Source organism: Nonomuraea monospora, from assembly GCF_039531895.1.
GTDB classification, from domain to species: Bacteria; Actinomycetota; Actinomycetes; order Streptosporangiales; family Streptosporangiaceae; genus Nonomuraea; species Nonomuraea monospora.
In genome coordinates, this window is sequence record NZ_BAAAQX010000024.1 from 112,892 (window position 1) to 170,372 (window position 57,481).

Here is a 57,481-nt window from a genome sequence, read left to right on the forward strand (position 1 = left end):
GTCTTCCTCTACCCGGAGAACTACCTGCGCCCCGAGCTGCGCGACTCCAGGACGCCCGCCTTCCGCGCCCTGGAGGACGACCTGCTGCAGGGCGAGATCACCCAGGAGAAGGTGGAGCGCGCCTACAAGCGCTACCTCGACGAGTACACCGAGGTCTCCCGGCTGTCCATCGCCGGCGGCTACGTCTACACCGAGGACGGCGCGGAGCGGGGGGCGCGGCGGCTGGTGCTGTTCGGCCGGACGCGGACCGAGCCGCGCCGCTACTACTGCCGCGAGGCGGAGTTCATGGACGACGGCCGCCTGTCGGCCACCTGGGCGCCGTGGCTGAAGGTGGACGCGCAGATCGAGGCGGAGCGGGTCTACCCGGTGCACGCCTTCGGCCGCGTCTTCGTCTTCTGGCCGACGGTCGAGGCGGTCCCGCCGGAGCCTGGCGCCACGACCACGCTCACCGACCAGCAGAGCGGCGACACCCGCACGCTCACCCCGCCGCCGCCCCAGCACCGCGTGCGGGTCAACTACTCCTTCCGCAACCTCAACGGCGAGTGGGGGGCCGCGCAGGTCCTGCCGCTGGAGGACGTGCAGGACGCGCCCGTGCTGGGCGTGCGCCTGTACGTCCAGGCGTCCGCGACCGCCCCGGACGGCGACGCGCACGACACCATCCTCATCACCTGCACGTACACGGTGCTGACGCCGCTCGGCCCGCTGCCGGTGCGCTCGGCGTTCGCGCTGACGCCCGAGCTGTACGCCATCCGCGCCGAGGGCGTGCCCGAGCCGGTGCGGCCGGCCCGGCTGGAGCGGGTCTTCGCCGAGCCCGTCGACCCGTCAGGGGTCGTGCAGCTCGCCATGCCGGCCGAGGCCGAGAGCGGCGCGTGGGTGAGCGTGGACCACAAGGGCGGCAGTTTCCTGTGCCGTCCCGTCTCGCCGCCGCTGGGCGAGGAGACGGCGCTCCCGCTGAGCGGCAACCAGGCCAGGCTGCCCGTGTGGTCCCCGATCCACGCGGCGGTCGAGCTGCCGGCCGGCGTCAGGTACTTCTTCAACAACAACGGCGAGGACGGCTCCGGCCCGTTCTACGTGGAGCTGCCCAAGGAGCGGCCGAACGCCCTGCGCCTGTCCAAGCCGCCGACGTCGGGCCGCTGGGGGCACGTCCCCACCGCCCTGTACGACGACCAGGCGAAGGTGGACGCCGTCATCGTCAGGAACGGCTACCGCTACCTGTTCTCCGGCGCGAACTACTACCGCTACTCCGGCGACCCGTTCGGCCTGATCGACCCCGGCTACCCGAAGCCGATCGCCGGCAACGGCGAGGGCTTCCCGCAGTGGGACAAGGTGGACGTCGCCGTCGTGGACGCCGACGGCGTGGAGTACTACCACGCCGACGGGCAGGCGTGGCAGCGCAGGTCCGTTCCCGGCGGCCCGCTGGAGACCTTCCAGCCGCCGTGGGCGTCCGGCACCGCGCGGGTGGACGCGGTCCTGTTCCGCGACGGCCAGGTGTTCGTCATGAGCGGCGACTCCTACCGGCGCGTCGCGGGCCGCGACGAGGACACCCGCGAGCTGAAGGGCAACAACGACGGCCTGCCGCAGTCCGGCCCCATCAGCGCCGCCTTCCGGCACGGCGACCGCAGCTACTTCTTCGACAACACCCTCCGCACGTACGTGTCCATCACCCGGGACTCCGGCAGGGGCCGCCCGGATTGGGCGCAGAGCGACCCGTCCGCCATCAAGCCGCTGGGCGTGGCCAGGACGGCCATCACCGACGAGGGCGTGGACGCCGCCTACGTCGCCGGCGACATGCTGTACCTGGCCAGGAACCTGGAGTACGTCGGCTACTCGCTGGCCGGCGGCGTCCCCGGCGCCCTGGCCGAGCCCGGCTACCCCAAGCCGCTGACCCGCCGCGTCCGGGCCGTCTTCCGGCGCTCGGGCCTGCGCTACGTGCTCAGCGGCGAGGACTACGCGGTGCTGGAGCCGGAGCGGGAGCTGGCGTCCGTGACGGCGTACTCCCCCGTCGAGGGCAACTGGGGCGGCCTGCCGGAAGGCTGGGCGGACGACCTGGACGGCGTGCTCGACAGCACCGACCTGCACCTGTTCCTCGGCGCCACGTACCTCACCTACTCCTCGGCGCCGAAGACGCAGCGGCCCTACGAGATCGCCGCGCTGCCGCACGAGGTCGTCCGGCTGACCTCCAGCACGGCGTACAAGCTGAACAAGGCGCTGCTGGAGGGCGGCGTGCCGGCGCTGCTCGCGCCGCGCGTGCAGGAGCTGGACGAGCTGCCCGCCTTCAGCACGCGGACGTCCGACGCCACCACCATCATGGTCACCGAGCAGACCGCGGAGCAGGGCGTGCCGACCAGCTCGCACCTGGACTTCAACAGCGGCAACGGCCTCTACTACTGGGAGGTCTTCTTCCACGCCCCCACCCTCATCGCGCAGGCGCTCAACGCCGCCCAGCGCTTCGACGACGCCCGCACCTGGTACGAGTACGTCTTCGACCCGACCAGGCCGCGCTACTGGCGGTTCCTGCCGTTCCTGGCCGTGGACGTCGAGGCGCTCGTGCAGAGCTGCCGCGACGACCTGGCGCGGATCGACGCGGGCCAGGCGGGCGGCGACCTGGCGCGGATCCTGCTCGACGTGGAGCCGATGGCGCCCGCCTTCCAGCACAGGCGCGAGCTGACCGACGCCGAGAAGGACTACCTGGCCGGGCTCCCGTCCGGCAAGCTGCCGCCCATCGAGGAGGCGATCGGGGCGCTGACGGTGCCGCCCGAGGCGGAGCCGGCGCGCGCCGGGCTGCTGGAGCGCGTCGCCATGCTCGGCCGGCTGCGCCGCCAGTACGACCTCATGGGCGACCGGGTGGCGCTGCTGAAGGCGTACCTGGAGGATCCCTTCGACCCGCACGCGATCGCCGAGCTGCGGCCGTCGGCCTACCGGCGCGCGGTCGTGATGGCCTACATCGACAACCTGCTCGACTGGGGCGACCTGCTGTTCCGCCAGTACACCGCGGAGAGCGTGGACGAGGCCAGGATGCTTTACGTCTTCGCCTACGACCTGCTCGGGGAGCGTCCGCCGGAGAACCTCGGGCCGCGTGAGCCGGGGGCGGCGCTCACGTACGAGCAGATCAGGCGGGCGCCGCGGAACGGCGGGGTGCCCGAGCTGACGGCGGGCGGCGCGATGCTGCAGGGGGCGGGCCAGGTGCACGCCAGCGTGGAGGGACCGTACTTCCACGTCCCGGCCAACAGCGTCTACCTGGAGTACTGGGACCGCGTCGAGGACCGGCTGCGCAAGATCAGGGCTTCGCTCGACATCATGGGCGTCAGCCGGCCGCTGCCGCTGTTCGAGCCGCCCGCGGACGTGATGGCGCTGGTGCGCGGCGCGGCGGCGGGAGCGTCGCTCGACCGGCTCGCCGCCGTCACGGCCGTGCCGGTGCCGCACCACCGCTTCCCCGTCGTGCTGCGCAAGGCGCAGGAGTTGGTGGACAAGCTGCGGCAGTTCGGCGGGGACCTGCTCAACGTGCTGGAACGGCGCGACGCCGAGGAGCTGGCGCTGCTCAACAACCGGCACGAGGGCACGATCCTGGCCCTCACCCGCGCGGTGCGCGAGCTGGAGGTCGAGATCGCCGCCGAGGGCCTGCGCGAGGCGCGGGCCGGCGAGCGGGGCGCGCAGGAGCGGGCCGGCCACTACGAGGGGCTGATCGCCACCGGGCTCACCCCGCTGGAGCAGGCGCAGCTCGGCATGATGTCCGCGGCCGTCGTCGCGCACGCCGTCGCCGCCGCGTTCCAGACCGGCGGCGCCATCGCCTCCGGCCTGCCGGACGTGCTGGTCGGCCTGTTCATCATGGGCACCAAACAGGGCGGCCAGCAGGTGACGGAGGCCCTGGAGCACGGCGGCGAGGCCGCCTCCGCCACCGCCGAGGGGCTGAACGTGATCGGCGAGCTGCTCGGCATCCGCGCCGACCAGGAGCGGATGGCGCACGACTGGGCCTTCCAGCTCGCCCTGGCCCGCAACGACGTCGAGCAGCTCGGCCACCAGGTGCGGGCCGCGGAGCTGCGGCTCGGCGCCGCCCAGCGGGAGCTGGACGTCCTCGGGCAGCAGATCGCGAACCTGGAGGCCGTCGGCGCGTTCATGACGGGCAAGTTCACCAGCCTCCAGCTCTACCAGTGGATGTCGGGGCGGCTGGCGGGGCTGTACTTCCAGGCGTACGCGATGGCGTACGAGACGGCGCGCGCCGCGCAACGCTCCTTCCAGTACGAGCGGGGCGTCCCGGAAGGGGAGGCCGACTACATCCAGCCGATGTACTGGGAGAGCCGGCGCAACGGCCTGCTCGCCGCCGAGAGCCTCGGCCTGGACCTGGAGCGGATGAGCAGGGCGTGGGCCGAGACCGACCGGCGCGGCCTGGAGATCATCAAGAAGGTGTCGCTGCTCGCGCTCGACCCGATGGCCGCGCTCAGCCTGCGCACCACGGGCCGCTGCGAGTTCGCGCTGACCGAGGCGCTGTTCGACCGCGACTTCCCCGGCCACTACCGGCGGCGGATCAAGACGGTGTCGGTCACCTTCACCGGCCCCGACGGCCCGATCGCCCTCAACGGGATGCTGACCCAGCTCGACAGCAGGACCGTGCTCGCGGCCGACCCCAAGGCCGTGAAGTACCTGCTCGACGCCAAGGGCCCGCTGCCGGCGAACGTGCGCGCCGACTGGCGGGGCAGCCAGCAGATCGCCCTGTCGGACCTGGAGGAGTACAAGGACAACAACGGCCTGTTCGAGCTGCGCTACGACGACGAACGCTACCTGCCCTTCGAGGGCACAGGCGCCGTCTCCCGGTGGCGGCTGGAGCTGCCCGCCGGCGGCGCGCCCCAGCTCATGGACGTCACCGTCACCGTGAAGTACTCCGCCGAGCAGGGCGGCGAGCCGTTCGCCGGAGCGGTCAAGGGCATGCTCAAGCCCTACTCCGCGGCCCGCTACTGCGACGTGCCCGCGGAGTTCCCCGAGGAGTGGGCGGCGTTCACCGACGGCGCCGACGGCACGCTGACCCTGCCTCTCACGCCGGACCTGTTCCCCGGCATGATCGGCAGGGCCGTCACCGGCGTGTACGCCCTGTACGCGCCGGCGGGCGCCGGCCGGTTCCTGCTCAACGGCGATCCCCGCCTGCCCCTCGACGAGGGCAAGCTCCTGCCCACCCCAGGGTTCAGCGCCGGCACGTGGCGGCTGGTGCTGGAAGGCGACAGGTCAGGACTGGCGGGGCTGGGGCTGATCTTCGCCTATCGTGCCCGCTAGCGGGCCTCCCGCGTGCCCCGGCCGGGCTCCGGCCGGGGCGCCGGGTCCGCGGCCGGCTCGGCGGCGGGCCGGAGCGCGCCGCTCAGCGGACGCTCCCTGTTCTTGAGGTACTCGGTGTCGTCCTGCCATTGGATACGAGGGCGTCGGGGTGTGTCAGGCATGGCAGCCACGCTAGTGACATGATCGGCAAGGCCGTGTAACGAGAGTCCCCGCTTTGCGCCGGGTCCCGCGTTCCGCCCGCCAGGCTAGGCCCGTTCTCCGCATGATTGTTTTGGCTAGTCGCGTCATAGTCGGCGGGCTGGTTCGTGGGATGGGGCATGAGTGGTCTTTCGGGTCAGCCTCGTCATCGGTCGCGCCGGGGGCGGGCGGAGATGGTGTCGGAGTTCGTGCTGCAGCGGCGGCTGGGTGCGTTGCCGGTGATCGCGGAGTTCTGCCGGCGGCTGGACATCGCCGGGGTCGTGGATCGGGCCTGCCCGGTCCGGTCGGATGCCTACCTCACGCATGGGCAGGTGATCGAGGCGCTGGTGGCCAACCGGCTGACCTCGCCCGCCCCGCTGTGGAAGGTGGAGGACTGGGCTCGCGACTGGGCGGTGGAAGAAGTCTTCGGCGTCGATCCCGGCGCTTTGAACGATGACCGGATCGCCCGGGCGCTGGATGCGATCGCGCCGGAGCTGGAGCAGATCACCGGCTCGATCGGGGCGCAGGCGATCAGCGCGTTCGGGCTGTCGGTGGCCCAGATGCATTGGGACATGACCTCGATCTCCCTGTTCGGCGCGTTCGAGCAGGCCGAGCCGGAGTATCCGGCGCCCAAGTACGGTCATCCCAAGGACCGGCGCACGGATCTGAAACAGGTGCAGGCCGGGATCGCGGTGACCCGGGACGAAGGCATCCCGCTCTTCCACCGCGCCTACGACGGCGGCGCGGGCGAGGTGTCGCAGGTCGTGCAGGCCATGCACGGCCTGCAACAGATCGCCGGACGGCGCGAGATGCTGCTCATCGGCGACTCCAAGCTCATCTCCTACGGCAACGTGAGCGCGATGCGCGAGGCCGGGGTGACCTTCATCGCGCCGCTGGCCGCCGCCAAGGTCCCGGCCGCTCTGTTCGCCGGGCTCGACCCGGCCGGTGGACGGCTGGTGGAGTTCGTCGCCGCCCGGGACGCGGGCAAACCCGCCGAGCGGCGGGCCGCCTACCACGTCATCGAAGACGTGATGGTGCTGACCGCGCCGAAGAAGACGAACAAGACATGTGGCGCCCCGATCACCGTGCGCCGCATTTTGGTGCACTCCACCGCCCACGCCCAAGGCCAGGCCGCCGCCCGCGCGTTGAAACTGGCCAAGGCCCGCGACGAGCTGGACCGGCTGGTCCGCACCGCGGGCAGCCGCTACCACCCTGCCGCCGCCGACGTGAGCCGCCGCGCCGAGGAGATCGCCCGCAAACGCCGCGTCACCGGCTACCTGACCACCACCGTCACCACCTGCCCCGCCACCGGCAAACCCGTCTTCACCTGGGCCTTCGACCAGCGCACCATCGACACCGACGCGAGCGCTGACGGCTGGTACGCCCTGCTGACCACCCTGCCACCCGAGCAGGCCGACGCCGCCGAGGTCCTGATCCGCTACAAGGGCCAGCCGGTCGTCGAACGCCGCTACGGCGACATCAAAGGCCCGCTCGCCATCGCCCCGATGTTCCTCAAACACAACCGCCGCATCACCGCGCTGATCAGCGTCATCTGCCTGGCCCTGCTCGTCTTCTGCCTGATCGAACGCCAGGTCCGCAACGCCTTGCTGCCCGGAACCCGGCTGCTGTTCCACCCCGGCAACAGCCCCGACCGGCCCACCGCACGACTGATCTTCACCGCGCTGGAACGCATCCGGCTCATCCCCGCCACCGCCACCAGCCCGCCCCAGATCCTGATCCCCGACCTCCTGCAACACCGGCTGCTGGCCCTGCTGGACGTCGACCCCACCCGGCCGCGCTGGCTGACCCTGTAACGCATGATCCAGACGACCAGCCAGCGACAGCATTCACCTACCTGCGAAGAACCGGGCTAGGCTTCCGCGCATGCAGCGTCCCCTCGCCCTCCACCTGGCCGTCGCCCTGCTCGCCCTCCTCTGGGCCGGTCTCATCGGCGGCGTCGTGCTCGTCTGGGAGGGCGGGACCGCCCCCTTCGAGATCTTCGCGGGGGTGTTCTGGAGCGCGGTCTGGTGCTTCTGGCTGGCCCGGGTCTGGCTGGGCGGCCCCATGGCGATCGGGCTGATGCGCAAGGCCCTGTTCGGAATCTGCCCGCTGCTGATCCTCGGCTCCGGCCTGGCCATCGGGATGAGCGACGGCCGGGTGTACCCGTCGCAGCTCGCCGGGATCGCCGCCGCGGTGTGCGGCGTCGCGGGCGGGCTGCTGCTCTGCCGGGGGGACGTCAGGCGGTGGAGCTCGTCCGCCGTCGCGCCGAGGGTGCTCCATCAGCCGGCCGACGGGACCGCCTTCGACCTGCGAGGGGTCGCGCTCAGGCAGCAGCGGGGCCTGTTCGGGTGCCTGATGATGGTCGTGGCCGTGGTCGTCCTGATCGTGGTGGGGCTCATCGGCGCGGCGTTGCCCGACGACCGGGGGACGGACGCGCCTGACTACGTGGCCTTCATGGTGGGCGTGGTGCTGGTGGTGATCATCGCCGTCGCCGGATATATCCGGATAAATGTGCAGGCCAAGGCGTTGGGGGTGCTGGTCGTCTCCTCGCGTGGCGTCAACGATCATCCGTGGTCGAGGCTGCGGTCGGTCGCGCTGACGTACGTGGGTGAGGCCACGGTCGTGGACGGGGTTCGCCGGTATCCGCAGGCCCGGCTCGACCTGTCGCTCTACGACGAGCCGGAGGAGCAGCGCCTCGCCCTGCCCAACGAGGCCCACCTGCACGGGTCGATCGCGGCGGCGCTGGCGGCGCGCTCGCCTGAGGGGGTCTTCCTCGGCTGGGTCCAGCGGGCCGACCGCCCGCGTTCGGTCCGGTAGCCCGCGTTGGTCCGGTAGCCCGCTTCGGTCCGGTGGCCCGCTTCGGTCCGGTGGCCCGCTTCGGTTCGGTGGCCCGCTTCGGTTCGGTGGCCCGCCATCTGGGTCAGGCGTGGCCCGGCCAGGCGAAGTCGTCGACCGCCAGGAACGGCTCGTCGGCCACCGTCCCGGGCGTCACCCCGGCGAACGCCATCACCTCCCGATGCAGGTGGGACTGGTCGGCGTAACCGGCGTCGGCCGCCACCCTGGCCGCGCCCTCGCCCGCGACCAGCCGGTGGGCGGCGTGATCGAAGCGGATCAGCGTCACGGCGCGCTTCGGCCGCAGCCCGAGCTGGGCGCGGAACCGCGACCACAGGCGCTTGCGGCTCCAGCCGACCTCCTCCGCGAGCCCGTCCACCCGCACCAGGCCGCGACCGGCGACGATCCGATCCCACGCCCAGGCCACCTCGGGATCCACCGGCTCCCGCTCCTCGTGGCGGCGGGCGAGCAGCGCGTCCGTCATCGCGAAACGCTCCCGCCAGGTGCCGGCCTCGGCCAGCCGCTCGCGGATCTCCGACACCTCCCGGCGGCTCCACAGGTCTTCGAGGGGCACCACGACGCCGTCGAGCTCCGCCGGAGACACGCCCAGGACGGCGCGGGCGATCAACGGGGACAGGCGCACCTGCACGCACTCGACGTTCTGCCCCCGCACCCAGACCGCCCCTCCGGCCCCGTACCCCGGCCCGCCGGCGAGACTGCCGCTCTGTAGCCGCCCCGCCCCGCCGTCGATGACGGGCGAGCCCGCGCCGAACTCCAGCAGCAGCGTCACGGCCGGATGCGGGACCATGCGGAGCGCGTCCAGGTCACGGACCTGGAACCCCGCCATGCTCACCCCGGACACCGAGCTGGGCCGCCGCGGGGACGCGACGCCCCACACAGCCTCACCGTGCACGAACGTCTGCACGGATCCCATGCTACGTGCCGCCCACGATCTCCTCCAGGCAGTCGCGGAACAGGTCGTCCACGGTGCGCCCCGGCTGGAAGTACTCGGTCACCCCGGCGATCACCGTGGGGAACGCCGTGGCGAAGGCGTCCATGTCGAACCCCTCCACGTCCGGCCGCGGCGCCTGCTCCTCCAGCACGAACCCCACCGTGAACCGCTCCACCGTCAGCACGATCAGCCGGGCCCGCCGCAGCGGGATGCCCCGCCCGACGAGCGCGCTCATGGCCAGCTCCGAGATCGCGGCCATCTTGAGCGAGAGCTGGGAGAGCGAGATGACCCTGGCGCCGTCCGGGTGGGCGAGCAGCGCGCGGCGCAGCCGCTCGGCCAGGCCGATCAGCCAGTCCTGCCAGCGTTCCGCCGGACCGGGGGGCGTCAGCTCGGGGAACTGCTGCTCCAGGATCGCCTCGGCGATCGCGGTGACGAGGGCGGCCTTGTTCGGGACGTGCCAGTAGAGGGTGGGCGACTTGACGCCGAGCCGGGCGGCCAGCCGGCGCGTGGTCACCCCGTCGAGGCCCTCGGCGTCGAGCAGGGCGACGGCCTCGGCGACGATCCGCTGCTTGTCCAATGCCAAATCCGGCACCTCCCGCCCGCACTCTATCAGTGCTAGAGTCGCCCCTATCTATCACTGATAGAGAGGGAGCTGAGATGAAGGCGGCGGTGCTGCACGAGATCGGCGGCGTACCTCGCTACGAGGACTTTCCCGACCCGGTGCCCGGCGAAGGGGAGGTGCTCATCGACGTCAAGGCGGTGGCCGTCGAGAACGTCGACAAGGCCATCGCGGCCGGCACGCACTACACGAGCGCGGGCTTCACCGGCCGGTTGCCGGCGATCCCCGCCTTCGACGGCGTAGGCGCCCTGCCCGACGGCACCCTCGTCGGGTTCGGCAACCCGCGCCTGCCCTACGGGGCGCTCGCCCAGCGCACGGTGGTGCCCGCGGGCTCGTACGCCCCCGTCCCCGAGGACGTCGACCCGGCCGTCGTGACCGTGCTCGCCTCGGCCATCACCGGCATGGCGATCAGGACCGCCGCCGGGTTCGTCCCCGGCGAGACGGTGCTGGTGCAGGGCGCCACCGGGGTGGCCGGGCGGCTCGCGGTGCAGGTGGCCCGGCTGCTCGGCGCCGGGCGGATCGTCGCCACCGGCCGCGACGACACGCAGTTGCGCGAGGTGCGGGAGCTCGGCGCCGACGCCGTGATCAACACGGCCGTGCCGGACGACGTGCTCGCCCGGGCGTTCGCCGACGCCAGGGGTGACGGTTACGACGTCGTCCTGGACTACCTGTGGGGGCGGCCCACCGAGGTCCTGCTGGGCACGCTCGTCCCGGAGTCGTTCGGGTTCGGCAGGCCGACGCGGATCGTCCAGGTCGGCGAGTCCGCCGCGCCCGCCCTCAACCTGCCCGCGGACGCCCTGCGGACGTCCGGGGTCGAGATTTACGGCGCGGCCAAGGGCCTCGACGCGGCGACCATGGGCGAGGCGTACGGGCAGGTCGTGGCCTGGACGCGGGCCGGTGAGCTGGTCTTCGGGGTGGAGCGGGTGCCGCTGAGCGGCATCGAGACCGCCTGGCAGCGCACCGACCTGAAGGGCAGGCGGCTGGTCGTGCTGCCGTGACCCGCCGTCGGCGCGAAAGGCCGGTCGTGCTGCCGTGCCCCAGTGCGAGAGGCTGATCGTGCCGCCGTGGCCCCCGTCCTCAGTGCGAGAGGCTCGGTTGGCCGGTGCCCCAGGAGGCGAGGATGCGCAGCGCGTCGTACGACGGGGTGCCGGGCTCGGCGGTCAGCACCCTGAGCCGCTGGCCCGACCCGTCGGGGCTGCTCCACGTGTCGCAGTCGAGGGTGAGGTCGCCGACCAGCCGGTGCCGGTACCGCTTCCCGGCGACCTCGCGGCGACTGTCCTGCGAAGGCAGGCCGAGGTCCTGCGGGGCCAATGCCAGGGAGGGAGCGGTGAACGCGCAAGCGGCCCCCCGTGACGGGCGGGCCGCTTGCGCGGAGACTTCCGGAAGACCTACTTGATCAGGCGCTTGCTGAGCAGCTCCTTGCCCTGCTCGGCACCCTTACGGCTCTCGGCCTGGGCGCGGCGGAAGAAGCTCGCCAGTTCCTGGTCGCCCGTGCGTTCCGCGTCGGCGATGTAGTTCTCCAGCCGCAGCACGTTGCTCAGGCACTGCTCGACGAACCAGATCAGGTTGTAGTCCTTGTCCTGAGTGCCCGTGACCTTGCCGGTCTCCTGGGTCGACGGATCCATGTGTCTCCTCCTAGCCCTTCGGCGGTCAGATCCATCCCCCTGCTTCCGTCCCCTGCCCGTCAGTCCCGAGGTATGCGCGGTGGCGCGCATCGGCTGGGCGGAATCTGGCGGCGCGCCCTTTTACCGGTACGGAAATGCGCGGCCCGCCACGGGTGTTGCCCGGAACATGGGAAACCGTTTCGCGGACGAGAACGTCATCCGTCGCCTCCTGGCCGAGGCTCACACGTGGGCGTTCGTCGGCCTGGCCGACAACCCGGGCCGTACCGCCTACGACCAGGCGGCGCTGCTCAAGTCGCGCGGCCGGCGGATCATTCCCGTCCATCCGGCGGGCGAGACCGTGCTGGGCGAGCCCGGCTACGAGTCGCTGGCCGAGGTGCCGGGCAAGGTGGACGTGGTCGCCGTGTACCGCCGGTCCGAGTACGCCGGTGAGGCGATCGACGAGGCCATCGCCATCGGGGCCGGTGCGGTCTGGCTGCCCCTCGGGGTGGTCGACGAGGCCGCGGCGGGGCGGGCGCTGGAGGCCGGGCTGGACGTGGTGATGGACCGGTGCCCCGGCGTCGAGTGGGCCCTGCGCCGCACCGCCTGACGTCAGGTGACCTGCTCGCGCCGGATGACCTTGGTGAGCTGCTGCCCCTCCCCCGCCACATCCGCCACCGCCACCGGCGTCCTGGACACCAGCACGTCGGGCGGGTCCTGCCGGTAGAAGATGTCGATGTCGACCTCTTCCCCGCCCATGACCAGCGTGTCCCACGCCCCGCTGATCAGCAGCGTCCGCAACGTCTCCGCCTTCATCCCCCGCAGATGCCCCCGGAGCCGGGCGTCGTCCGGCATCCCGGGGATGCGCGTCGCCAGCCGGTCCCGGATCTGCCGCAGCCGGTCCATGAGCACGTCCAGGTCGGCGTCCTTGGCGGCGCCGGGATCGGGGCTCGCGGCGGCCTCCTCGATCCCCTGCGCGATCTCGTCCTTGATCGCCCGCGTGACACCGTGCCCGTCGGTGGTGACCATCGCCTTCCAGGCGCGGCTCTTGTGCCGATACTGCAGCATCGACATGGCCGCCTCGTGCCGGATGAAGTCGGCGTCCCTGAACGGCCGGCCCTGCCAGCTCTGGCTGAGCGTCCTGGCCAGCGAGATGGCCGAGCCCAGCCCGCTGTTGAGGCCGCGGCCCGGCCAGAAGTGGATGGCGTTGGCGGCGTCCCCGAGCAGGAAGCCGTACGTGCCGGGGGTGGCGGAGGTGGGCGGGTAGAGCTGCGCGGTGAAGCGGGGCCGCTGCACCATGTCGAGCCGGAACGCGGTGACCGCGCTCAGGTTCTCCTCCGGCACGCCGAAGAACCGCAGCCCCTCCATCACCCGCGCCCACAGCTTCGACCCCTTGACCAGGGCGGGCAGGAACAGCGTGCTGTGCGTGGAGCAGCGGAACTCGCCGTGCTCGGTGCGGTCCATGAGGCATGGGCTGGAGGCCACGCACTCCTCGAAGACGTGCCTGACCGGGTCGATGCCGATGACCTCCTCGGCTTCGGCGTCGGTCAGCCGCATGTTGAGGAAGCCCTCGCCGCGCAGGGCGTTCAGCAGGAAGCGGTTCTGCGCGACGGTGAGCAGGACGGTCATCGGGTCGGGCAGCTCGGACTTGACCCGCAGGCCGAGGACGACGTCGCGCAGGTGGTGGCCGTCGAGCGAGTAGATGGAGGTGTCGGCGGTGCCGAACTTGGCGGCGAAGTGCTCCCTGGTGCGCGACCGGCCGCCCTCGCAGATGGCCAGCACGTGGTCGCGGGCCGCGGCCTCCTGGTGCTCGGCGGGGTCGAAGCGCTCGGGGACGAGCCGGATTCGGCCGGGCCGCTCGCCGGCCATCGCCAGCAGGGTGTCCTCGATGTAGGAGATACGCAGGTTGCGCGGGCTGCGACCACGGATCGAGTCGGGGCCGGCGGGCCACATCTCGGTGTAGGCGTCCGGGCTGAACAGCCGCGCCTGCACCTTCTCCGGCAGGTTCAGGTACTGGCGGCTCTGCACCGTCACGACCTGCTGCCTCCGGATGTTGCCCTGTTCCTGGCCCTTCCACACGACCCGGTCGCCGTCGAGCATCCAGCGGCCGTCGTACACGGTGACCGCCACCCGATCGCCCATCAGGTGGTCGAGGAGCAGGGCGAACCCGAGCCCGACGGGGCCGCCGCCGCTGATCGTCACGCGCAGGACCTGGGCGGGATCGACCGGGCGCGCCGCCTGCCGGCCGATCTCCCGCATGAGCGCCGGGTCCATGATGGTCTCGACGTCGTCGGACGCCTCGAAGCGGAACACCTCGTCGCCGATCGCGATCACGTCGCCGGGCTGGAGGTCGTGCCGGGTCACCCGGACGCCGTTGACCAGGGTGCCGTTGCGGCTGCCCAGGTCGTACAGGACGTACCGGCCCGATTCGTGACGCACTTCGGCGTGCGCGCGCGAGGCGCGCACGCTGGCGATCACGATGCGGCTGTCGTTCCTGCGGCCGAACGTCATCGGCCGGTCGTCGATCGGAAATCGCTGTCCGGACAGCGGGCCGTCACGCCCGACGATCACCGGCGGCATAGGTCACTCCCATTTCCTAGCCCATGGACTGAAGGTGCCGTACTCGAGCGTGAGCGGGTTTCCGGGGTTTGACCGCTGAAAAATACGCACGCGGCGCACATCGCCAGTGAAGTCGTGACGGGTGTGAAAGGTGAGGCGACCGGCTCAGTGGTGGTAGGCGTGGATCACGGCGTGACCCTTGCCGCGGCCGATGATCCACTTGTTGATGGGCCAGGTGACGAGGAAGGCGACGAGCAGCGAGACCGCCAGCGCGCCCCAGAACAGCAGGGACGTGAGCCCCGCGTCCATCGCGCCGGGGATGACCAGCATGATGCCGTTGTCGACGATCTCCATGACGAGGATCGACAGCGTGTCGGCGGCCAGCGCGAGCCGCAGCGCGGCGCGCCACTTGAGACCCGCGCGGAACAGACCGCGCAGGGTGAGCGCGTAGCCGAAGATGAACGCCAGGACGACGGCCAGCGCGATGCTGGGCAGGTCGTGCCAGCCCAGGGCGGTGGCGATCACCATGCCGAGCACCTCGCCGATGGCGCACCCGGTGAGGCAGTGCAGCGTCGCCGACGCCGCCACTCCCCAGGTCGCCTTCATCGGCCCGTGGTGGGCATGACCTGACTCCTCATGTCCACCGTGATGCATTGATTCGGACATTGCTACCTTCCAGGCGGTTCGTTCGCGTTTCAGCGGGCCCACCGTATACCCCCTACCCGTATGGAGGCAACGGCGGGCCCGGCGAACGTCACCCGGTCAGAGCCTGGCGAGGATCTTCCTGAGCTCAGAACCGTGAGCGGCGTGCCGCCGTCCAGACGGCCCGGGGTGTGCATGCCGCGGACGCCGGCGCGAGGGCCACGAGGGAGGGTGGTCAGGTGGCGCGTGGCCTGTCGGCGCATTTGTCGTTTTCGTACAAGACGGTGCCCTGATCGGTCCGTAATATGGGCGCGGCACCTCGCGATGTCGTCGCCGACCTTGAGGAGAACAGCACATGCGCGATCTGGTCTACACCGGATTCATCTCGCTCGACGGTGTCGTGGACTCCCCGGGCGGCGGGCCCGGCGAGGAGCACCGCAGCGGCGGCTGGGTGGTCAAGGACATCGAGTTCCTGCCCGAGGCCTTCTCGCTGAAGGGCGAGGAGATGGCGGAGACGACGGCGCTGATGTTCGGCCGCCGCAGTTACGAGGCGTTCGCGCCGATCTGGCGCGACTCCGAGGACCACGCCGCCTTCAAGGAGCTGCCCAAGTACGTGGTCTCGGCCACGCTGCCCGACGACGCCCTCGTCGAGGGGTGGGGGCCGACGACGATCCTGCGGTCTACCGAGGACGTCGTCGAGCTGAAGAAGGCCGAAGGCGGCGCGATCTTCATCCACGGCAGCGCCGAGCTCGCCCGGCGGCTGTCCGAGGCGGGCCTGATCGACCGGTACCACCTGCTCATGTTCCCGGTGCTGCTCGGCGCCGGGAAGGGCCTGTTCAGCAGGGCCGACAAGGACAAGCAGGCGCTGACCCTCCGGGCGTCGGAGTCCTACCCCAACGGGATCGTCAAGCTGATCTACGACGTCGTCAGCTGATCCAGGTCCAGGGCGAGGTGCGGCTCGTAGGGGAGGCCTTCCACGATGGACGCCCGGGGGCCGCAGGCCGCGCAGGCGATGAACGGGTAGCGGTGGCGCCGGTTGGCGGGGTCGAACAGCTCGCGCAGGCAGCCGGCGCACGTGGCCAGGTCGGGCGGCACCCCGATCACAGCAGCGGCGGGACGATCACGAGGTCGTCGTCGTCGCAGACCACCTCGCACACGACGTCCACCACACCCTCGACGCCGCGAACGGCCTCGGCGAGCGCCATCACCTGGGACCGCCGGCACACCCGCCCGCCGACCTTCACCACGCCCGACTCCGTCTCGACCGTGAACGTCCCGCTCGCCGGAAGCACGGCCCGGACGTCGGCCTCCAGCTCGCCGGCGGGCCGGGTGAAGACGCGCAGCACGTCCCGCTGGTGCAGGGTGCCCACGATGCGCCCGCTGACCGGGTCGATCACGGGCAGTTGCTTGACGCGCCTGTCGTGCATGAGCCTGGCCGCGTCGCGCAGGCCGACGCCGGGGGTGACGGTGATCGCCGGGGACGTCATGAGCTGGGACGCCGTGACACCGGCGGCCTTCTCGTGCTCGCGCCGCTGCCTGCCGGACTCGAACATCGACACGCTGTGCCGCACGGTGTCGATCTCCTTGAGCAGCAGATCGTCCTCCGAGACCACGCCCATCGGGCGGCGGTCGGCGTCGATCACGGTGACCGCGCCCACCGCGAACCGCTTCATCGCGGCCACGATGTCGGCGAACGACGCGTCCGCCAGCACCGCGATGGCGACTCGTCCCATGACGTCCTTGACTTCGATCGACATGTTCTCCCACCTCGTTTCCACGTCCCAGGCTCGCGTACGGCGGGCCGCGCGGTCAGCGGCGAAGGTCCTGACGGTCTGGACGAAAGTCCCGCCGCGCCGCCGGTCATCGGGCGGGGCCTGGCGAGCCCGGCGAGGGGCGATGCGGAGGCACCCGCCGGGTGAGAAGGCGGCCTCGTCCGCCCGGCCGGGCTCGCCATTGTGACTGCCGGTCACTCCCCGGCTGCTCTGCCGTCGGACGGGGCCGCCCCTGGGGATGGGGGTCGTTCTTTCTCCCCGGCGGGTGCCTGAATCTCATGATCGCCGTACGGGCGGCGCGCCAGTAGGGCCGAAGGTCCCCGTCCTAACGGGACGTCCGGCCCCACCTCCGCACGAGGTCGCACAGCGGCGGCGTCAGGACGGCGGCGCCCACGGCCATGGCCCAGCCCACCGGCGGCAGCGGGGCGAGCGCGAGCAGGGCGCCCAGCGCAGGCACCAGCGTGACCAGCGCCTGCAACGCGGCCGTACCGGCGACGGCGACCAGCACCGCCCGCCCGCGCCACCACCCGCGCTCGAACGTCCACCGCCCGGCCCGCGCCACGTACGCCAGCGTCAGCCGGGCGAACACGAGGGTCAGCACGGCCTGGGTCCTGACCATGGTGTCGTCCCAGCCGAGCCGGCGGGCGACCTCGACGGCCACCACCACCAGCAGGCCGACGATGAGCGAGCGCACCGCGATGCGGGTCAGCACCCGCCGTGACAGCAGGCCGTCCCTGGACGGGCTGGCCGCGAGGGGGTCGCCGGGGGCGCGGTCGACGCCCAGGGCGATGGCGGGGATGCCGTCCAGCACCAGGTTGATCCAGAGCAGTTGCACCGGCAGCAGCGGGATGACCAGGTCGGGCCAGAGGAACAGGCCGACGAGGACAAGGAAGATCTCCGCCAGGTTCCCCGCCAGCAGGTAGCCGATCATGGAGGCGACGTTGCGGTGCAGGCGGCGTCCCTCGCGGACGCCGGTGACGATGGTGCCCAGCTCGCCGTTGGTGACGACCACGGCGGCGGCCTCGCGGGCCACGTCGGTGCCCTCCTCGCCCGCCATGGCCACCCCGACGTCCGCGTGCCGCAGGGCCGGGGCGTCGTTGACGCCGTCGCCGGTCATCGCGACGATCTCGCCGCCCTCGCGCAGGGCGTGCACCAGGTCCAGCTTGGTGGCCGGGTCCACGCGGGCCAGGACGCCCGCCTCGCGCAGCCTGCCCGGGCGGTCGTCGCCGTTCAGGGCCTCGCCCGTCACCACCGGGTCCGGCTCGATGCCGACCTGCTCGGCCACGGCGCGGGCGGTGTCGGCGTGGTCGCCGGTCACCATGATGACGCGGATGCCGCCGCGTCGCGCGTCCGCCACCGCCTGCTGGGCCGACGGGCGGATCTCGTCGCTCAGCCCGACCAGGCCCACCGGCCGCAGCCCGGTGGCGTCGAGGTCGTCGGTGTCTCCTTCGGCCAGCGCCAGCACCCGCAGCCCTCTCTTGGCCAGGTCTGGGACGGCGGCGGTCAGCCGGTCGGTCTCCTTTCCCGGCTCGCAGAGTGCCAGGACGACTTCGGGGGCGCCTTTCACGGTGAGCACGGGGGCGTGGGCGACCGCCGCCGACGCGGAGCCGCCCTGCGTCGTCAGCACTCCCCGTGCGGAAGGGGTTCGGCTGACGGTGACGACGGCCATCGAGCGGGTGTCGGCGTCGAAGGGCCGGGTGGCCAGTCTGGGCTCGTCCGCACGTACCCCATGCTCGGCAGCGGCGTTGGCGAGGGCGACGTCCATCGCGTCGCCGAGCCCGTCGCGGGCGTCGTTGCAGCGGACGGCGGCCCGCCACAGGTCCGCGCCGCGCACGGCCACGTGGTCCTGCACGGCCAGGCGGCCGGTGGTGAGCGTGCCGGTCTTGTCGGAGGCGATCACGGTGGTGGCGCCGAGCGCCTGGATCGCCGACAGCCTGCGCACGATGACGCCGAGCCGGGCCATGCGCTGCGACCCGAGCGCCAGCGCGGTGGTGACGGCCGCCGCCATGCTCTCCGGCACCGCCGCGATGGCCAGCGCCACCCCGGCCAGCACCAGCTCGAACGGCGCGATCCCGCCCCTGGTGAAGCCGAGCACCACCATCACCACGCCGGCGACGACGGCCAGCACGCCGACCCGCCTGGACACCTTGGCCAGCTCCACCTCCAGCGGTCCCTTCACGGGCCCCTGCAACGCGGAGGCGATCGCGCCCATCTGGGTGTCCGCGCCGGTGGCGGTGACGACCGCGACTCCCGAGCCGCGCACCACCATGGTGCCGGAGAACAGCTCCCCGTCGCGGTCCCCCAGCGGTCCGTCGGCGTGCCCGCCGGCGCGTTTGGCCGCCGAACGCGACTCCCCCGTCAGCATCGACTCGTTGGCCGCGAGCGAGGCCGCCTCCGCCACCCGCCCGTCGGCGGGCACCCGGTCGCCCGCCGCCACCTCGATGACGTCCCCCGGCACGACCTCGGCCGCCGGGATCCGCCGGACGGTGCCGCCCCGGCGGACCTTGGCCATGGGCGCGGTCAGCGTGCGCAGGGCGCGTACCGCCTGCTCGGCCTTGACCTCCTGCGTCACCCCGATGACCACGTTGACCAGCAGGATGGCCAGGATCGCGGCGCCTTCCGGCACCTCGCGCAGGACAGCGAGGGTGACCAGGCCGGCGATCAGCAGCAGGACGGACAGCGGGTCGGCGAGCTGGCGCGCCGCCCGCGCCGCCAGGGACGGCGGTCTCGCTTCGGGCAGCTCGTTGCGCCCGTGTCCGGCCAGCAGGCGGGTGGCCTCGTCGTCGGCGAGCCCGGTCAGGGCAGGCGTGGGAGCGTCCATGCCTCCAATAGATCACCCTGTACGGCGGGCGCGCGGGAGCCGAAGGCCCTCACCCGATGGGACCTTCGGCCCTGTCCCATGCTCCTCACAGGGTGGCGACGGGGAACGACGCCGCCAGGCTCTCGCCCCACTGCCTCGCCCGCTCCACCTCGCCCGCCAGCAGCGGCCCCTCCGTCCCGGTGACGTGGAACCCCTGCGCAGGCGCCACGGCCCTGATCCCGAGGCGCCGCAGCCGCTTGGCGATCCCGCGGGCGGCGGAGCCGGGCATGCGCGGCTTGGCGATGCGGGTGTCGAAGGCGGCCGAGAGCAGCCCGGCCGAGGAGGTGCGCAGGGTGGCGAGCCATTCGCGCACCCCGTCCCTCCGGGAGATCAGCGGCGCGGTGGCCTGCTGGGCGGCGGAGCGGCGGGTGGCGGCCCTGCTCATGGAGAAGGCGTGCGTCGGCCCGCCCACCACCAGCAGCCCGAACTCCGGCCCCACCGCCGCGGGCGCGGAGCCGACCTCGGCGACCTCGACGCGCATGCGGGTCGCCAGCCCCTCCGCGACCGCCTCGGCGATCAGCTTGGTGTTGCCGAACATCGATTCGTACACGACCAGCGCGTCCATCACGCGCCTCCCATCGGGTTGTCACGGGCGGCCTGATGCTCACCTCCACCCTGGTCGCGCGAAGCCCCTGGCACCCGGGCAGGAAGTCCCGTGAACGCGCGCCGTTGGTCCCGGGGGCGGTCAGTCGTCGCGCACCTGGGCGGCGGTGACGGCGACGGTCGTGACGATGTCGGCCACGGTCGCGCCCCGCGACAGGTCGTTGACCGGCTTGCGCAGCCCCTGCAGCACCGGCCCCACCGCGACGGCCCCCGCGCTCCGCTGCACCGCCTTGTACAGGTTGTTGCCGGTGTTCAGGTCGGGCACCACGAACACGGTGGCCCGCCCGGCCACCCTGCTGTCGGGCATCTTGGCGCGGGCCACGGTGGGGTCGACGGCGGCGTCGTACTGGATCGGCCCCTCCACCTGGAGGTCGGGCCGGCGCGAACGGACCAGCTCGGTCGCGGCGCGGACCTTGTCGACGTCGGCGCCCGCGCCTGAGACGCCCGTCGAGTACGACAGCATGGCGATCCGGGGTTCGACGCCGAACAGGGCGGCGGTGCGGGCGGAGGCGATGGCGATGTCGGCGAGCTGTTCGGCGCTCGGGTCGGGGTTGACGGCGCAGTCGCCGTAGACGAGCACCCGGTCGGCCAGGCACATGAAGAACACGCTGGAGACGAGGCCCAGCCGCAGGATCTCGAACGCGGGCCGGATGGTGTGCGCGGTGGTGTGCGCGGCGCCCGACACCATGCCGTCGGCCATGCCGGTGTGCACCATGAGCGTGCCGAAGTAGGACACGTCGGTGACGGTGTCGCGGGCCAGCTCGACGGTCATGCCCTTGTGCGCGCGGGCCTCCGCGTACGCCTGGGCGAAGCGTTCGCGCAGCTCCGCGTCGAACGGGCTGAGCACCCGGGCGTCCGCCAGGTCGAGGCCGAGCTGGGCGGCCCGGACCCGGATGCGTTCCTCGTCGCCGAGCAGGGTGAGCTCGGCGACGCCGCGGCGCAGCAGGGTGTCGGCGGCGCGCAGGATGCGCGGCTCCTCCCCTTCTGGCAGCACGATGTGCCTGCGGCGGGCGCGGGCCCGGTCGAGCAGCTCGTACTCGAACATGAGGGGGGTGACGACGTCGGTCTTGGCGATGTCCAGCCGTTCGAGCAGCAGCGGCCCGTCCACGTGCTCGGCGAACAGCCGGACCGCCGTGTCGATCTTCCCGCCCGCCTCGGGGGTGAAGCGGCCCTCGACCTCCGACAGGCGGGTCGCCGTGTCGAACGTGTCGTGGTCGGTGGCGATCACCGGCAGCGGGATCGTCATGCCGCGCAGCAGCCGTTCGACGGGGGCGGGCAGGTCGGTGCCGCCGGTGAGGACCACGGCCGCCAGGGCGGGGAAGCCCGGCGCGGTGTGCGCCGCGATGAGGCCGGGCAGCAGCGCGGCGGCCCGGTCGGACGGGATGATGACGGCGGCGCCCTCGGTGAGGCGGTCGAGGATGCCGGGCAGCGACATGGCGCCCACCATCAGCGCGCTGGCCTCGCGGCCGAGGCCGTCGCGTTCGCCCAGGTAGAGCCGGCCGTCGCAGGCGTCGAGCAGGTCGGCCACCGCCGGGGCGCGCAGCGACGGCGTCTCCGGCAGCACGAACACCGGCGTCGGGTGCTCCAGGGTGAGCGGCCCGGCGGCGCGGGTGACCACCACGGCCAGCTCGCGGGCGTGGTGGTGGGCCAGCTCCCTGGCCGACAGCTCGACCGCCGCGCCGATCCGCGCGTCCGTCCTGCCCCTGCCGCTCACCACGTTGACCACGGGCGTGCCCAGGTCGGCCGCCAGCCGGGCGTTGAACCCGAACTCGGTCGGCGCCCCCACGTCGGTGTAGTCGGTGCCGACCACCACCACCGCGTCGCACCGCCCGGCCAGCGCGCGGTAGCGGGCCACCACGTCGCCGGCCGCCCGTTCCACGTCGGCGTGCACCTCGTCGTAGGTGACGCCCGCGTACGCCTCGTACGGCAGCGCGAGCTGGAACCTGCTCCTGATGGTGTTGATCAGGGCGTCCTCCCGGCCCGCCCGTACCACGGGCCGGAACACCCCCACCGTCCCGACCTGCCGGGACAGCAGCTCCACCAGGCCGAGCGCGACGGTCCCCTTGTTGCTTCCCGCCTCACCGGCAGCGATGTACACAGCACGCGTCATGGCTTCATTCTTCTCGGCGCCCGCGGGCCCTCGTCATTCGGGCTCCAGCCGCACGGTGCCCGCCACGCCGTCGATCGTGATGAGCTGCCCGGTGGTGATCTCGCGGGTGGCGTCGCGGACGCAGATGACGGCGGGGATGCCGTACTCGCGGGCGACGGTGGGGCCGTGCGCCACCTGCGAGCCGGTCTCGGTGACGAGGCCGGCGGCCGTCAGGAACAGGGGTGTCCAGCCGGGGTCGGTGGTGGGCGCGACGAGGATCTCGCCCGGTTCGATGCGCGCGCCCTGCGGGTCGCGGATGACCCGCGCCCTGCCGGTGGCCCGCCCGGCGGCGCCGGCCATCCCGGTCAGGACGCCGTCCTGCGCGGGCGGGACGGGGGCGAGCGTCTCCACGTCGGTCCCGTCGGACAGCAGGGCACCGGGGACGGCGGTCCTGCGCAGCTCGCGTTCGTGCTCCGCGCGCCGGGCGGCGGCCAGGCGCCGCTGGTCGGCGCCGTTCTGGACGGCCTCGCGTGCCTCGCCGAGCGTCAGGAACATGATGTCGCCGGCACGCTCCAGCAGGCCGCGGGCGGCCAGGTCGGCGCCGACGAGCAGGAGCTGCCGCCGGGCCGCCTGGATGGCGGGCAGCCAGGCGAACTTGCCGATCTCCCGCAGCCCGGTGAGCTCCCGGGAGCGGCGCAGGAAGAAGACGGCCAGCCGGCCGCGCACCGGCCGCCTGCGCCGCGCCCGCCGCGACAACGTCACGATCATGGCCTCGGCCCTGGCCGCCGCCGCCGCGAAGCGCCGGTCGGGCGCCTGCTCGGGGTCCTCGACCCGCAGGTAGTTGGCGATCGTGGCGAACAGCGGCGCCGGGTCCTCGTCCCAGTGGGGCACGCCGACGTCCACCTCGGCCGCCGCGCGCATGCCGTACTCCTGCAGGAAGCCCGCCATGCCGACGTCGGGCAGCTCGCCCGCGAAGTAGGCGGCGGCGAGCTGCTCGGGCGGGGTGCCGAGGAACAGGTCGCGGTGCTCGCGGGCGCGCACGGACAGGTGCCACAGCTCCAGGTCCATCCGCGTGGTCACGTTGTACGGCATGCCGCCGAGCACGGTGCCGAGCTCCTCCTCGGTGGCGACGCCGTTGAGCAGCGCGGCCGGGATCGTCCCGGCGATCATTCCCGCGCTGAGCGGCCCGAGTATGCCGTGCATGTCGATGCTCATGATCGGCCTGTGGGAGTCCTCGATCACCCAGCGCAGCCGTTCCGCGGCCGTCGCGGACTCCCCCGGCGGGGTGAGCAGCCGCTTGATCTCGGCGACGCCGCGGAAGGCGCGGGCCCGGCCGCGCGCGGGGTTGGCCAGGCTCGACACCACCCCGGCGACCACCACGGGCAGCAGCCGGAGCGTGCCCCTGATCGCGCTCCTGTGGTTGAACGGCAGGCCGGGCCGGGGCGCGAAGCGCGGGTCGTCCAGCATGTGCCGCACCGCGTTCTGCACGCGCGGCCCGTAGATCTCCAGGGACGGGCCGAGCCGCCCCCGCATGCCCTTGTTGCGCACGAAGTCGGTCACGTCGAAGTAGAGCCGCCCGCCGATCGGCACCAGCCGGGGCAGCGGGTCACGCCGGTCCACCCTGGCCCCCGCCGCCTCGAACCACAGGGCCGCGCCCGTCTTCAGCAGCGAGACCCCCATCGGGGTGCACGGGCGCAGCATGCCCTGCACATGGCCGATCTCCAGGTAGAGCCGGGTGTCGCCGGTGTCGGGCGGCTGCGGGAACAGCGTGGTGACCGGCCGCGACTGCAGCAGCCACAGGGTGCCGTCCGCGTCGATGGCCCATTCGACGTCCTGGGGCGAGCCGAAGTGCCGTCGCAGGCGCTTTCCGGCCGCGCGCAGCCGTCCGAGCTGGTCCGCGTCCAGGCATCCGGACGGGTCCGCCGCGATCGGCGCGTCCTCGCCGAGCACGTAGTGGTCCGGTACGACGCTGCCCTCCACGACGGCGGTGCCCAGGCCGGGGGCGGCGTCCACGACCATCTCCGTGCGGCAGCCGGTGATCGGGTTCGCGGTGAACAGCACGCCCGCGGCGACCGGGTCGATCATGCGTTGCACCACCACGGCCATGGCCGCGTCGGCGATGCCCGCGGCGGCGCGGTAGGCGACGGCCCGCTCGGTGAACAGGGAGCCCCAGCAGCGGCGGACCGCGTCGATCAGCTCGCCGGCGCCTTCGACGTTCAGGTAGGTGTCCTGCTGGCCGGCGAAGCTGGCCTCCGGCAGGTCCTCGGCGGTGGCGCTGGAGCGGACGGCCACCCGCCCGCCGCCGAGCCGCTGGTAGGCCGCGGCCAGCTCCCGCTCGGGGAGCTGCCCCGACCGGTAGGGCTCGACCGTGACGCAGAAGCCGTCGGGCACCCGCTCGCCCGCCTTGATCATCTCGCCGAGCCCGGCGGCCTTGCCTCCCACCAGGTCGATCATGGAGGCGTCTATGCCGGACAGCGGGATCAGTTCCATCGCGCTCACTCCTCGGACGGCAGCACAACGTCTGTGCCGACCAGCCTTCCCGGCGCGCCCTGCCAACGACGCTAGCACCGCCGGGAGCCGGGCGCGCGGGCCCGTCGCGGCGGCGCGACCCCGGTCCGCGAAAATGGCCTCATGGCCGACCGCATTCTCGTGCTGAACACGGGATCCTCCTCCATCAAGTACGAGCTCGTTGACCCGCGCACCCTAGCGCGCTCGGCCAGGGGCCTGGTCGAACGCATCGGGCAGGAGCAGGGGCGGCTGACCCACCGCACCGGCGACGGGCCTGCCTACGTTCTCGACCGGCCCTTCCCCGGCCACGGCGAGGGGCTGGAGGCGATGATGGAGGCGTTCGCGGCGGCGGGGCCCGAACTGACCCCCGTCGCGGTCGGGCACCGGGTGGTGCACGGCGGCGACCGGTTCGCCGAGGCGGTGCTGATCGACGACGAGGTGATCGCCGCCATCGAGGAGCTGTCGCCGCTCGCTCCCCTGCACAACCCGGTCAACCTCACCGGCATCCGGCTGGCCCGCAAGGTGTTCCCCGGGGTGCCGCAGGTGGCGGTGTTCGACACGGCCTTCCACCGGACGCTACCGCCCGAGGCGTACACGTACGCGGTGCCGCGCGAGTGGCGCGAGCGGGGCGTGCGGCGCTTCGGCTTCCACGGCACCTCCTGCGCCTACGTCTCCCGCCGCGCCGCCGCCCTGCTCGGCCGCGACCTCGCCGATCTCGGCCTGATCGTGCTGCACCTGGGCAACGGCGCCAGCGTCACCGCCGTCTCCGGCGGGCGCAGCCTCGACACCTCCATGGGCATGACGCCGCTGGAAGGGCTGGTCATGGGCACCCGCTCGGGCGACGTGGACCCGGCCGTCGGCGGCTACCTCGCCCGTACGCTGGGGCTGGACGCCGAGCAGGTGGAGCACGCGCTCAGCCACGGCGGCGGGCTGCTCGCCCTCACCGGCTCCAGCGACATGCGCCAGGTGCGCGCCCGCGACGACGCCGAGGCCCGGCTGGCCCTGGACGTCTACACGCGCCGCATCCGCAAGTACGTCGGCGCCTACTACGCGCTGCTCGGCCGGGTGGACGCGATCGTGTTCACCGGCGGGGTGGGCGAGCACGACGCCGCCACCCGGGCGGAGTCGCTGGCGGGGCTGGAGCGGCTCGGCATCACCGTGGACGCCACGCTCAACGCGGCTGTCTCGGGCGGGGAACGCGCCGTGTCGCCCACCGGTGCGGAGGTGCCCGTACTGGTCATCCCCACCGACGAGGAAGGCGAGATCGCCCGCCAGACCCTGGAGAAGCTGCCTGCCTGACGCGCGGCGTCACGTTGGCCTGCCTGCGTGACGTGCGGCGTCGCGTTGCCCTCCCGGGCGCGGCTATCGTGGAGCGAAGCGGGCGAGCCGGGGGCGGCGCCGCAATAGGATGGCCTGGTGGGGGCACTGAGGCCGGTGTGCTCGTCCCGGTGATCGTCACGCCCACTCGCCTGATCCACCTGTGCCAGGAGAACGCATGAGCGACCGCCTCACCGCCGCGATGATCAGCCAGGCGGCCGATCGGTTGCGGCCGGTGATCCGCCGTACCGCGCTGGAGCCCAACGAGCGGCTGTCCGGCCTGCTCGGCGGCCCGGTGCTGCTCAAGCGGGAGGACGCGCAGGTGTGCCGCTCCTACAAGGTGCGCGGCGCGTTCAACCTGATCGCCTCGCTCACCGACGACGAGCGGCGGCGCGGCGTCGTCTGCGCCAGCGCGGGCAACCACGGGCAGGGCGTCGCGTTCGCCTGCGCGCGGCTGGGGATCAGCGGCCGCGTGTACGTGCCGTCCACCACGCCCCGGCAGAAGCGCGAGCGCATCGCGGCGCTCGGCGGCGACCGGGTGGAGATCGTGGTCGGCGGCGGCACCTACGACGAGGCGAGCGGCGCCGCGCACGCCGACAGCGAGCGCACCGGCGCGGTCTACGTGCACCCGTTCGACGATGTCAGGACGATGGCCGGGCAGGGCACCGTCGGCCTGGAGATCCTGGAGCAGGCGGGGCAGGCCGGTCAGGCGCCCGGCACGGTGATCGTCCCGGTCGGCGGGGGCGGCCTGATCAGCGGCCTGGCCGTCTGGCTGCGCGAGCACTCGCCCGCCACCCGCCTCATCGGCGCGGAGCCCGCGGGAGCGGCCAGCATGCGCGCCGCCCTCGACCACGGCGGCCCCCTCGCCCTGCCCGAGCTCGACACGTTCGTCGACGGCGCCGCCGTCGGCAGGGTCGGCGACACCACGTTCCCGCTGGTCAAAGATCTGGTGGACGAGGTCGTCCCGGTCGATGAAGGCGCCGTGTGCACCGAGATGCTCGACCTCTACCAGACCGACGGCATCATCGCCGAGCCCGCCGGAGCCCTCGCGGGCGCCGCGGCCCGCGACCTGCTGCCCCACTCCCCCGAGGGGCCGGTCGTGTGCGTGGTGTCGGGCGGCAACAACGACGTCAGCCGCTACAACGAGGTGCTGGAGCGGTCGCTCGTGCACATCGGGCTGCGGCACTACTTCCTGGTCACGTTCCCGCAGCGGCCCGGGGCGCTGCGCCACTTCCTGGACGAGGTGCTGGGCGAGGGCGAGGACATCATCGCCTTCGAGTACATCAAGAAGAACAACCGCGAGACCGGGCCTGCGCTCGTCGGGATCGAGCTGGAGCGGGCGGGCGACCTCGACGACCTGCTGTCCAGGATGAAGGGCGGGCCGCTCACGGTGGAGCGCATCCCGCCGGGCTCGCCGCTGTTCACGTTCATCCTCTGACGGCGGGGTTCAGCGCGCGCAGCCGGCCGTCAGGTCCACCTGCGGCTCGACGGCACCGCTTGTGAACGGCTCCAGGCTGCCCGGCGGCCCGCCTGACGGACTGCACGCCCGCCCTTGTCCCACGATCTACCAGGAACCGGGCACGACCCAAGGCATGTGTGGCATAGCCGGGTGGGTGGACTTCGAGCGTGACCTGCGCGAGGAGCGCCGAACAGCGCAGGACATGACCGGCACCATGGCCTGCCGCGGCCCCGACGACGAGGGCCTGTGGACGGCCAGGCACGCCGCCATCGGCCACCGCAGGCTCGCCATCATCGACCTCGCGGGAGGCCGCCAGCCGATGGTGGCGGAACAGGAGGGGCGCGAGCCCGTCGTCCTGACCTACAGCGGCGAGGTGTACAACTTCGAGGAGCTGCGCGCCGAGCTGTCGGGGCTCGGCCACCGCTTCCGCACCCGCAGCGACACCGAGGTCGTCCTGCGCGCCTACCTGGAGTGGGGCGAGGGCCTGGCCGGGCGCCTCAACGGCATGTACGCCTTCGCCGTCTGGGACGCCCGCGAGGAGCGGCTGCTGCTGGTGCGCGACCGCATGGGCATCAAGCCCCTGTACTACTACCCGACGCCGCACGGCGTGCTGTTCGGCTCGGAGCCGAAGGCGATCCTGGCCAACCCGCTGGCGCGCCGCGTGCTCGACGCGGGCGGGCTGCGCGAGCTGCTGGCGTTCGTCAAGGCGCCGGAGCACGGCGTCTTCTCCGGCATGTACGAGGTGCGCCCCGGCCAGATCGTCACCGTGTCGAGGAACGGCGTCGCCAAGCGCCGCTACTGGCGGCTCACCTCCCACGAGCACCCCGACGACGTCGGCGAGACCGTGCGGACCGTGCGCGGCCTGCTGGACGACGTCGTCGCCCGCCAGCTCATCAGCGACGTGCCGCTGTGCGCCCTGCTGTCGGGCGGCCTGGACTCCAGCATGGTGACCGCGCTGGCCGCCAAGCTGCTGCGCGAGCAGGGCCTGGGCACGGTGCGCTCGTTCTCGGTGGACTTCGCCGGTTACACGGAGAACTTCAAGCCCGACCTGACCCGTTCGACGCCGGACACCCCGTACGTGCACGAGCTGGCCCGCCACGCCCGCGCGGACCACACGGACATCGTGCTGGACTCGGCCGAGCTGATGGATCCGGAGGTGCGCTCGGCGGTGCTGCGGGCGCGGGACCTGCCGATGGGCATCGGCGACATGGACAGCTCGCTGTACCTGCTGTTCAAGGCCATCCGCGGGCACTCGACGGTGGCGTTGTCGGGCGAGTCGGCCGACGAGGTGTTCGGCGGCTACCGGTGGTTCCACGACCGGGAGGCGGTCGAGGCGGACACGTTCCCGTGGCTGACCACGGCGGCGGGCACCGCCCACCTCGGCGCGGAGCGGCTGCTCAGGGACGACGTGGCGCGCGTCGTCGACCTGCCCGGCTATCGGGCGGAGCAGTACAGGCAGGCGCTGGCCGAGGTGCCGCGGCTGCCGGGCGAGAGCGGGCACGAGCGGCGCATGCGGGAGATCAGCTACCTGCACCTGACCCGGTTCGTGCAGATCCTGCTCGACCGCAAGGACCGGATGAGCATGGCGGTGGGGCTGGAGGTGCGGGTGCCGTTCTGCGACCACCGCCTGGTGGAGTACGTGTTCAACGTCCCGTGGGCGATGAAGACGTTCGACGGGCGGGAGAAGAGCCTGCTGCGGGCGGCCTCGGCGGACCTGCTGCCCGACAGCATCCTGCGGCGGGTCAAGAGCCCGTACCCGGCGACCCAGGACCCCGCCTACGACCGGGCGCTGCGCGAGCGGGCGGCCGAGCTGCTGCGGGATCCGGGCTCGCCGGCCGCCGCGCTGGTCGACTGGGGCAAGGCCGCCGCGATCGTCGCGGAGCCGCCGTCACAGGCGAACCGGGCGGCGCTGGAGCGGTTCGTGCAGCTCGACCGGTGGCTGCGGCGGTACCAGGTCGAACTGGACGTCACGACCACCTGACCGGGATACAGGCCGAAGGTCCGCACCGGCGACTCCCAGCGCACCGCCTCGTCGGAGGCGGCCCGCGCCAGGCCGGGCCGCCCGCGCAGCCGCCGCGCCACTGCTCCGGGTGGTGGCGAACGCGTGCAGGACGGCCGGCAGGGCGTGCACCGCGATTCACGTGCCGGCGCCGGCCTGGGTGAGGTGGAGCTGGGCGTACCGGCCGCCGGTCGCCAGCAGCTCGTCGTGCGTGCCCTGCTCGACGACGCGCCCCCGGTCCAGCACGACGATCCGGTCCGCCTGCCGCACCGTGGACAGCCGGTGCGCGACGACGAGCGTCGTGCGTCCGCGCATGAGCCGGGCCAGCGCGTCCTTGACCAGCTCCTCGGACTCCGAATCCAGCGCGGACGTCGCCTCGTCCAGCAGCAGGATGCGCGGATCGCGGACGAGCGCGCGGGCGATGGCGAGCCGCTGCCGCTGCCCGCCGGACAGGCGCGCGCCCCGCTCCCCCACGACCGTGTCCCAGCCCTGCGGCTGGTCCTGGACGAACGACCAGGCGTTCGCGTCGCGCAGCGCCTGCGCGATCCGCTCGTCGGGGACCTCAGGCAGCCCGTACGCGATGTTCTCCCTGATGGTGCCCTCGAACAGCACCGACTCCTGCGGGACGACCGAGACGAAGCGGCGGACGGTGCGCAGGTCGAGCTCCTGGATGTCGGCCCCGTCGAGCAGGATGCGGCCCCCGGTGGGGCGGACGAAGCCGAGCACCAGGTTGAGCAGGGTCGACTTGCCTGAGCCCGACGAGCCGACGAACGCGACGGTCGTCCCCGACGGGATGTCGAGGTCGATGGCGTGCAGGGCGTCGCCGTCCGCTCCCGGGTAGCGGTGCGAGGCCCGTTCGAGGCGGATGGCGCCGTCCACGGCGGCGACGGCGCGCTTGCCCTCGTTCTGCTCCAGGTCGGGCTCCTGGATGACCTCGGCGATCGACCGGATCGACTCCATGCCGCGCGCGGCGACAGGGATGAGCAGGAGAAGCTGGGTGAGGCCCTGGGTGAGCAGGGCGAAGTAGCTGGACAGCAGGACCACCTCGCCTGCGGTGATCGGCAGGAAGCCGGTGAGGGAGAAGACCGCGGCCAGCACGAGGCAGCCGACCCCCAGGAGCTGCATCGTCACCCAGGACAGGGACGCGACGTGCCCGTTGAGCATGTCCAGGTGCAGGCCGGCCCTGCGCACGCCGTCGGCGCCGTAGGCGACGCGGGTGACCGCGGTCTCCTCCAGGCCGTGCGCGCGGGTGACGGGGATCAGGGACGCCATCTCGCCGACGCGGGCGGCGAGCCCCTCCATCTCGCGGCGCAGCTCCTCGTTGCGGCGGCGCGACCGCCGGCCGAGCGCGGTGCGCAGCACGAGCGCGATCGGGACCGTGAGCGCGTAGACGGGCAGGAACTGCGGCACGGCGATCGCCGTCATCGAGATCGCGCCGATGAGCACCATGGTGGCCGACAGCAGCGGATGGGTCACCTGCTGGAGCATCAGCTCGACGTTCTCGACGTCCCGCACGACCTTGTTCTGCACGATCGACGAGCTCATCCGCGTGTGGTAGCCGATCGACAGGCTCTGCAGCCGCGCGGCGAGCGCGTTGCGCAGGTCGGCGCCGAGGTCGCGGACGACCGTCATGAAGTTGCGCGTGTAGAGGATGTGGTTCGGATAGTTCTGCAGCAGCAGGACGCCCGCGAGCGCGAACCACCACAGGACGGCGGTGAGCGAGCCGCGGTCGGCGACGACGTCGATGATCGCGGCCGTGATGACCGGGAGGAACCAGAGCGGGATCTCCTTGAACGCGAACGCCAGGATCGCCGCCGCCATGCGGCCGGGCCGGCGCGCGAGCAGCCGGACGACGGACCGGGCCGGGTGGGTGCCGTCGATCAGAGCGGTGACGTGGGAGGGGGGCTTCACTGCGCGTGTGTCCTTTCTCGCCGTCACGGCCGGGCGGGGGCGTGCGCCGTGGCGGCCGGGGATCATGCAACCACACGGCCGCCGGCCCGCCCGCGCTGGGGCGGGTCAGATCTTCGCTCGGGTGAAGTGGAACAGGCCCGGCGTCTTCTCCGCGGTGGAGGCCAGCCGCCGGACCTGCGTGCCGGTCAGGTCGATGACCATGAGGTCGAACCCCTCGCCCTTCTTCACGAAGACCGCCAGGTGGTCGTTGTCCCACCAGCCGAGCAGCCGGGTGCCCGTGAACGGGACCGTCACCGTCTCGCCGTTCCCGTCGAGCGGGCGCACGCACAGGTCGGTGCCCGTGGCGGCGCACCGGGTGACGAAGCGGGAGCGGTCCGGCGAGATCGGGTCGTCGTCCATCTGCTCGGGGGCGTGGGCGCCGGTCAGGCTGCGGCGGTGGACGCCGTTGAGGTCGTACAGCTTGATGGTGCCGTCCTCGGCCCACATGCCGACGGAGCCGCCCACCCAGAAGAAGCGCAGCAGGCCCGCGGGCGCGTCGTCGACCTCCACCACGCGGGCGGTTCCCCGCTCGATGTCGACGATCGCGAAGCCCGCCCTCGTCCACGCACCGCCGGTCGCGCCGGGCAGGGACAGCGTCACCAGGCCGAAGCGGCCGGTGAGGTCCCAGCGGGGGGCGTACGCCCAGACGCCGCGTTCGCCGGAGATGAGCACGGGCCGCTTCTTGCCGGTCTCGCGGTTGACGATCGTGACCGTCTTGGGGCCGTCGTCCGGGTTGTAGTTGTTGAGTACCAGTGCCTTCGTGCCGTCGGGTGACGGGACGTAGGGGTGGCTGTAGGTCTTGTCGCGTTTGAACGTCCGGGTGTCCGGCTGCCGGATGTAGACGCCGTTGCCGCCGTAGTAGGAGACGAGTTTGATCGGGTCTGTCTCGTTCTCGTAGACCTGCATCTCCGTGGACGGCACGGTGAAGCTCGTGGTGGGTTTGGCGACGGTGGCGGTGGGGGTCGGCTGGCGTTGCGGGGTGGAGGACGCCGGGGGGCGGGAGGTGGCGGGCGGTGGGCCCAGGGACAGGGCGAGGGCTGTGAGGGCCAGCGCGGTGGTGACGGCTGCCGCGGCGATCCCGGTCCGCACCGACGCGCGACGGCGGACGCGCCCCGGCCCACCGCCCGTCGCGGGCAGGGCGACCTCAAGAGGCGCGGCGGACTGCGCGGGCTCAGCCGACCGCGCGGGCCCAGCGGACTGCGCAGGCGGGACGGGCGTGGCGGTGGGGGACATGCCCAGCAGGCGGGCCAGGGCAGCGCCTGCGGTGGGCCGCCGGGCCGGGTCCTTGGCCAGGCAGTCCAGGACGAGCGCGCGCAGGGCCGGGTCCTCGACGCAGGCGGCGTCCGGCTCGGCGGTCAGGATGCGGCCGATCACCGCCGGCAGGTGGTCGTTGCCGAACGGGTAGCGGCCGGAGGCGGCGAACACCAACGTGCCGGCCCAGGCGAACAGGTCGGCGGGCGGCCCGGGGCTCGCCTGCCCGAACTGCTCGGGCGCCATGAACGCGGGCGTGCCGATCACGCCCCCGGTCAGGGTCGAGGTGAGGTCGAGCGCCCTGGCGACGCCGAAGTCGATCACGCGGGCCCCGTCGGCGGCCAGCAGGACGTTGGACGGCTTGAAGTCGCGGTGCACGATGCCGGCCTGGTGGATGGCCGCCAGCGCGGTGACGGTGCCGATCGCCAGCCGGTGCAGGGACGCGCCCGTCCGCGGCCCCTCGTCGCGCACCACCTCGGCCAGGGTGGGGCCCGCGACGTACTCGCTCACGATGTAGGGGCGGCCCTCGTGCAGCCCCGTGGCGAGCACCTGCGCGGTGCAGAACGGCGCCACCCGCCGGGCCAGCTCCACCTCGCGGACGAACCGCCGCGCCGCCTCGGCGTCCCCCGCCAGGTCGGCGCGCAGCAGTTTCACCGCCACCCTGGCGTCGTCCCCGGCGGCGGGGACGGCGAGGTACACGGTGCCCTGCCCGCCCTCCCCCAGCCGGCCGATCAGCCTGTATCCGGCGATCTCCGCCGGGTCGTCCGGACGTGTCCCCCCGGCCTCCGTCATCCCACAGTCCCCCGTCTGACGTTCCCCGACATTCTGGTGACGATCACGGCCGATGTCGAGGGGCCCGCCGGAGCCTTTTCCGCCGATTGCTTATTCAGGCACTTCGCTCACCCAAAGTGAAGAAGTGAAGGTAAATACCCGCGCACCCTTCTGGCACTCATCGGAACCGAGTGCCGAATAAAAAAATCACAGTGGTCCCGGCGATTTATCCGGAATGAATGGGTATGGAGACGTTCATCATTCAGGAAGGAGTTCCGAGCACACTCCTTGCCAGCTCAGGCAGGCACAACAAACGCAGGACAAATGACGCGCGGCATTAATTACGAACGCCCGCTCATGCCTTGCGAATCGTCACCTCGTCATTTATTCAACCCAGGAGACAAGACGGAATGACTCAAACCGCACACCGCTCGTACACCGGTCTGGAAGAAAGAACCGCGCAGACCAAGGAAGCCATCAGGCAGGTCTACGAGTTCATCTCCGAGGAGTACGACGACCGCATCCCCGGCCTCACCCCCGCCGACCGCCGTTTCATCGACACCGAACTCGACTTCGTCCTCGGCCGCGTCAGGCCCGCGGACTCCGTGCTCGACCTCGGCTGCGGCACCGGCCGGCTCACCATCCCCCTGTCGAGGCTCGCCCGGGAGGTCGTCGGCCTGGACATCTGCGACGGGATGTTGTCCGTCGCGCGCCGCAAGGCGGAGGAGGAAGGGGCCAGGATCCGGTTCGAGCGGGGCGACATGTGCGACCTGCCGTACCCGGACGACAGCTTCGACGTCGTCACCAGCACGCTGGCGCTCATGCACATCCCGCCCGAGGCACGGGCGACCGCGTTCTCGGAGATCGCCCGGGTGCTGCGGCCCGGCGGCCGCGTACTGACCGGCGTGAAGAACGCCGCGTTCGAGCAGATCACCCGGGCGGACCGGTTCGCGACCGTGGACGTCACGGACGTCGAGAACAAGACCCTCGTGTTCACCGGCACCCGCGACGGCGGGGAGCGCGTGGCCCCCTGGTTCAGCTTCTCGCCCGACGAGCTGGAGTACCTGTTCTCGGACGCCGGGCTGAAGCCGACGACGCTGCGGGGGAACTGCGTGGTCGCGGCCTGGGTGGCCGACCAGATCCTCGCCGATCCCCGCATCTACTCGATCGTCGAGAGCCTCGAGACGGCGTTGAACGAGACTTCCCCGTTCAGCCGGTTGGGGTACTACATCCTGGCCGAGGCTGTGAAGCCCGGCTGACAGGCGGACGGCGGCGGGAAACCGGGAGGACCGCGAAGGTCCTCCCGGTTCCCGTGCGCTGGAGGTCAGGCGGACGCGGCCCGGCTCTCGTGTGCCGGAGGTCAGGCAGAGGCGATCCGGTTCGTCCGGGGTCCGGCGGAGGCGATCCGGTTCGCTGGAGGTCAGGCGGAGGCGGTCTCCTGAACCGGCGGCGTGCCGGAGGAGTCCTGCCGGAACGGTGCGCGCAGCCATGGGAAGGCCGCCGCGCCCAGTGCCGAGGCGGCCAGGGCCACCACGGCGAGCAGCGCGAAGCTGCCGCCGCCCAGCACCTGGTAGGCCGCCGTGGCCGCGATCGGCCCGGCGACCCAGCCGAGGTCGGAAACCATCCCGAACCAACCGAACGCCCATCCCTGACGTCCTTCCCCGAGCCGCCCGATGACCGCCCGCATGTTGACGTAGACCAGCGGCTGCACGGCCATCAGCGCGATGAAGGCCGCGGTGAACACCCCGTACGAGCCGGTCACCCAGGCCAGCGCCAGGGCCGCGGCCTGGACAGCGAAGACCGCCGCGGCCAGGGGGAAGCCGCGTGACAGGCGCACGATCCGGCCGCCCACCCAGGAGAAGACGGCGAAAACGGCCAGCCCGAGGAAGAAGCTGACTGAGACCGCCTGCTCCCCCGCGCCCAGCGGCCCGGTGCCGTGCAGCGGGAACAGCGGCTCCAGTGCCGCGTAGACGGCGTTGTTGGCCAGGTCGAGCACGCCCAGCACGAGGACGAGCGGGATCAGCGGCAGACGGGACAGCCGCTCCGCGCCCTCGGCCGTCGCAGGCGGCCCGCCGCCCGCCGGACTCCGCTCGGCGGTCGCAGGCGGCCCGCCACTCACCGGGCTCACCTTGGGCCGCTCGCCGCGGCGGAAGGCCAGGGCCACCAGGGCGGTGGCGAGCACCGTCAGCAGCGCGCCGCCCGCGAACGCGGACCTGAAGTCGATCACCCCGGACAGCAAGGCGATGAGGCCGGGCCCCACTGTCATCCCCGCCACCGCCGCGGTCCCGAACCAGCCCAGCGTGCGGTCCGAGCCGTGCCCCGACTCGTTCCCGAGCTGCGCGGTGAGCCGGTACAGGGCCGGCATGGCCAGCCCCTCCCCGAGGCCCCAGACGAACCGGCAGGCCACCACCTGGGCGGACGTGGTGGCCAAGGCCAGCGCCGCGGTGGCCAGGGCGGTGACGGCCAGGCCCGCGATCGCGATGGTCCGCCCGCCGATCCGGTCGACGAGCCAGCCGCCGAGGGGCTGGCTGAGCGCCTTGGCCGCGGCGAATCCCGCGAACGCCACGCCGATGAGCACCGCGCTCATCTGGAACAGCGAGTTGAGAGTCGGGACGAACGGGATGAGCACGGTGTAGGCCACGTTCGCCACGCCGACGGCGGTGAGCAGCGCCACCAGCCGTAACCGTACGCCGGCCCGGCCGTTCATCCGGGCCTGCCCAGGAAGTCTCATCCGGGCCTGCCCAGGAAGTCGCCGATGCGGCGGTGCATCTCGGCCAGGCGCTCCGCGTAGTGGGCCCGGCGGCCGGGGGCGAGCGCGTACACCGGGCTCCACAGATCGACCGGCTGGAAGCCGAGGCGCTGTTTGAACTCCAGGTTGCCGCGTCCGAAGTCGACCCACCGGCAGCCGCGGGCGGCGGCCGCCTCGATGGCCTCGTAGATCAGGAAGTAGTAGGGGAAGTGGGTCTTGAGCAGGGTGTAGTCGATGCCGGCGGCCCACAGGATCAGGCAGCCGTCCTGTTCGAAGGACAGCAGCCCGGCGGCCGGCCGCCCGTCGAGGTCCGCGCTGAGCAGCCGGGTGCCCGGCACCTCCAGCAGTGCGCGCAGCGCCGCCTCGCTGTAGAGGGGCGGGGTGCCGTGCCGCTCGGCCGGTTGGCGGGTGAGCCGGGCGAAGGCGGGCAGCACCTGCCCGGCCTCGGTGACGTCCCGGTCGTGGTAGGTCAGCCCGGCCTGCGCGCCGCGCCGGTGGTAGCGCCGCAGCCGGCCCCGGTGGGCGGTGGCCAGCCGTTCGAGGTAGGCGTCCATGCCGTCCGCCAGCCGGAGGCGGCACGTGGCGTCGAGCCGGACGAGGGCGTCCGGCGGCGGCAGCGCCTCCAGCGCCGGTCCTGGCTCCAGGTTGGGGACGACCAGGGCTTCGGCGCCCCACTCCTGGGCCGTCTCCAGGGCTTCCGTCACCGTCCCGGCCGCCACGCGGGCCGTCTCGGGCGCCGGCACCTGGTTGAGCGGGTTGGAGACGGCGTACACGGTGGACAGGTACGCGACCGGCCCGTCCCACACGGGCGGCAGGCCGGCGTCGCCCTCGTACCCGCGCCACAGCGGCGAGTGCGCGACGAGCTGCAACGTCACCGGCACCCCGCCGGCCCGCAGCCGGACGTGGGCGGCGGACGGCTCCACCCCGCCGGCCAGCCAGGCGTCCTGCCAGCTCTCGGTCGCGAAGACCCGCCCGCAGACCGTGCCGGGGTCCGTGATCGTGTTCACGACGGGCCCCTCTCTAGGTGCAGGGGGCAGCGGTCGGCGAGGGGGACGTTGGTGTCCGGCAGCACGTACTGCTTCCACTCGCGCATCTCCGTGTCGCCGTAGGCCAGCTCGACGAGCTGCGGGTGCGGGGGGACGTCGTCCCAGCGGCGCACCCGGTCGTAGATCCGCTGCCGGATGCGCTCACCGCCGGGGTCGTCGCGGTTGGTGCCGAAGAACACCCTCCTGGGCTGGAAGCACATGAGGAAGTGGTCGCCCATGCGCCGGCTGTGGCGCTGGCGGTAGGCGGGGATGCAGGGGAAGACGAACATGGGGTCGCCGGCGAAGCAGAACTCCCACTCGGGGTGGTCGGGGTCGCTGGGGATGTTCGCGGGCCACGGCTCGGGGTCGTGCGCGCGCAACCAGTGCAGGGTGTCCCAGAAACGCCGCTCGTAGGCGGCGAAATCGCGTCCCCCAGTGTCGGGGAAGAACGCGATGAGCAGGTGGCGGCGGCGGGGGTGGGCGCGGGAGAGCGCGATGAAGTCGGCCAGGGTGTGCGACAGCGCGCCGAGGTCGTGCCCTCCGTCCACCCAGGTGTAGCGGATGTGTCCCTGAGCCTCGGCGGTGGTGCCGAAGGAGCAGGGGAACTCCGGGTCGGTGATCACGGCGCGGTAGGCCTCGTACGCCTCCGTCACCCAGCTCTGACAGTCACCGTTCGTCAGGTCCTCCTTGGTGAGCAGGCGTGACCGGCGTTCGGCAAGGGTTCGGCCCATGGCAGGCTCCTTTCAGACGGGCTCACGGATGAGGGGGCAGGACAGGCAGCGGGGGCCGCCGCGCCCCCGGCCCAGCTCGGCCCCCGGCACGGTGACGACCTCGGCCCCGTGGTCGGCGAGGAGTTCGTTGCTGCGCTCGTTGCGCTCGTAGCTGATCACGACGCCCGGCGCGAGCGTCAGGACGTTGTTGCCGTCGTCCCACTGCTCGCGCTCGGCGGCAGGTGCGTCGGCGCTGAGGCTGAGGAACTCGAGGCCCGGCCTGTCCAGCGCGGCGGCCAGGATGTCACGCAGCGGTCCTTCCTGCGCCAGGTCCAGCTCCTGTCCGCGCAGCCGCAGGCGGTGGCCGGTCAGGCGGCCGGCCAGGTGGCTGAAGACGAGGAACCGTTCGGCGTCGACCATGGTCAGGACGGTGTCCAGGTGCATGGTGGCGCGTTCGCGCGGCAGCGGGCAGACGACCACGTCGCGCGCCGTCCCGTCCAGCAGCAGCCGTTCGGCCAGGGCCGCCACGTCCGCGAAGCCGCTGCGCTCGCTGACGCCGATCAGCACGGTCCCGTCCCCGGGCACCAGGATGTCGCCGCCCTCCACGCCGTGCCGCAGCGTCCAGGCGGCCCAGCCGTCCACCTGGGAGAGGCTGTGCAGGCCCGCGTACGCCAGGGAGAGCACGCGCCGCTCCCCCTGCCGGGCGGGCTTGCGCAGGCGGGTCAGGCACAGCCGGTCGTGGATCCAGGCCGAGGAGTCGCGGACGAAGACCAGGTTGGGCAGCGGCGGGAGGAGGAAGTCGGGCCCGGCGATGCGGCGCAGCCAGCCGGGGGCGTCCGGCAGCTCCGCGGGCAGCACGCCCGCGATCAGCACGTCGGCGAGATCCGCCGCCGGCAGCCTGGTCAGCCAGTCGCGTAACGCCCGGTCCGTACGGCGCTCGCCGGTCGCGGCCAGCGACTCCACCAGGCATTCGCGGGCCTGCCCGGTGAGGACGGGCACGAGCAGGTCGGTGAGGTAGACCACCTCCACGCCGTGCTCACGCAGCCGGGCGGTGAACACGTCGTGCTCCAGCCCGGCGCCCGTCGGCCAGGGCACCTCGTCGTAGAGCAGTTCCCGGCAGTTGGCGGGCGTGAGCCGCTCCAGCTCCCGGCCGGGGCGGTGCACGAGCACCTGGCGGAGTCGTCCGATCTCCGACCCCACGCGGGGCCGGTGGTGGTAGCGGGCGCCGGGGGCTTGACCGGTGTCCGGCTCGGGGGGATGCGCCCGGTGAAGGCTCATGGCAGCTCCAGATGCGCCGGCGATGCAAGATGCTTGCGTGCGTCAAGCACATATACCGTCGAAACCGGACACCTAACGCAGAAACGGAATTGGTCAGTGTTTGACCTGGTCGTTAAACTTGCACAGTGAGCCTGCAGCGAGCGGTCAACCTCTACGGGGCCTGCGCACTGGTGGCCGACGACGCCGTCCGCCGCGCGTGGCAGAGCGCGCTGCCCGGCAAGTCCGACTCACTGGTGTCGGCCCTCGTCGCGCTCGCCACGTTCGGTGATCTGTTCGTCGACGAGCTGAGCAGGACGCTGTTCCTCTCCCACTCGGGCGCCACCAGGCTGGTCAACCGGCTGCAGGAGGCGGGCTGGGCGACCCGGCACGCCGGCGACGACGACGCCGACCGGCGCCGCGTCCTGGTCTCCCTCACGCCGGAGGGGCAGCAGGTGGTCGGCGACGTGCTCACCGCCCGGCAGAAGGCGCTCGCCGAGCTGCTGGAGCCGCTCAGCCCGCAGCAGCGCGAGCAGTTGTCCGGCATCCTGGAGACGATCCTGCACGTGCACGGCAGCGACGGGCGCAGCCTGCACACCACCTGCCGGATGTGCGACCACCGGGTGTGCGTGCCGTGCCCGACGCTGGAGGCGCACCGCGCGGCCACCGAGCCGGAAGCCTGACCGCGGCGCGCTCCCCCGCGCTGACGAACTGCGGCGGGAACGCGAAGAAGGGAAAGCGACGGCGCGCCCGGCGGCGAGCGTGTGGAGCACGCCCGCGCCGGGCGAGTGGTTTCAGTCGGCGGGCGGCCAGGCGTCGCCCCAGTCCACGTCGCGGGCCTGGCGGTAGAGGTCACCCTGCCGCTTGGAGACGATCACGTCGCGCAGGCCGTCGCCGTCCGTGCACAGCCGCAGGGAGACGACGCCCTTGCGCTTGTGCGGGTGCCGCAGGACGCGGGCGGCGGGACGCGGCCAGGGGCCGGTGGCGGCGGCCACGTACGAGAATTTCTCGTCCTCGAAGCTGAGCGTGCCCGCCTTGATGCGGCGGTGCAGGGACGTGCGGGGCAGGCGGACGGAGAAGTGGCACCAGTCGCGGCCCGGCTGGATCGGGCAGGCGCCGTCGTGCGGGCAGGGGGCGACGATGGTACGACCCTGCGCGGCGAGCACCTCCCGGGCCGCGGCCACGGTGGCGTGCCCGGCCGGGGTGCCGGGCTCGATGATGATCACCATGGCGGCCCCCTCGGCCAGCCACTTGACGACGCCGGAACGGTCGGGCTCCGGCAGCTCGCCCAGGGCGTACGACATGGTGACCAGGTCGGCGGCGGGGCGGTCGAGGTCGGCGGCGACGGACGCCTGACGCCACGTCGTGCCGCGCAGCGGCTGGGGGCCGCCGCGCGCCAGTCGGCGGCCCAGGTCGATGATGTGGGCGTCGTGCTCGACCACGGCGACCTTCTCGATCGACGGCCAGATCCCGGCCGCGGCCCAGATCGCCGCGCCGGTGCCGCCGCCGGCGTCGAGGTGGCTGCGGGGCTCGAAGCCGGGGGTCAGGGCCGCCGCCTGGCGCATGGCGGTGGAGGCGGCGGCGTACGTGGCGGGCATGCGGTAGGCGGCGTAGGCGGCGATGTCGGCGCGGGAGCGCAGGTGGTTGCCGCCGGTGGAGACGCCCGCGACGCGGTAGCGCTCGGTGATCCTCGCTGCGGAGTCCGACAGCTCCTGCGGGGCGAAGGGGGTCAGGGCCTGGTCGAGGGCGGTTCTGAGGTCATCGGGAAGCATGGCTGTGTTCACCTGACGTGCGAAGTGCGAAGGGAGGACGGAGCTTCGGGGAGCGCGCAAGGTGAAACCGTCCGGCGCCAGGGGCGCGGACATGGAGGCACGCGAAAGGGCTCCTCGAAGGGAGTGGGGAAACGGTCACGCGAGCGACCGCTTCAGGCGAGGAGCATTCGCCCGCCGGCGCGAACCCGACGGCGACCGGCTACAGCGTGCGGCGCCCTCGCCATGAAGCGGTGGCACAGACCTTGGCGAGGCGCATACGAACCCCCATCGAACGCGTGACGACAACCGTGGACATTATCGGCCATGCGGCGTGGTCCGCGGTATCACCCCAGCGGTGCGACTGGGGCGCCGCCGCCGTCACCCGTCCGCGCTTCTCACCCACCGCCCGCCTGGCAGCCGGCGGTGCGGAAGAGCCGCCAGAACGCCAGCGCCGCCTCCTCGGCCGGGCTCTCCTCCGCGACGTGGTGCGCGATCACCCCGACCAGCGCCCCCGCCAGGTACGCGGCGTGCATCCCCACCGGCACGTCGTCCCACCCGGACGGCCGCCGCCCGTCGGCGAAGCGCTGGGTGAGCTCGGCCGTCAGCCGCTCGCGCATGCGGGCGCCGAAGCGGGCGCTGCCGTGGGATCCGAGCATGCGCCGGTACAACTGCGCGTTGACCTCCACGTGCCGGAACAGCTCGACGAGCGGGCCGGGCGCCCGGTCGCGCGGCGCGTCGAGCGGGCACAGGGCGGCGGCGCCTGCGACGGCCGCGACGGCGTCCTCCATGGCGTCGGTGACCAGCGAGTCGACGTCGGGGTAGTGCAGGTAGATCGTCGCCCGGTTCACCTCGGCCCGCTTGGCCAGCGCGGACATCGTGATGGTGGCCAGTTCCTGCTGCACGGCCAACTCCAGCATGGCCGCCTTGAGACGGGCGCGCGTGCGCTGGGCGCGCGGATCTTCGGGGTTCACGCCTCCACTATACGACAAGCGACGCATATGCGACATGTGTTGACTAATCAACATCTGTCGCATACCTTATGGGCATGAAAGTGGAGATTTGGGCGGACGTCGTCTGCGGATGGGCTCACATCGGGAAGCGCCGGATGGAGAAGGCGCTGGCCTCCTGGTCCGGGGAGCCGGTCGAGGTGGTCTGGCGGCCGTACCAGATCGACCCTTCCGCGCCCGTGCGCGCCGTCCCCATGTCGGAAATGCTGCAGGACCCTGTGGCTGACGAGGCGCTGCGCGCCTGCGCGCCGGGGCTGTCCCCGGCCGAGAACCGGGCGCGGGTGGCCGACGTGGCCGCCGCCGAGGGGCTCGGCGAGCAGTGGGGCTCCGGCTGGCGGGCGGGCACGCTGGAGGCGCACCGGCTGATCGCGCTGGCGTACGAGAAGGGCGGGGCCGAGCTGCAGGAGCGCGTGGTGGAGCGGATCCTGCACGCGCACTTCGTGGACGTCCAGGACATCAGCGACCTCGCCGTCCTGACCTCCATCGCCGCCGCGACCGGCCTGGCGGAGGAGGCCGGCTACACCGGCGAGCCCGCGCTGGAGACCCTGCCGGGCGCGGAGCACGTGCGTGAGCTGCTGCTCGTCGGCAAGGCCAAGGGCGTGCGCACCTCGCCGACGATCGTGGCGAACGGGCTCGCGCTGGAGGGCGCGCAGCCGCCGGAGACGCTGCGCGAGTTCCTGGAGGACGCCGCGCGGCACACGCCCCGGCGGCTGCCCGCCGAGGTGGAACGGCTGCGGCACGCGGAGTCGCTGCTCGACCAGCGCGACCCGCTCGGCGCGCTGACGCTGCTGCGGCCCCTGCTGGCGGAGCACGGCGACGACCGGGGTGTGCGGCTGCTGGCCGCGCGGGCGTACTTCGCCTCGGCGCAGCTCAACCGGGCGCGCACCACGCTGGAGTCGCTGGTGGCCGAGTCGCCGGACGACTCCTACGCCCGCCACCTCCTGGGCCGCACCCTCCAGCGCCAGGGCCGGCACGAGGAGGCCGCCTCCCACCTCACCCTGGCCGCGGTCATGACCCCCGACTACGCCTGATCCCGCGACCCCGGCGGCGGGCACGGTCGTGTTCGTGCACGCGGGGTGGTCGAGATGCGCATATGGCACCACCAGACGTCTTCCAGGGGGCGGTGAGCGGGTCTCGGCCATCATCGGTGGTCTATTGAGGGAAAAGTCGGTGTGGCGCTGCTGGAAGCGTCAAGATCGCTACGTATAGTGATGGCCGATGGCACTCCGTGATTACAGGGGGAGATCATGAGAAAGAGCCTCACCGCCGCCGGTGGTGCGCTGCTCGCCGCGGCCGTACTGTTCGGGACGGCCGGCTCCGTGGCCGCCGACGAGGGCAAGGACTGGGTCTGGTCCGAGCACTGGGCCAAGCACCCGCAGCACTGCGGTCTCGGCATGAACGACGACTCGACTTACCAGCACGTCACCAAGCACGGCGTCTTCGCCGGCACCCGCGACGCCGACGTCTGCAAGAAGTTCGAGTCCAAGGACTACAGGGAGCACTGGTCTGGCGACGACGACGATGACGGCGACGACGACGGTGACGACGGCGACGCCATCGACTAACGAAAGCTGAGCTTTCGGCACACGGCTGTCCCGGTGCCCGCCTCGCGCGGGCCCGGGACAGCCGCCGTTCGGGACCCTTTTCCCCTCCCGCCTGCCGCCGTTCGCATGATCCACCCGGCTGATAGCCTTATGGCGTAAGGCATTGTCCGGCCCCCAGGAGCTGCGCGTTGGTCGTCTTCGCAGGTCAGGGTGACGCGCGGCGGTCGATGGCGCTGTTGTGGCGCAGCGGCGAGGAGCCGGGCGAGGTGCGTCCCGGCCCGAAGCCGGGGCTGAGCGTGGACGTGATCGTCGAGGCCGCGATCGAGGTGGCCGACAGCGAGGGCATGGCGGCCCTGTCGATGCGCAAGGTCGGCGAACGGCTCGGCCGCACGGGCATGGCGCTCTACACGTACGTGCCGAACAAGGGCGAATTGATCGACCTGATGTACGACCGCGTACTGGCCGAGCTACCCGCCTCCTACGACGCGAGCGCGGGCTGGCGCCCGGCCGTGGCCCGCTGGGCCGAGCACACGCTGGCCTTCTACCTGCGGCATCCGTGGGTGCTGCAGGTGTCGCAGGCCCGGCCGGTGCTGGGGCCCAACGAGTTCGCGACGCTGGAGAGCCTGGTGGCGATCCTGCGCGGGACCGGGCTGGGGCCGCGCAGGACACGCGGGGTGGTGGCGCTGCTGCTCGACTTCGTCCGGGGCGCGGCCAGGACGGTGTCGGAGTCGCGGCTGGCGCCGTCCGCGACCGGGGTGTCCGACGAGGAGTGGTGGCGGACGCGCTCGCACCTGCTGGAGGAGGTGGCCCCGGGGGTCACCGACCGTTATCCGATGGTGGCGTGGGTGGAGTCGGCGGACGACGGCGAGCCCGGCGCGGCCGACGACACCTTCGCGAGCGGCCTGGACGTGCTGCTCGACGGCATCGAGGCAGCCGTCTCGAAGAAGTGGCCGGGGTCAGCTTCTGGCTGACAGGCGGGCCGCCAGTTCGGCCTCGTCGCGTACGAACCAGAGCTGTCCGCCCCGGTTGGCCTCGATGATCCAGGCGCGCACCGCGTTGCCCGCGGCGGCGTGGTGGTCGGTGTCGCCCACGATGGCCAGCCCGATGCGGTAGTTGGCGAACTTCTGGGTGATCTCGCCTGCCACGCCGGTGCTCAGCTTGAAGAAGTCGCCGGGCAGGCGCTCGATGGGGACGGCCACCCAGGGGACGTGGTGTCCCCACGCTTCTGCGATGAGGTCGAGGACGTCGGCGGTGGTGTTCAGCGGCTCGCCGGCCGCGTAGTGGTAGCCGTCAGGCATGGGTGCTCTCCAGGAAGTGCATGATCTGTTGGGTTTGCGGGGGCAGGAGGTGGCCGGTGCCGGGCAGGACGCGCACGTCGGCCGTGGGGGTGGTGCGGGCCAGGCGGCGCCGGGTGGCCCGGGTGTCGAGCAGGGCGTCGCGGTCGCCGGCGATGACCAGCATGGGCATGGTGAGACGGCGCAGTTCGTCGTCGGGGAAGACCGGGAGCCTGCCGTGACGCGGCCGGTAGTGCCGGTGGATCAGCAACGCGAACGCCGCCAGGTCACCGAAGGAGTCGGCGCTGTCAGCGGTGGCGGCGGAGTCGGGGCTGTCGGCGCTGTCAGCGGCGTCGGCGCTGTCAGGAGAGGGCGCGGTGCCGTCCAGGCCGAGCGCGGCTGCCTGCGGGCCCAGGATTCGGCGCATCGCGCGGTGGCGCCCCGCCTCTCCGCCCAGCACGAGCAGCGGCAACGCCCGCAGCAACGGCAGCACCCGCCGCCCCCCGATCCCGCTCGGGCACATGAGGGCGAGCCGTTCGACCCGCTCGGGCCACCGGGTCGCGTACGCCAGCGCCATCCAGCCGCCCAGCGACACCGCGGCGATCGAGACCCGCCCCGCGCCGAGCCCGGACACCACCTCGCCGAGCCAACCGGCGTAGGCGCCGGGCCGCAGCGGAGGGCGGGACGGCGCGCTCAGCCCGGGCTCGCCGACAAGGTCCACGGCGTGGACGCGGAACCGCCGCGCCCAGGTGGCGACGTCGCCCAGCCACATGGCGCTGGTGCTGGCCGACCCGTGCAGGAGCAGCAGCGTCGGCGCCCCGGCGGGCCCGCACGTGACGGCGAACGTCTCCCCCAGCGCGGTCGGCACGCGCACCTGCTCGTACGGCACCGGCCAGCGCCCCAGCAGCTCACGGTAGTGGCGTTCGACGGCCGCCGCGCCCTCGGGTGAGGAGTAGAGGCCGCCCATCAGTCCCGCACCAGTGCGTCGATGATCCGCAGCACCTGGGCGCTCTCCTCCAGCCCGCCCAGCACGATGATCTTGAGGTGCTCGCGTTCCTCGTCGTAGACGAACTGCACGCTCAGCCCGTGCGGCCGGCCCGCCAGCGAGCCCGTGACCATGGTGCTGACGCGGTCGAGGTCGGCCCTGGCGATGCCGTCGACCTGCACGATGCTGGACACCTCGGCGTGGCGCGGCCTGGCGGGCGCGGCGGCGGGCAGGCCGGTGAACGCCGCGAGGTCCGCCTTGGCGATGCGGTACTGCTTGCCGATCCGCACGGCGGGCAACCGCCCGTCCCGTACGTATTTGCGCACGGTCTTGACGTGCAGCCCGAGCAGGCCGGCCACCTGCTCAACGGTGTATTGCTCCATAACACTCCCTATTCTGCCCTACGAAGGGAGTGATAGGGAACGTTCAGGCATGCGCTCCGACGGTGACCGGGCCGATCGTGAGGCGCGGGCGGCCCTCCAGCACCTCGCCCACCCGCTCCACCTGCTCCTCCAGCTCACCGAGTTGCGCCGTCGTGAGGTCGCGCAGCGGCTCGACCGTGACGTCGATCCGGCTGCCCGAGCGCCGCTGGTGCCAGACGCCCGCCACCTCCCCGTCCACGAGCAGCACCGGGTAGTTGCCCGCCTGCCCGCCCGCCAGGGCCCGCTCGGCCGCGGCTCCGGCGTACAGCAGCTCGCGGGGCCGCCCCGCGACCACGTACGCGTCGAAGTAGGGCAGCAGCCGCACACCCCTGGGCGGCTCGGCGAGCATGCCGGTGTCGCCCGCGAGCAACCAGCACGGGCGCCCCTCCAGCCGGACCTCCTCCAGCTCGACCTCCTTGAACGCCGCGTTCGCCCACCCGATGGTGCCGCCCGCCCACTGCGCGAACTCGGCGGGCGTGGCGGGCCCGTACGCCCAGAGGTAGTTCCTGGCCAGCCAGGCGGGGCCGTCCGTCGCGGGCGGCGTGTCCGGCGGGGCGGTGTAGGTGACCTTGCGCCCGCGGCCCGCCCCGAAGACGAACGCGCCCCGGTGCGCCGCCAGGTGCATGACCTGCCGCCAGCGCGGCCAGTAGGTCTGGAAGGCGGGCATGACCAGGTCGCCCGCCCACGGCCCGGTGGCCGAGACGACCGCCTCGCTCAGCTCGTCCATGGTCAGCTCGGCGCCCTTGACCGCCTCGCCGATGGCCGCCACGACCTGGCCGGTCTGCTCGTCCGTCATCCGCATGTACGCCGGGGCGGGCCTGACGGGGAGCGTGGACAGGGCGCTCACCCAGCTCGGCAGGTCGCGGGCGGGCAGCAGGTGCACGGTGCCGCGCGGGCCGTGCGTCTTGACCAGGCCGCGTTCCTTCCACAGCGCCTCGCGCACGTGGACGCGGGTGACGCCGCCGAGCCGCAGCCCGACGGACAGCTCGGCGGCGGACATCACCTGGGCATGCGCCCCGCACATGGCGGCCACCGTCCCCTCCGTGCCCCCGTCAGGACCATGCGGGGTGGCGAGCCCGGCGCGCTCCAGCCGCCGGGCGCTGACCTGCGGCCACGACAGTTCGATCACGTGTGTTGCCTCTCATCCGTCCGTCGCCACCCAGGCTAGAGGGCAATGCGGAAAGCCCCGTTCCGCAAGAACGAATGCCATGAAAGTGGACGACAAGTGATCTTCCAGTCGCCCCCACTAATCTCACCGTTCATGATCCGCCTCAGCCCCGCCCTAGGGCCGCTCACCCCCCGTCAACGCTGGCGAAGGGCCCGCCTCCAGGCCTACTCCTGGACCCTCACCGGCGCGTACCGTCTGGGCGCCCTGCACCCCGCCATCTGGCGCATGGTCGCCCGCGGCTACCACCCCGCGCTCGACCGGGTGGCGGCCAGGCACGCCAGGGTGGCCTGCCAGTTCGCGGCCGTGGACGTCCCCGCCTACCGCCACTTCCTGCACGCGCACGGCGCGGAGCGGGCCCGCCGGCTGGCCGACTTCCCGGAGACGACGAAGCAGAACTACGCCGGAGCCTACGACGAGGCGAGCCGCTGCCAGGAGGGCAGGCTGCACCGGCCCGGCGTGATCGTGGACGAGTCGTCCGGTTCGAGCGGCAAGCCGTACAACTGGGTGCGCGGGCCGCGCGAGCTGAAGGGCATCTACCGCAACGCCGCCGGGTACATCGAGCTGGTCTTCCCCGGCGACCGGCTGTTCGTGATCAACGCGTACTCGATGGGCGCCTGGGCGACCGGCACGACCACCGGCGCGGCCATGGCGCGCATCGCCATGGTCAAGAACACCGGCCCCGACCTGGAGAAGATCGCCGACACGCTGGCGCACTTCGGGCCCGGCTACGACTACGTGGTGGCGGCGTACCCGCCGTTCCTCAAGCACCTGCGCGACCGCCTCGACGAGGCGGGCTTCCCGTGGCAGGAGTACCGCATCCGGGGCATGGTCGGCGGCGAGGGCATGACGGAGGCGCTGCGCGACTACCTGGAGGAGCGCTTCGAGGAGGTGCGCTCGGGTTACGGCGCGAGCGACCTGACGATCGGGATGGGCGCGGAGAGCGGCTTCAGCGTACGGCTGCGCAAGCGCCTGGCCACCGACCAGCGGCTGCGCGACGCCCTGCTCGGCCCCGGCGAGCAACGACTGCCGATGATCTTCCACTACAACCCGCTGGAGACGTTCCTGGAGGTGAACGACGACGGCGAGCTGCTGTGCACGCTGAACACCAAGAGCTGCCTGCAGCCCAAGCTGCGTTACAACGTCGGCGACGAGGCCAGGCTGCGCACGCTGGCCGACGTGCGGCGGGCGCTGGGCGACGACGACTACGCGGCCATGTGGACCGACGAGCGGATGAACCTGCCGCTGCTGTTCCTGTTCGGCCGCAAGGACTCGACGATCTCCTACATGGGGGCCAACCTCTACCCGCAGGACGTCGAGTACGGCCTCTACCAGGGCAACCCGTACGCCGCCGCGATCAACCGCTTCTGCCTGTCGCTGGAGGAGCTGCCCGGCCTGGAGTACCGGCCGGTGATCAACCTGGAGGTCCGCGGCGAGGTGGACGAGCAGGCGCTGGCCGACATCTGCCGCAAGGGCGTCGTGGCGCACCTGAGCGCCGTCTCCCGCGACTTCGCCGAGTCGCTCAAGGAGGACCCGACGGCCGCCGACCTGCGGATCAAGGTGTTCGCGCTCGGCGAGGGGCCGTTCGCGCGGCTGACGAAGATGAAGAACGTCTATCTGGTGAAGGACGCATGAGAACCCAGGATTTCAGCAGGACGCCGCCGCAGGGGCAGGCGACGGCGATGTTCGTCGGGGCGACCCGTTACCGGGGGCCGCTGTCGATCCTGACGCTCACGCTGACGTGGTTCCGGATGGTGCGCGACATGAAGCGCATGCGCGGCTACCGCTGGCACAAGGTCTACTGGGAGTTCCCGTTCACGCTGGGCACCCTGGCCTTCTTCGAGGACCGCGACGCGCTGCTGCGCTTCGCCCGCAGCCGCCACCACCGCAGGCTCATGCGGTGGGTGACCGACGGCACCAGGAACGCCACCGGCGGCTACATCCGGCTCTACAACGCCGAGCCCGAGGGGTACAGCAACGGGATCTGGCGGGCCGAGGGCGGCCCGATGGCGCACATCGAGCACTTCACCCCGCTGTCCACCGAGAAGGGCGACGGCCCTGCGGTGAGGCGCGGGTGATCCCCGTCGAGACCGGCCGTGACCTGCGCGACTTCCTCGCCTTCGGCGACCGCCTGTACGCGGGCGAGCACCGTTTCGTGCCTCCCCTGCGCGCCACGGTGCGCGGGTGGCACCGGCGTGGCGTGCGGCTGTTCCTGCTGCGGCGGGGCGGGCGGGTGGTCGCGCGGACGACGCTGCACACGGACGCCGCGCTGGACGCCAAGCTGGGGCGGAGCACGCAGTTGTTCGGGCTGACGGAGTTCGAGCAGGAGGCGGCAGGAGAGCTGTTCGACGCGATCTGCGCGGCGGGGCGGGCGGCCGGGAGGCAGTCGGTGTTCGGGCCGGTTTCGCTGCTGCCCAACCAGGCGGGCGGGGTGATCACCTCGGGGTTCGGGGAGCGCGGGTTCATCGACAGCGCCTGGAACAGGCCGTATTATCCGGCCGCCTACGAGGCGTACGGGTTCGGCCGCCGCTTCGAGTCCGACACGTGGATCTGCCCGGTGCCCGACAAGCCGGTGTTCGACTTCGACGACGCGCGGTTCCGCGCCGAGGAGCTGCGGGTGCACCGCGGCGACCGGCGGCGGGTGCGCGAGCAGCTCCCGATCCTGCGGGAGATGCTGAACGCGAGCTTCGCGCAGCTCGGCTACTACACCGAGATCTCGGCGCAGCAGCTCGCCGAGCAGACGGACGGGCTGGCGTACCTGCTGGACGAGGCGCTGCTGCTGTACCTGACGAAGGCGGGCCGGCCGATCGCGTTCGTGCTGTGCCTGCCCGACATCTCCGAGTTCGTCGCGAGGATCCGCGGGAACCTGCACCTCTTCCACCAGCTCCGGCTGCTCGCCACCCGCTCCCGCCACCGCCGCGAGGCCGTGCTCATCGTCAAGGGCACGGTCCCGGACGAGCAGGGCCGCGGCTACATGCGGCTGCTCTCCCGCGAGCTGCACGAGGGGCTGCGGCGCGGCGGCTACCACACGCTGCGCAGCACGTACGTGGAGCGCGCCAACCCCGGCTCGGCCGCCCAGTACACCGCGATGGGCGGCAGGCCGCTGCACGGCTACACCTTCTACGACAAGGATCTCGGTTGAGACAGCTCCGGGCGCTGGAGCCCGACTTCTGGCGCGCGCCCAGCGCGCACAACACCCAGCCGTGGACGCTCACCTACACCGACGGTCAGGCGGCCGTCGGCTGGGACCCGGCCAGGGCGCTGCCCATCAGCGACCCGACGGGCCGTGACCTGCGGCTCAGCCTGGGGGCGTTCGTCGAGTGCTGCCTGATCGTGTGCGCGGACGCGGGCCTGTCCGTCGCCTTCCGCCCCGACCCCGGGCCGCTGCGGGCGGGCTACCTGTACGGGGCGGAGGAGCCGTACGCGACGCCGTTCACCACGGCGGACGTGCGCGCCCGTGGCGCCAACCGCGGCGAGTACCACCCGGGAGGGCTGCCCGACGAGGTGGCCGGCGCGCTGGAGTGGACGCGCCGGCTGCCCTGCCGCGACCTGGCGGACCTGCTGCACGCCGCGGACCTGCGCCAGTTCGGCGACCGGGAGGTGACGCGGGAGCTGCGCGCCTGGCTGCGGCTGACCAGGCGGCACCGCCGCTACTTCCTCGACGGCCTCAGCGACCGCGCCCTGGCGCTCACCGCGCTGGAGGCGCTCGGGCTGCGCGCCTCGCTCGCCCTCTACCCGGCGCTGCGCCGGCTGGGCCTGCCCCGGGTGCTGGCCGGGGCGTCGCGCGGGCTGCTCGACTACGACGGCGACGTGCTGGTGCTGGTGGGGCCGCCGGACGAGGAGTTCGAGGCGGGACGGCTGCTGATGCGGCACTGGCTGACCCTTTCCGGGCTCGGCTACACCACGCACCCGCTGAGCCAGATCATCGACTGCGAGCCGACCCGGCGCGAGCTGGCCCGGCGCCTCGGCGTGGCAGACCCGCGCGCGCTGCTGCACGTGGCGCGGGTGGGACGGCCGCGCGCGCCCGCCACCCCGTCCGCACGGCTGCGGGCCTGACCCCATGACTGTGGCGACAAGGAGAGTCAAGAAGGGGGAACGTCACTGGTGAAGGACGAGTGACCGGCCCCCGGCGCGTCAGGCCGGCCGCTCCCCATGGCCGGGAGGTGGGCTTGGACGTCGCCCTGCTGCTCCTGTCGGGCATCGTGGCCCTGTTCACCGCCATCACCGTCCACGACCTGCGGCGCGAGCGGCGCACCTGGGACGACGGCGTCCCGGCCCGCGACGGGCCGCCGCTGACGGCGTACGAGCTGGCCTGCCTGGCGGGCGGCTCGGGGCGGGTCGCCGAGCTGGCCGTCGCCCTGCTCGCCGGGAACGGCACGATCCGGCTCTCGCTCAGCGGTCACGCGCACCGCACGGTGTCGCCGCTGTCGGGTGCGCGGCATCCCGTCGAGCGGACGGTGCTGGCGTTCGTCCGCGGGCGGCGCGGCGCGTACCTGTACGAGATCAAGCGGGAGCTGCGGCGCAGCCCCGCGATGACCGAGCTGGAAGATCTCCTGACGCGGCTCGGCATGCTCGTCCCCGACGGCCCCGGCTTCGTCACCGACCTGCTGCTGTGGCTGCGGCGGCTGCGGGCGGCCACGCTGGCGTGCGCGCTGCTGGAGGTGGCCGCGATGTTCGTGCAGCGGACGTACTGGATCGCGGTGATCGGGCTGGCCGTGCTGACGTTCACGCGGGTGGGCGCGCAGTGCGAGCTGCGGTGGTGGGCCGGGGGCGGCACCACGCGGCCCACCACGGCGTGGGCGCGGCGGGAGCTCGGACGGGCCCGCGACCGGCACCCGCGCGGCGGCCTGTCCGGGGACATGGCGGCGTCGATGGCGGTGTCGATGGCGGTGTCGATCGCGTTGTACGGGCTGTCGGAGCTGCGGGATCCGCTCATGCTGGCGGCGATCTACCGCCTGGAGCCGGGCCAGGGCGGCTGACCGGCTCACACCACCGCGACCTCGGTGGCGGGCGCCGGCTCGTCCGGCATCGCGACGGGGACGCGTTCCGCGGTGGCGGGCGCCGGCTCGTCCGGCATCGCGACGGGGACGCGTTGCGCGCGGGCGGCCCAGCGGCCGTCGTCGCTGCGCACGAGGCGTACCGGATGGTCGAAGCAGGCGCTGACCAGCTCGCTCGTCAGCACCTCCCCGACCGGCCCGCCCGCCAGGCACCGCCCGTCGCGCAGCAGCATGGCGTGCGTGGTGGTGGCGGGCAGCTCCTCCAGGTGGTGCGTGACCAGCACGGTGGCCAGCGCGGCGTGCCTGGCGCGGAGCGCGTCGATGCTGGCCAGCAACTGCTCGCGGGCGGCCAGATCGAGCCCGGTCGCCGGCTCGTCGAGCAGCAGCAGCCGGGGCTGCGGCATGAGCGCGCGGGCGATGAGCGCCCGCCCGCGCTCCCCCTGCGACAGGGTGGCCCAGGTGGCCCGCGCCCGGTGGCTGATCCCGAGCATGGCGATGAGCCGGTCGGCCCGCTCGGACTCCTGCCCGGTGGGCGTCCAGCGGGGGACGGGCGCGGCGGTGTTGGTCAGCCCGGTCAGCACCACGTCGCGGACGCGCAGCGGCCCGTCGGGGGTGTGGCGGGGGTTGATGTGCCCCAGGTACGAGCGCAGCTCGCGCACGTCCACCCGGCCCATCGTCCGGCCGAGCACCTCGACCACGCCCCGGCTGGGGTGGGTGACGGCGCCGAGCAGGCTGAGCAGGGTGCTCTTGCCCGCGCCGTTCGCCCCGAGCAGCGCCCAGTGCTCGCCGGGGTTGACGGTGAGGGAGATGTCCTGGAGCAGGTGGCGTCCGTCGCGGACGAGGTCGACGCCGCGGGCCCGCAACACGGGGACGTCGTCGGCGGGGCGCGAGACAACGGTCATGCGCCCGAACTTATCAGATCCTCAGACATCTGATGTTTACCGGGGATCCGGGCAGACCTGCTCGAACGGCTCGTCCCGCAGGTACTGCGTCCATTCCTGCTGGCTCATGGGCTCGCCGAGCTGCTCGCACACGGCGGAGAACGGATCGGCGGGACGGCGCAGCCGCCACAGCCGGGCCGTCCCGTCCTTGCCGCCCGACAGCAGGCCGGAGCTGTCGGCGGTGAAGGCGACCGAGTAGACCGGGGCGCCGTGGCCGAGGAGGGCGGTGATCGGCTTGCTGGTGACGAGGTCCCACAGCTTCACCGTGCCGTCCTTGCCGCCGCTGGCCAGCCGGGACCCGTCGGGGCTGAAGTCCAGGCCGTACACCGGGCCGGTGTGACCCTTGAGCGTGACGACCAGCTTGCCGGTGGCGGGGTCCCAGAGGCGGATGATGCCGTCGTGGCCGCCGCTGGCCAGCCGCGACCCGTCGGGGCTGAAGGCGACGGCGTACACCGCGCCCAGGTGGCCGCGCAGCGACAGGACGGGCCTGCCGGTGCCGCCGTCGCGCAGGCTCACCCCGCCGTTGTAGTCGCCGGTGGCCAGGCGGGAGCCGTCCGGATGGTACGCGGCGGCCAGCACGGGGCCGTTGCCGCCGGGGACGACGGCGACGGACGCGCCGCCCGCGCTCTTCCAGAGCCTGACGTCGCCGTCGTCGCCCACGGTGGCCACCCGCGAGCCGTCGGGCCGGAAGACGGCCGCCTTGACCGGGCCGGAATGGCCCGCCAGCCTGGTGACGGTCCTGCCGGTGCGGGCGTCCAAAATCTCGACGACACCGGAGTGGCCGCTGACCGCCACGCGCGAACCGTCATGGCTGAAGGCGACGCCGTAGAGCCTGCCCTTGCCGTGCTCGTGCGTGACGGGCGGCCCGCCGCCGCTCCACAGCTTCGCGGTGCCGTCCCAGCCGGCGGTAGCCAGGCGCGCGCCGTCGGGGCTGACGGCGACGCCGTGCACGAGCGCCTCATGCCCCTGGTACGTGGTCGCGCGCGTGGTGGTCGTGTCCCACAGCCGCGCCGTCCCGCCCTCGGCGATGGCGACCAGGCGGGTGCCGTCCGGGCTGAAGGTGAGGTCGTACACGGCGCCCTCGTGGCCCGCCAGGAAGGTGACGACCTCGCCGGTCCTCCCGTCCGACAACCGCACGTCGCTGTCGTGGTAGGTGCTCGCCAGCAGGGATCCGTCAGGGCTGAAGACGACCTGGCGCAGCTCCCCTGTCTGCTCCGCCATGGTGGCGATGGCCTTGCCGCTGCGCACGTCCCACAACCGCACCGTCCGGTCGCCGCCGGCGCTGGCCAGGCGTGCCCCGTCGGGGCTGAACTCCATGGCATCGATCTGCCCGGCATGTCCATGAAGTTCGGCGAGCAGCCTTCCTGAGGACGCTTCCCACACCTTGACCACCCCGGGACCGGCGGCCGCCATCCGGGACCCGTCACGGCTGAACACCGCGTAACCGATCTTGCCGAGCTGAGCGATCAGATCGCCGGTGGCCGCGTCCCTGAGTTGCGCCGTCTTGCCCAGCACGAGCAGGCGGGAGCCGTCCGGGGAGAAGCCGAACTCCTCGGGCGACGTGAGCTTGCTGATCTCCCGTCCCGTGACGCCGTCCCGCAGGGAGAGGCCGTCTCCCCGCAACAACGCCCAGCGGGAGCCGTCCGCGTTGAACTCGTCGAAGTAGGCCTGATAGTCCTGTCGCCCGGAGACCGTCGCGACCGCCTCGCCGGTGGTCAGGTCCCACAACTGCGCTGCCCTGGCGCTGCTCGTGGCCAGGCGTGAGCCGTCCCGGCTGAAGGCGACGAACACGGTGCTGTCGACGAGACCGGAGAGAGTGACGACCGCCTTGCCGGTAGCGGTGTCCACGACCCGCACCGCGTTGGAGCCCCCGCTGACGGCTAGGAGCGAGCCGTCGGGGCTGAAGCTGGGGTAAGGAGTGCCGGCGGCGCCTTCGATGGGGGCGCCGATCGGCGCGCCGGTCACCGCGTTCCAGAGCTGCGCCACCCCCGTCTGGCTCACGGTCAGCGCCCTGGACGCGTCCTCGTTGAGCTCCATCCGCGACGCCTCCGCGGCCAGGCCCCTGAAGACCGGGATGGCGCCGCCCGTGTGCCCGTCCCAGAACCGCAGAACGCCGTCGCCGTTGCTGGTGACCAGGCGGGACCCCGCCTTGTCGAAACTGACGAAGACCACGCCCTGCCGCAGAATCGCACGTTCCGGGTCGTGGAGCTGCTTGAGCAGGCTCAGCCTGGCCTCGTCCGTGGGCGCGACGTGCCAGGCCGCCGTGCTGAGCCGCCGCGACAGGTCGATGTCGGTGTCGCCGATGTTCTCGCTCTGCGCCGCGAGCTGCCGCGACAGCGCCCGCGCGCGTTCCCGCGCGGCGTCCGCCGCCATGTACGTGGTCGCGCCGAAACCGGCCACGGACATGACCAGCAGCGCCACCAGGGTGATCAGGCTCAGCCGCCACCGCAGGGCGCGGCGCGCGGCGGCCCCCTGACCGGCCCGCAGGAACTCCCGCGTGTGATCCGTCAGCGCCGGGTACCGCCCCGGGTCGGTGCGCCACAGCGTGGCGGCCTCGTGGGCGGCCGACAGCCGGGTGCCGCGGTAGAGGAAGGCGGGATCGCGCTCGTGGCGCGTCCAGTCGGCGGCGTCCTCCCCCAGTTGCTGGTGGATGAGCAGGGTCGTCCTGTCGGTCTCGATCCAGAGCCGGAGCTGGGGCCAGGCGCGGATGAGCGCCTCGTGGGCGATCTGCGCGGTGTCGGCGTGCACGGTCAGCAGCCGGGCGCGGACGAACCGGTCGAGCACCTCGCGGGTGCTGGCGTACTGCGGGGAGTCCGCGGCGGGCAGCAGGTCGGACAGCGGCAGGACGCGGCGGGTGTCGTCCTGGCCTTCGCCGAGCCGGACCAGGCGGGTCAGCAGCAGCCGGGCGCTCTGGCGTCCGTGCAGGTCGAGGTGGTCGTGGGTGGCGTCGGCGGTGCGGGCGATGGCCTGCCGGATGCCGCCGGTCGCGCGGTAGCCGGCCATGGTCAGCACGCTGCCCTCGCGGTGCTGCCAGGTGACCAGGAGGGCGTGCGACAACAGGGGGAGCATGGCCGCGCCGCCCGGCCGGGGCTCGGTGTCGCCCGGGTCGTGGCCGAGGTCCTCCAGGATCAGCTCGATCAGGCCGGGCTGCAGGGCGAGCCCGGCCTGCCGCGCGGGGCCCTCGATGGTCTGGCGCAGTTGCGCGGGCGTCATCGGGCCGACGACGACGGCGTGCCCGAGCGCGGGGACGAGCTGCCCGTGCGCGGCGCAGTGGCCGAAGAAGTCGGCTCGCACGCCGATGACGACCGCGGCCCTGGCGGCCAGGGCGTGCAGGGCGTGGACGAAGACGCGGCGCTGCTCCTCGTCGGCGCAGGCGGTGAAGACCTCCTCGAACTGGTCCACGATGACGACCGCCTGCCGGGCGCCCAGCGCCCCCTCGAACAGGACGGCGAGCGCCCCGGGATCGCCTTCCAGCCGGGCGCGCAGGTCGGCCGGGTGTGCGCCGTCCGTCCGGGCGCGCAGGTCGGCCGCGTGCGGGTCGGCCGGGTGGGCTCGCGGGCCGGTCGGGTGCGGGTCGGCCGGGTGGGCTCGCGGGCCGGACGGGCGGGAGCCGTCCAGGTGGGCGAAGCGGGCGGCCAGCGTGCCCACCGGGTCGGAGCCCGGCGTGAGGACCGCGATCTCCGTGCCGGGCGAGCACCGCAGCGAGGAGACCAGCCCCGCCCGCAGCAGCGAGGACTTCCCCGATCCCGAAGGCCCGGTCACCACCAGCAGCTCCCCCGTGGCGACCTGCTGGGCCACCCGGTCGACGAGCACCCGCGTCAGCTCCGTGCGTCCGAAGAAGTAGGCGGCGTCGTCCGGCCCGAAGGCGGCCAGCCCCTGGTAGGGGCTGAACCCCGGCCGGTCGGTGCCGCCGCGCGCCGGGTTGGGCGCGAGCGGCTGCCGGTCGCCCTGGTCGGTGGCCTGGCGGCGCGGCGGCGCGAAGCCGCGCGCGGGGAGCGTGCGCGACAGGCAGCGGTAGACGTCGTCGAGGGTGAGCAGGCCGGGCGCGGCAGGGTCGCCGACGGTGAGCAGCTCCAGCAGCGCTCCGGTGAACGCGGTGTGCCGCTCCCCCGCCGGTGCCCAGGCGGCCTGGTCGCGCCCGGCGGCGGTCAGCAGGTACGTGCCCTGCGGCGTGGCGTCCAGCACCTGGCGTCCGGGATCGCGCGCGCCGGGTGTGGCCCGGCCGGAGAAGCAGCAGTCGAGGATCACCAGGACGTGCGGCGCCGCGCACCGCGCGAGCGCCTGCCGCACCGCCGCGTACGGCAGCGCCTGGTGCTGGATGATGCCCTCGCCAGGATCGACGGTCGCGTACGTGGCGAGGTACAGCTCTCCGTCGGCCCCCACCAGCCCGTGGCCGACGTAGTGGAACACCAGGGCGTCGCTCGCCTGCCCTGC

General features: G+C 72.9%; 46 protein-coding genes (2 of these 46 cut by a window edge). 19 read left to right on the forward strand and 27 right to left on the reverse strand.

What is annotated here, in order from left to right; all coding sequences use genetic code 11:
- A protein-coding gene (locus ABD331_RS37445; RefSeq protein ID WP_344485943.1) for a hemopexin repeat-containing protein crosses the window boundary here: on the forward strand, positions 1-5,262 show its end. It extends 7,926 nt beyond the left edge of the window; the window shows 5,262 of its 13,188 coding nt (coding positions 7,927-13,188); its start codon lies off the left edge, out of view; it ends in the stop codon at positions 5,260-5,262.
- Here the strand turns inward: ABD331_RS37445 and ABD331_RS37450 are convergent.
- Positions 5,259-5,423: a hypothetical protein gene (locus ABD331_RS37450; protein WP_344485946.1), complete on the reverse strand. Its 165-nt coding sequence runs from the start codon at positions 5,421-5,423 to the stop codon at positions 5,259-5,261. The two genes, ABD331_RS37445 and ABD331_RS37450, sit on opposite strands and share 4 nt — an antisense overlap.
- 156 nt (positions 5,424-5,579) lie before the next feature.
- On the opposite strand from ABD331_RS37450, the gene ABD331_RS37455 reads away from it, so the two are divergent.
- Both ABD331_RS37455 and ABD331_RS37460 read left to right on the forward strand, forming a co-directional pair.
- Positions 5,580-7,253, forward strand: a complete 1,674-nt coding sequence (locus ABD331_RS37455) for an IS1634 family transposase (RefSeq protein ID WP_344485949.1) — start codon at positions 5,580-5,582, stop codon at positions 7,251-7,253.
- 70 nt (positions 7,254-7,323) lie between these two features.
- Positions 7,324-8,256 (forward strand): hypothetical protein, encoded by a 933-nt coding sequence (locus ABD331_RS37460; RefSeq protein WP_344485952.1) that lies wholly within the window; start codon positions 7,324-7,326, stop codon positions 8,254-8,256.
- A gap of 103 nt (positions 8,257-8,359) precedes the next feature.
- On the opposite strand, the gene ABD331_RS37465 is transcribed toward ABD331_RS37460, so the two are convergent.
- Together ABD331_RS37465 and ABD331_RS37470 are read right to left on the reverse strand one after the other, a co-directional pair.
- Complete coding sequence (locus tag ABD331_RS37465) at positions 8,360-9,196, reverse strand: helix-turn-helix domain-containing protein (RefSeq protein ID WP_344485955.1); 837 nt, start codon at positions 9,194-9,196, stop codon at positions 8,360-8,362.
- A gap of 10 nt (positions 9,197-9,206) precedes the next feature.
- The gene (locus ABD331_RS37470) at positions 9,207-9,806 is read right to left on the reverse strand and encodes a TetR/AcrR family transcriptional regulator C-terminal domain-containing protein (protein WP_344485958.1); all 600 of its coding nucleotides are present in this window, start codon (positions 9,804-9,806) and stop codon (positions 9,207-9,209) included.
- A 74-nt stretch (positions 9,807-9,880) separates the two neighbouring features.
- Here ABD331_RS37470 and ABD331_RS37475 point away from each other — a divergent pair, with 74 nt between their 5' ends.
- Positions 9,881-10,840, forward strand: a complete 960-nt coding sequence (locus tag ABD331_RS37475) for a quinone oxidoreductase family protein (RefSeq protein ID WP_344485961.1) — start codon at positions 9,881-9,883, stop codon at positions 10,838-10,840.
- A gap of 79 nt (positions 10,841-10,919) precedes the next feature.
- Here ABD331_RS37475 and ABD331_RS37480 read toward each other — a convergent pair whose 3' ends face one another.
- A complete protein-coding gene (locus ABD331_RS37480; RefSeq protein WP_344485963.1) occupies positions 10,920-11,153 on the reverse strand; it encodes an MmyB family transcriptional regulator in 234 nt (77 codons plus the stop codon).
- A gap of 77 nt (positions 11,154-11,230) precedes the next feature.
- On the reverse strand, positions 11,231-11,467 hold the full coding sequence (locus tag ABD331_RS37485) for a hypothetical protein (protein ID WP_148442892.1): 237 nt from the start codon (positions 11,465-11,467) through the stop codon (positions 11,231-11,233).
- Positions 11,468-11,633: 166 nt separating this feature from the next.
- Between ABD331_RS37485 and ABD331_RS37490 the strand changes: the two genes are divergently transcribed.
- Entirely contained in the window at positions 11,634-12,053 is a 420-nt protein-coding gene (locus tag ABD331_RS37490) for a CoA-binding protein (RefSeq protein WP_344485971.1), read from the forward strand.
- Between the two features lie 2 nt (positions 12,054-12,055).
- Here the strand turns inward: ABD331_RS37490 and ABD331_RS37495 are convergent, their stop codons facing one another.
- Together ABD331_RS37495 and ABD331_RS37500 are read right to left on the reverse strand one after the other, a co-directional pair.
- Positions 12,056-14,023, reverse strand: coding sequence for an FHA domain-containing protein (locus ABD331_RS37495; protein WP_344485974.1), 1,968 nt, complete (start codon positions 14,021-14,023; stop codon positions 12,056-12,058).
- Between the two features lie 144 nt (positions 14,024-14,167).
- Positions 14,168-14,608, reverse strand: a complete 441-nt coding sequence (locus ABD331_RS37500) for a DUF4396 domain-containing protein (protein ID WP_344485977.1) — start codon at positions 14,606-14,608, stop codon at positions 14,168-14,170.
- Positions 14,609-14,999: 391 nt separating this feature from the next.
- On the opposite strand from ABD331_RS37500, the gene ABD331_RS37505 reads away from it, so the two are divergent.
- The gene (locus ABD331_RS37505; protein WP_344485980.1) at positions 15,000-15,578 is read left to right on the forward strand and encodes a dihydrofolate reductase family protein; all 579 of its coding nucleotides are present in this window, start codon (positions 15,000-15,002) and stop codon (positions 15,576-15,578) included.
- On the opposite strand, the gene ABD331_RS37510 is transcribed toward ABD331_RS37505, so the two are convergent.
- The 6 genes from ABD331_RS37510 to ABD331_RS37535 all read right to left on the reverse strand — a co-directional run bounded on the left by ABD331_RS37510 (position 15,560) and on the right by ABD331_RS37535 (position 24,458).
- Entirely contained in the window at positions 15,560-15,748 is a 189-nt protein-coding gene (locus ABD331_RS37510) for a hypothetical protein (protein WP_344485983.1), read from the reverse strand. The genes ABD331_RS37505 and ABD331_RS37510 overlap by 19 nt on opposite strands.
- The gene (locus ABD331_RS37515; protein ID WP_344485986.1) at positions 15,745-16,401 is read right to left on the reverse strand and encodes a CBS domain-containing protein; all 657 of its coding nucleotides are present in this window, start codon (positions 16,399-16,401) and stop codon (positions 15,745-15,747) included. The genes ABD331_RS37510 and ABD331_RS37515 overlap by 4 nt, the downstream gene beginning before the upstream one ends.
- 340 nt (positions 16,402-16,741) lie before the next feature.
- Positions 16,742-19,237: a cation-translocating P-type ATPase gene (locus ABD331_RS37520; protein WP_344485989.1), complete on the reverse strand. Its 2,496-nt coding sequence runs from the start codon at positions 19,235-19,237 to the stop codon at positions 16,742-16,744.
- A gap of 85 nt (positions 19,238-19,322) precedes the next feature.
- Complete coding sequence (locus tag ABD331_RS37525) at positions 19,323-19,841, reverse strand: flavodoxin family protein (protein WP_344485992.1); 519 nt, start codon at positions 19,839-19,841, stop codon at positions 19,323-19,325.
- A gap of 120 nt (positions 19,842-19,961) precedes the next feature.
- Positions 19,962-21,989 (reverse strand): phosphate acetyltransferase, encoded by a 2,028-nt coding sequence (gene pta / locus ABD331_RS37530; protein WP_344485995.1) that lies wholly within the window; start codon positions 21,987-21,989, stop codon positions 19,962-19,964.
- Between the two features lie 33 nt (positions 21,990-22,022).
- Positions 22,023-24,458: a PEP/pyruvate-binding domain-containing protein gene (locus tag ABD331_RS37535; RefSeq protein ID WP_344485998.1), complete on the reverse strand. Its 2,436-nt coding sequence runs from the start codon at positions 24,456-24,458 to the stop codon at positions 22,023-22,025.
- A gap of 141 nt (positions 24,459-24,599) precedes the next feature.
- Here ABD331_RS37535 and ABD331_RS37540 point away from each other — a divergent pair, with 141 nt between their 5' ends.
- The 3 genes from ABD331_RS37540 to asnB all read left to right on the forward strand — a co-directional run bounded on the left by ABD331_RS37540 (position 24,600) and on the right by asnB (position 29,233).
- Positions 24,600-25,775: an acetate/propionate family kinase gene (locus ABD331_RS37540; RefSeq protein WP_344486001.1), complete on the forward strand. Its 1,176-nt coding sequence runs from the start codon at positions 24,600-24,602 to the stop codon at positions 25,773-25,775.
- 196 nt (positions 25,776-25,971) lie between these two features.
- Positions 25,972-27,231, forward strand: coding sequence for a threonine ammonia-lyase IlvA (ilvA, locus tag ABD331_RS37545; RefSeq protein WP_344486004.1), 1,260 nt, complete (start codon positions 25,972-25,974; stop codon positions 27,229-27,231).
- 175 nt (positions 27,232-27,406) lie between these two features.
- Positions 27,407-29,233: an asparagine synthase (glutamine-hydrolyzing) gene (gene asnB, locus ABD331_RS37550; RefSeq protein WP_425566138.1), complete on the forward strand. Its 1,827-nt coding sequence runs from the start codon at positions 27,407-27,409 to the stop codon at positions 29,231-29,233.
- Positions 29,234-29,389: 156 nt separating this feature from the next.
- On the opposite strand, the gene ABD331_RS37555 is transcribed toward asnB, so the two are convergent.
- Both ABD331_RS37555 and ABD331_RS37560 read right to left on the reverse strand, forming a co-directional pair.
- A complete protein-coding gene (locus ABD331_RS37555) occupies positions 29,390-31,162 on the reverse strand; it encodes an ABC transporter ATP-binding protein (protein ID WP_344486010.1) in 1,773 nt (590 codons plus the stop codon).
- Between the two features lie 105 nt (positions 31,163-31,267).
- On the reverse strand, positions 31,268-33,244 hold the full coding sequence (locus tag ABD331_RS37560; protein ID WP_344486013.1) for a protein kinase domain-containing protein: 1,977 nt from the start codon (positions 33,242-33,244) through the stop codon (positions 31,268-31,270).
- A gap of 389 nt (positions 33,245-33,633) precedes the next feature.
- Here ABD331_RS37560 and ABD331_RS37565 point away from each other — a divergent pair, with 389 nt between their 5' ends.
- On the forward strand, positions 33,634-34,482 hold the full coding sequence (locus tag ABD331_RS37565; RefSeq protein WP_344486017.1) for a class I SAM-dependent methyltransferase: 849 nt from the start codon (positions 33,634-33,636) through the stop codon (positions 34,480-34,482).
- Between the two features lie 161 nt (positions 34,483-34,643).
- On the opposite strand, the gene ABD331_RS37570 is transcribed toward ABD331_RS37565, so the two are convergent.
- Genes ABD331_RS37570 through ABD331_RS37585 form a run of 4 tightly spaced genes read right to left on the reverse strand, consistent with a single transcriptional unit; the run spans position 34,644 to position 38,985 of the window.
- A complete protein-coding gene (locus tag ABD331_RS37570) occupies positions 34,644-35,954 on the reverse strand; it encodes an MFS transporter (protein WP_344486020.1) in 1,311 nt (436 codons plus the stop codon).
- Positions 35,951-36,979, reverse strand: coding sequence for a GNAT family N-acetyltransferase (locus tag ABD331_RS37575; protein ID WP_344486023.1), 1,029 nt, complete (start codon positions 36,977-36,979; stop codon positions 35,951-35,953). The genes ABD331_RS37570 and ABD331_RS37575 overlap by 4 nt, the downstream gene beginning before the upstream one ends.
- The gene (locus ABD331_RS37580) at positions 36,976-37,728 is read right to left on the reverse strand and encodes a YqcI/YcgG family protein (protein WP_344486026.1); all 753 of its coding nucleotides are present in this window, start codon (positions 37,726-37,728) and stop codon (positions 36,976-36,978) included. Before ABD331_RS37580 ends, ABD331_RS37575 begins: the two co-directional genes overlap by 4 nt.
- Positions 37,729-37,740: 12 nt before the next feature.
- Positions 37,741-38,985 carry an arginine deiminase gene (locus ABD331_RS37585; RefSeq protein WP_344486029.1) on the reverse strand — a complete coding sequence of 415 codons (1,245 nt, stop codon included), beginning with the start codon at positions 38,983-38,985 and terminating at the stop codon, positions 37,741-37,743.
- A 125-nt stretch (positions 38,986-39,110) separates the two neighbouring features.
- Between ABD331_RS37585 and ABD331_RS37590 the strand changes: the two genes are divergently transcribed.
- Entirely contained in the window at positions 39,111-39,644 is a 534-nt protein-coding gene (locus ABD331_RS37590; RefSeq protein WP_344486032.1) for a MarR family winged helix-turn-helix transcriptional regulator, read from the forward strand.
- A 111-nt stretch (positions 39,645-39,755) separates the two neighbouring features.
- On the opposite strand, the gene ABD331_RS37595 is transcribed toward ABD331_RS37590, so the two are convergent.
- Together ABD331_RS37595 and ABD331_RS37600 are read right to left on the reverse strand one after the other, a co-directional pair.
- Entirely contained in the window at positions 39,756-40,733 is a 978-nt protein-coding gene (locus ABD331_RS37595) for a small ribosomal subunit Rsm22 family protein (RefSeq protein WP_344486035.1), read from the reverse strand.
- A gap of 374 nt (positions 40,734-41,107) precedes the next feature.
- Positions 41,108-41,683 (reverse strand): TetR/AcrR family transcriptional regulator, encoded by a 576-nt coding sequence (locus ABD331_RS37600; RefSeq protein WP_344486039.1) that lies wholly within the window; start codon positions 41,681-41,683, stop codon positions 41,108-41,110.
- Between the two features lie 74 nt (positions 41,684-41,757).
- Here ABD331_RS37600 and ABD331_RS37605 point away from each other — a divergent pair, with 74 nt between their 5' ends.
- The 3 genes from ABD331_RS37605 (at position 41,758) to ABD331_RS37615 (ending at position 44,234) form a co-directional block, all read left to right on the forward strand.
- Positions 41,758-42,750, forward strand: coding sequence for a DsbA family protein (locus ABD331_RS37605; RefSeq protein WP_344486042.1), 993 nt, complete (start codon positions 41,758-41,760; stop codon positions 42,748-42,750).
- A 216-nt stretch (positions 42,751-42,966) separates the two neighbouring features.
- Positions 42,967-43,284 (forward strand): hypothetical protein, encoded by a 318-nt coding sequence (locus tag ABD331_RS37610; RefSeq protein WP_344486045.1) that lies wholly within the window; start codon positions 42,967-42,969, stop codon positions 43,282-43,284.
- 167 nt (positions 43,285-43,451) lie between these two features.
- Complete coding sequence (locus ABD331_RS37615; protein ID WP_344486048.1) at positions 43,452-44,234, forward strand: TetR/AcrR family transcriptional regulator; 783 nt, start codon at positions 43,452-43,454, stop codon at positions 44,232-44,234.
- Here the strand turns inward: ABD331_RS37615 and ABD331_RS37620 are convergent.
- From ABD331_RS37620 to ABD331_RS37635, 4 genes are read right to left on the reverse strand one after another with little or no spacing between them, the layout of a single operon-like run.
- Complete coding sequence (locus ABD331_RS37620; protein ID WP_344486051.1) at positions 44,220-44,561, reverse strand: DUF4180 domain-containing protein; 342 nt, start codon at positions 44,559-44,561, stop codon at positions 44,220-44,222. The genes ABD331_RS37615 and ABD331_RS37620 overlap by 15 nt on opposite strands.
- On the reverse strand, positions 44,554-45,504 hold the full coding sequence (locus ABD331_RS37625) for an alpha/beta fold hydrolase (RefSeq protein ID WP_344486054.1): 951 nt from the start codon (positions 45,502-45,504) through the stop codon (positions 44,554-44,556). Before ABD331_RS37625 ends, ABD331_RS37620 begins: the two co-directional genes overlap by 8 nt.
- A complete protein-coding gene (locus ABD331_RS37630) occupies positions 45,504-45,905 on the reverse strand; it encodes a helix-turn-helix domain-containing protein (protein WP_344486057.1) in 402 nt (133 codons plus the stop codon). The genes ABD331_RS37625 and ABD331_RS37630 overlap by 1 nt, the downstream gene beginning before the upstream one ends.
- A 43-nt stretch (positions 45,906-45,948) precedes the next feature.
- Positions 45,949-47,073, reverse strand: coding sequence for a winged helix DNA-binding domain-containing protein (locus ABD331_RS37635; RefSeq protein WP_344486060.1), 1,125 nt, complete (start codon positions 47,071-47,073; stop codon positions 45,949-45,951).
- A gap of 132 nt (positions 47,074-47,205) precedes the next feature.
- Between ABD331_RS37635 and ABD331_RS37640 the strand changes: the two genes are divergently transcribed.
- From ABD331_RS37640 to ABD331_RS37660, 5 genes are all read left to right on the forward strand, one after another.
- On the forward strand, positions 47,206-48,744 hold the full coding sequence (locus ABD331_RS37640) for a phenylacetate--CoA ligase family protein (RefSeq protein WP_344486063.1): 1,539 nt from the start codon (positions 47,206-47,208) through the stop codon (positions 48,742-48,744).
- The gene (locus ABD331_RS37645; protein WP_344486066.1) at positions 48,741-49,187 is read left to right on the forward strand and encodes a DUF4188 domain-containing protein; all 447 of its coding nucleotides are present in this window, start codon (positions 48,741-48,743) and stop codon (positions 49,185-49,187) included. The genes ABD331_RS37640 and ABD331_RS37645 overlap by 4 nt, the downstream gene beginning before the upstream one ends.
- Complete coding sequence (locus tag ABD331_RS37650) at positions 49,184-50,251, forward strand: hypothetical protein (protein WP_344486069.1); 1,068 nt, start codon at positions 49,184-49,186, stop codon at positions 50,249-50,251. Before ABD331_RS37645 ends, ABD331_RS37650 begins: the two co-directional genes overlap by 4 nt.
- On the forward strand, positions 50,248-51,165 hold the full coding sequence (locus tag ABD331_RS37655; RefSeq protein WP_344486072.1) for a hypothetical protein: 918 nt from the start codon (positions 50,248-50,250) through the stop codon (positions 51,163-51,165). Before ABD331_RS37650 ends, ABD331_RS37655 begins: the two co-directional genes overlap by 4 nt.
- A gap of 113 nt (positions 51,166-51,278) precedes the next feature.
- Positions 51,279-52,088 (forward strand): TIGR04222 domain-containing membrane protein, encoded by an 810-nt coding sequence (locus ABD331_RS37660; protein WP_344486075.1) that lies wholly within the window; start codon positions 51,279-51,281, stop codon positions 52,086-52,088.
- 5 nt (positions 52,089-52,093) lie between these two features.
- On the opposite strand, the gene ABD331_RS37665 is transcribed toward ABD331_RS37660, so the two are convergent.
- Both ABD331_RS37665 and ABD331_RS37670 read right to left on the reverse strand, forming a co-directional pair.
- Positions 52,094-53,008 carry an ABC transporter ATP-binding protein gene (locus tag ABD331_RS37665; protein WP_344486078.1) on the reverse strand — a complete coding sequence of 305 codons (915 nt, stop codon included), beginning with the start codon at positions 53,006-53,008 and terminating at the stop codon, positions 52,094-52,096.
- Positions 53,009-53,044: 36 nt separating this feature from the next.
- Positions 53,045-57,481: the 3' portion of a caspase, EACC1-associated type gene (locus ABD331_RS37670; protein ID WP_344486080.1), read on the reverse strand. The gene runs 222 nt beyond the window's last position; 4,437 of the gene's 4,659 nt are visible here — the last part of the coding sequence; the start codon falls outside the window, past its right edge — the gene reads right to left on this strand; its stop codon occupies positions 53,045-53,047.

Coding starts and splice junctions, on each gene's coding strand:
- ABD331_RS37450 (WP_344485946.1), bottom strand. CDS start 5,423: ATGCCTGACACACCCCGACGCCCTCGTATCCAATGGCAGGACGACACC.
- ABD331_RS37455 (WP_344485949.1), top strand. CDS start 5,580: ATGAGTGGTCTTTCGGGTCAGCCTCGTCATCGGTCGCGCCGGGGGCGG.
- ABD331_RS37460 (WP_344485952.1), top strand. CDS start 7,324: ATGCAGCGTCCCCTCGCCCTCCACCTGGCCGTCGCCCTGCTCGCCCTC.
- ABD331_RS37475 (WP_344485961.1), top strand. CDS start 9,881: ATGAAGGCGGCGGTGCTGCACGAGATCGGCGGCGTACCTCGCTACGAG.
- ABD331_RS37485 (WP_148442892.1), bottom strand. CDS start 11,467: ATGGATCCGTCGACCCAGGAGACCGGCAAGGTCACGGGCACTCAGGAC.
- ABD331_RS37490 (WP_344485971.1), top strand. CDS start 11,634: ATGGGAAACCGTTTCGCGGACGAGAACGTCATCCGTCGCCTCCTGGCC.
- ABD331_RS37495 (WP_344485974.1), bottom strand. CDS start 14,023: ATGCCGCCGGTGATCGTCGGGCGTGACGGCCCGCTGTCCGGACAGCGA.
- ABD331_RS37500 (WP_344485977.1), bottom strand. CDS start 14,608: ATGAAGGCGACCTGGGGAGTGGCGGCGTCGGCGACGCTGCACTGCCTC.
- ABD331_RS37505 (WP_344485980.1), top strand. CDS start 15,000: ATGCGCGATCTGGTCTACACCGGATTCATCTCGCTCGACGGTGTCGTG.
- ABD331_RS37515 (WP_344485986.1), bottom strand. CDS start 16,401: ATGTCGATCGAAGTCAAGGACGTCATGGGACGAGTCGCCATCGCGGTG.
- ABD331_RS37520 (WP_344485989.1), bottom strand. CDS start 19,237: ATGGACGCTCCCACGCCTGCCCTGACCGGGCTCGCCGACGACGAGGCC.
- ABD331_RS37525 (WP_344485992.1), bottom strand. CDS start 19,841: ATGGACGCGCTGGTCGTGTACGAATCGATGTTCGGCAACACCAAGCTG.
- pta (WP_344485995.1), bottom strand. CDS start 21,989: ATGACGCGTGCTGTGTACATCGCTGCCGGTGAGGCGGGAAGCAACAAG.
- ABD331_RS37535 (WP_344485998.1), bottom strand. CDS start 24,458: ATGGAACTGATCCCGCTGTCCGGCATAGACGCCTCCATGATCGACCTG.
- ABD331_RS37540 (WP_344486001.1), top strand. CDS start 24,600: ATGGCCGACCGCATTCTCGTGCTGAACACGGGATCCTCCTCCATCAAG.
- ilvA (WP_344486004.1), top strand. CDS start 25,972: ATGAGCGACCGCCTCACCGCCGCGATGATCAGCCAGGCGGCCGATCGG.
- ABD331_RS37560 (WP_344486013.1), bottom strand. CDS start 33,244: ATGACGGAGGCCGGGGGGACACGTCCGGACGACCCGGCGGAGATCGCC.
- ABD331_RS37565 (WP_344486017.1), top strand. CDS start 33,634: ATGACTCAAACCGCACACCGCTCGTACACCGGTCTGGAAGAAAGAACC.
- ABD331_RS37570 (WP_344486020.1), bottom strand. CDS start 35,954: ATGAGACTTCCTGGGCAGGCCCGGATGAACGGCCGGGCCGGCGTACGG.
- ABD331_RS37580 (WP_344486026.1), bottom strand. CDS start 37,728: ATGGGCCGAACCCTTGCCGAACGCCGGTCACGCCTGCTCACCAAGGAG.
- ABD331_RS37585 (WP_344486029.1), bottom strand. CDS start 38,985: ATGAGCCTTCACCGGGCGCATCCCCCCGAGCCGGACACCGGTCAAGCC.
- ABD331_RS37595 (WP_344486035.1), bottom strand. CDS start 40,733: ATGCTTCCCGATGACCTCAGAACCGCCCTCGACCAGGCCCTGACCCCC.
- ABD331_RS37605 (WP_344486042.1), top strand. CDS start 41,758: ATGAAAGTGGAGATTTGGGCGGACGTCGTCTGCGGATGGGCTCACATC.
- ABD331_RS37610 (WP_344486045.1), top strand. CDS start 42,967: ATGAGAAAGAGCCTCACCGCCGCCGGTGGTGCGCTGCTCGCCGCGGCC.
- ABD331_RS37620 (WP_344486051.1), bottom strand. CDS start 44,561: ATGCCTGACGGCTACCACTACGCGGCCGGCGAGCCGCTGAACACCACC.
- ABD331_RS37625 (WP_344486054.1), bottom strand. CDS start 45,504: ATGGGCGGCCTCTACTCCTCACCCGAGGGCGCGGCGGCCGTCGAACGC.
- ABD331_RS37630 (WP_344486057.1), bottom strand. CDS start 45,905: ATGGAGCAATACACCGTTGAGCAGGTGGCCGGCCTGCTCGGGCTGCAC.
- ABD331_RS37640 (WP_344486063.1), top strand. CDS start 47,206: ATGATCCGCCTCAGCCCCGCCCTAGGGCCGCTCACCCCCCGTCAACGC.
- ABD331_RS37645 (WP_344486066.1), top strand. CDS start 48,741: ATGAGAACCCAGGATTTCAGCAGGACGCCGCCGCAGGGGCAGGCGACG.
- ABD331_RS37665 (WP_344486078.1), bottom strand. CDS start 53,008: ATGACCGTTGTCTCGCGCCCCGCCGACGACGTCCCCGTGTTGCGGGCC.